General features: G+C 65.4%; 50 protein-coding genes and 2 pseudogenes (1 of these 52 running past the window's edge). 17 read left to right on the forward strand and 35 right to left on the reverse strand.

Going from position 1 to position 57,671, the window contains the following annotated elements; all coding sequences use genetic code 11:
• Positions 1-134: 134 nt before the first annotated feature.
• Both RBB34_RS13520 and nadA read right to left on the reverse strand, forming a co-directional pair.
• Positions 135-506: a DUF559 domain-containing protein gene (locus RBB34_RS13520; RefSeq protein WP_306119824.1), complete on the reverse strand. Its 372-nt coding sequence runs from the start codon at positions 504-506 to the stop codon at positions 135-137.
• Between the two features lie 11 nt (positions 507-517).
• Positions 518-1,591: a quinolinate synthase NadA gene (gene nadA / locus RBB34_RS13525; protein ID WP_306119825.1), complete on the reverse strand. Its 1,074-nt coding sequence runs from the start codon at positions 1,589-1,591 to the stop codon at positions 518-520.
• 138 nt (positions 1,592-1,729) lie between these two features.
• Between nadA and RBB34_RS13530 the strand changes: the two genes are divergently transcribed.
• From RBB34_RS13530 to arsH, 3 genes are read left to right on the forward strand one after another with little or no spacing between them, the layout of a single operon-like run.
• Positions 1,730-2,062 (forward strand): metalloregulator ArsR/SmtB family transcription factor, encoded by a 333-nt coding sequence (locus RBB34_RS13530; RefSeq protein WP_306119760.1) that lies wholly within the window; start codon positions 1,730-1,732, stop codon positions 2,060-2,062.
• 11 nt (positions 2,063-2,073) lie between these two features.
• Positions 2,074-2,568: an arsenate reductase ArsC gene (locus RBB34_RS13535; RefSeq protein WP_306119761.1), complete on the forward strand. Its 495-nt coding sequence runs from the start codon at positions 2,074-2,076 to the stop codon at positions 2,566-2,568.
• Between the two features lie 10 nt (positions 2,569-2,578).
• Positions 2,579-3,325 carry an arsenical resistance protein ArsH gene (gene arsH, locus RBB34_RS13540; RefSeq protein WP_306119762.1) on the forward strand — a complete coding sequence of 249 codons (747 nt, stop codon included), beginning with the start codon at positions 2,579-2,581 and terminating at the stop codon, positions 3,323-3,325.
• Here arsH and RBB34_RS13545 read toward each other — a convergent pair.
• Complete coding sequence (locus RBB34_RS13545; protein WP_306119763.1) at positions 3,322-3,933, reverse strand: LysE family translocator; 612 nt, start codon at positions 3,931-3,933, stop codon at positions 3,322-3,324. The genes arsH and RBB34_RS13545 overlap by 4 nt on opposite strands.
• Before the next feature lie 138 nt (positions 3,934-4,071).
• Here RBB34_RS13545 and RBB34_RS13550 point away from each other — a divergent pair, with 138 nt between their 5' ends.
• Positions 4,072-5,304, forward strand: a complete 1,233-nt coding sequence (locus RBB34_RS13550; RefSeq protein WP_306119764.1) for an MFS transporter — start codon at positions 4,072-4,074, stop codon at positions 5,302-5,304.
• A 14-nt stretch (positions 5,305-5,318) separates the two neighbouring features.
• Here RBB34_RS13550 and recO read toward each other — a convergent pair whose 3' ends face one another.
• From recO to rpoZ, 8 genes are all read right to left on the reverse strand, one after another.
• On the reverse strand, positions 5,319-6,056 hold the full coding sequence (gene recO, locus RBB34_RS13555) for a DNA repair protein RecO (protein ID WP_306119765.1): 738 nt from the start codon (positions 6,054-6,056) through the stop codon (positions 5,319-5,321).
• Between the two features lie 142 nt (positions 6,057-6,198).
• On the reverse strand, positions 6,199-7,128 hold the full coding sequence (era, locus tag RBB34_RS13560; RefSeq protein WP_306119766.1) for a GTPase Era: 930 nt from the start codon (positions 7,126-7,128) through the stop codon (positions 6,199-6,201).
• Entirely contained in the window at positions 7,125-7,862 is a 738-nt protein-coding gene (gene rnc, locus RBB34_RS13565; protein ID WP_306119767.1) for a ribonuclease III, read from the reverse strand. The genes era and rnc overlap by 4 nt, the downstream gene beginning before the upstream one ends.
• Positions 7,849-8,613, reverse strand: a complete 765-nt coding sequence (gene lepB, locus RBB34_RS13570; protein ID WP_306119768.1) for a signal peptidase I — start codon at positions 8,611-8,613, stop codon at positions 7,849-7,851. Before lepB ends, rnc begins: the two co-directional genes overlap by 14 nt.
• A gap of 118 nt (positions 8,614-8,731) precedes the next feature.
• A complete protein-coding gene (acpS, locus tag RBB34_RS13575; protein ID WP_306119769.1) occupies positions 8,732-9,136 on the reverse strand; it encodes a holo-ACP synthase in 405 nt (134 codons plus the stop codon).
• The gene (locus tag RBB34_RS13580; protein ID WP_306119770.1) at positions 9,133-9,765 is read right to left on the reverse strand and encodes a DUF2062 domain-containing protein; all 633 of its coding nucleotides are present in this window, start codon (positions 9,763-9,765) and stop codon (positions 9,133-9,135) included. Before RBB34_RS13580 ends, acpS begins: the two co-directional genes overlap by 4 nt.
• A gap of 205 nt (positions 9,766-9,970) precedes the next feature.
• On the reverse strand, positions 9,971-12,271 hold the full coding sequence (locus RBB34_RS13585) for a bifunctional (p)ppGpp synthetase/guanosine-3',5'-bis(diphosphate) 3'-pyrophosphohydrolase (protein WP_306119771.1): 2,301 nt from the start codon (positions 12,269-12,271) through the stop codon (positions 9,971-9,973).
• 115 nt (positions 12,272-12,386) lie between these two features.
• Positions 12,387-12,764, reverse strand: a complete 378-nt coding sequence (gene rpoZ / locus RBB34_RS13590; RefSeq protein ID WP_306119772.1) for a DNA-directed RNA polymerase subunit omega — start codon at positions 12,762-12,764, stop codon at positions 12,387-12,389.
• Between the two features lie 262 nt (positions 12,765-13,026).
• Here rpoZ and RBB34_RS13595 point away from each other — a divergent pair, with 262 nt between their 5' ends.
• Positions 13,027-13,605 carry an NYN domain-containing protein gene (locus tag RBB34_RS13595; RefSeq protein WP_306119773.1) on the forward strand — a complete coding sequence of 193 codons (579 nt, stop codon included), beginning with the start codon at positions 13,027-13,029 and terminating at the stop codon, positions 13,603-13,605.
• A gap of 130 nt (positions 13,606-13,735) precedes the next feature.
• Here RBB34_RS13595 and smpB read toward each other — a convergent pair whose 3' ends face one another.
• On the reverse strand, positions 13,736-14,221 hold the full coding sequence (smpB, locus tag RBB34_RS13600) for an SsrA-binding protein SmpB (protein ID WP_306119774.1): 486 nt from the start codon (positions 14,219-14,221) through the stop codon (positions 13,736-13,738).
• A 26-nt stretch (positions 14,222-14,247) separates the two neighbouring features.
• On the reverse strand, positions 14,248-15,159 hold the full coding sequence (dapA, locus tag RBB34_RS13605) for a 4-hydroxy-tetrahydrodipicolinate synthase (RefSeq protein WP_306119826.1): 912 nt from the start codon (positions 15,157-15,159) through the stop codon (positions 14,248-14,250).
• 278 nt (positions 15,160-15,437) lie between these two features.
• Here dapA and RBB34_RS13610 point away from each other — a divergent pair, with 278 nt between their 5' ends.
• Positions 15,438-17,516 (forward strand): lytic transglycosylase domain-containing protein, encoded by a 2,079-nt coding sequence (locus RBB34_RS13610; RefSeq protein WP_306119775.1) that lies wholly within the window; start codon positions 15,438-15,440, stop codon positions 17,514-17,516.
• A gap of 11 nt (positions 17,517-17,527) precedes the next feature.
• Positions 17,528-18,511: an alpha/beta hydrolase gene (locus tag RBB34_RS13615; RefSeq protein ID WP_306119776.1), complete on the forward strand. Its 984-nt coding sequence runs from the start codon at positions 17,528-17,530 to the stop codon at positions 18,509-18,511.
• Positions 18,512-18,622: 111 nt separating this feature from the next.
• On the opposite strand, the gene RBB34_RS13620 is transcribed toward RBB34_RS13615, so the two are convergent.
• Positions 18,623-19,441 carry a hypothetical protein gene (locus RBB34_RS13620; RefSeq protein WP_306119777.1) on the reverse strand — a complete coding sequence of 273 codons (819 nt, stop codon included), beginning with the start codon at positions 19,439-19,441 and terminating at the stop codon, positions 18,623-18,625.
• Positions 19,442-19,641: 200 nt separating this feature from the next.
• Complete coding sequence (locus RBB34_RS13625; RefSeq protein ID WP_306119778.1) at positions 19,642-20,763, reverse strand: BON domain-containing protein; 1,122 nt, start codon at positions 20,761-20,763, stop codon at positions 19,642-19,644.
• Between the two features lie 543 nt (positions 20,764-21,306).
• Between RBB34_RS13625 and RBB34_RS13630 the strand changes: the two genes are divergently transcribed.
• From RBB34_RS13630 to RBB34_RS13655, 6 genes are all read left to right on the forward strand, one after another.
• Complete coding sequence (locus tag RBB34_RS13630; RefSeq protein WP_306119779.1) at positions 21,307-22,479, forward strand: substrate-binding domain-containing protein; 1,173 nt, start codon at positions 21,307-21,309, stop codon at positions 22,477-22,479.
• 76 nt (positions 22,480-22,555) lie between these two features.
• Entirely contained in the window at positions 22,556-23,320 is a 765-nt protein-coding gene (locus RBB34_RS13635) for an ABC transporter ATP-binding protein (protein ID WP_306119780.1), read from the forward strand.
• Complete coding sequence (locus tag RBB34_RS13640; protein ID WP_306119781.1) at positions 23,313-24,035, forward strand: ABC transporter ATP-binding protein; 723 nt, start codon at positions 23,313-23,315, stop codon at positions 24,033-24,035. Before RBB34_RS13635 ends, RBB34_RS13640 begins: the two co-directional genes overlap by 8 nt.
• Positions 24,032-25,063, forward strand: a complete 1,032-nt coding sequence (locus RBB34_RS13645) for a branched-chain amino acid ABC transporter permease (RefSeq protein WP_306119782.1) — start codon at positions 24,032-24,034, stop codon at positions 25,061-25,063. Before RBB34_RS13640 ends, RBB34_RS13645 begins: the two co-directional genes overlap by 4 nt.
• Positions 25,064-25,070: 7 nt before the next feature.
• Positions 25,071-26,135 (forward strand): branched-chain amino acid ABC transporter permease, encoded by a 1,065-nt coding sequence (locus RBB34_RS13650; RefSeq protein WP_306119783.1) that lies wholly within the window; start codon positions 25,071-25,073, stop codon positions 26,133-26,135.
• Complete coding sequence (locus RBB34_RS13655; RefSeq protein ID WP_306119784.1) at positions 26,132-26,938, forward strand: alpha/beta hydrolase; 807 nt, start codon at positions 26,132-26,134, stop codon at positions 26,936-26,938. Before RBB34_RS13650 ends, RBB34_RS13655 begins: the two co-directional genes overlap by 4 nt.
• A gap of 3 nt (positions 26,939-26,941) precedes the next feature.
• Here the strand turns inward: RBB34_RS13655 and RBB34_RS13660 are convergent, their stop codons facing one another.
• From RBB34_RS13660 to RBB34_RS13700, 9 genes are all read right to left on the reverse strand, one after another.
• Positions 26,942-27,715 carry a MaoC/PaaZ C-terminal domain-containing protein gene (locus RBB34_RS13660; protein WP_306119785.1) on the reverse strand — a complete coding sequence of 258 codons (774 nt, stop codon included), beginning with the start codon at positions 27,713-27,715 and terminating at the stop codon, positions 26,942-26,944.
• Positions 27,712-29,193 carry an AMP-binding protein gene (locus tag RBB34_RS13665; protein WP_306119786.1) on the reverse strand — a complete coding sequence of 494 codons (1,482 nt, stop codon included), beginning with the start codon at positions 29,191-29,193 and terminating at the stop codon, positions 27,712-27,714. Before RBB34_RS13665 ends, RBB34_RS13660 begins: the two co-directional genes overlap by 4 nt.
• An 80-nt stretch (positions 29,194-29,273) precedes the next feature.
• The gene (locus RBB34_RS13670) at positions 29,274-29,861 is read right to left on the reverse strand and encodes a TetR/AcrR family transcriptional regulator (protein WP_306119787.1); all 588 of its coding nucleotides are present in this window, start codon (positions 29,859-29,861) and stop codon (positions 29,274-29,276) included.
• Positions 29,862-29,983: 122 nt separating this feature from the next.
• On the reverse strand, positions 29,984-30,763 hold the full coding sequence (locus RBB34_RS13675) for a shikimate dehydrogenase (protein ID WP_306119788.1): 780 nt from the start codon (positions 30,761-30,763) through the stop codon (positions 29,984-29,986).
• Positions 30,760-31,578 (reverse strand): ABC transporter ATP-binding protein, encoded by an 819-nt coding sequence (locus RBB34_RS13680; protein WP_306119789.1) that lies wholly within the window; start codon positions 31,576-31,578, stop codon positions 30,760-30,762. The genes RBB34_RS13675 and RBB34_RS13680 overlap by 4 nt, the downstream gene beginning before the upstream one ends.
• A complete protein-coding gene (locus RBB34_RS13685; RefSeq protein WP_306119790.1) occupies positions 31,575-32,405 on the reverse strand; it encodes an ABC transporter permease in 831 nt (276 codons plus the stop codon). The genes RBB34_RS13680 and RBB34_RS13685 overlap by 4 nt, the downstream gene beginning before the upstream one ends.
• A 63-nt stretch (positions 32,406-32,468) precedes the next feature.
• The gene (locus tag RBB34_RS13690) at positions 32,469-33,470 is read right to left on the reverse strand and encodes an ABC transporter substrate-binding protein (protein ID WP_306119791.1); all 1,002 of its coding nucleotides are present in this window, start codon (positions 33,468-33,470) and stop codon (positions 32,469-32,471) included.
• A 42-nt stretch (positions 33,471-33,512) separates the two neighbouring features.
• Positions 33,513-34,277: an ABC transporter permease gene (locus RBB34_RS13695; RefSeq protein WP_306119792.1), complete on the reverse strand. Its 765-nt coding sequence runs from the start codon at positions 34,275-34,277 to the stop codon at positions 33,513-33,515.
• The gene (locus RBB34_RS13700; RefSeq protein ID WP_306119793.1) at positions 34,274-35,113 is read right to left on the reverse strand and encodes an IclR family transcriptional regulator; all 840 of its coding nucleotides are present in this window, start codon (positions 35,111-35,113) and stop codon (positions 34,274-34,276) included. Before RBB34_RS13700 ends, RBB34_RS13695 begins: the two co-directional genes overlap by 4 nt.
• A 125-nt stretch (positions 35,114-35,238) precedes the next feature.
• Here RBB34_RS13700 and RBB34_RS13705 point away from each other — a divergent pair, with 125 nt between their 5' ends.
• The gene (locus RBB34_RS13705) at positions 35,239-35,922 is read left to right on the forward strand and encodes a hypothetical protein (protein ID WP_306119794.1); all 684 of its coding nucleotides are present in this window, start codon (positions 35,239-35,241) and stop codon (positions 35,920-35,922) included.
• 43 nt (positions 35,923-35,965) lie between these two features.
• Here RBB34_RS13705 and RBB34_RS13710 read toward each other — a convergent pair whose 3' ends face one another.
• From RBB34_RS13710 to RBB34_RS13740, 7 genes and pseudogenes are all read right to left on the reverse strand, one after another.
• Positions 35,966-37,330 carry a hypothetical protein gene (locus RBB34_RS13710; RefSeq protein ID WP_306119795.1) on the reverse strand — a complete coding sequence of 455 codons (1,365 nt, stop codon included), beginning with the start codon at positions 37,328-37,330 and terminating at the stop codon, positions 35,966-35,968.
• Between the two features lie 177 nt (positions 37,331-37,507).
• A pseudogene (locus RBB34_RS13715) lies at positions 37,508-37,771 on the reverse strand (phage integrase N-terminal SAM-like domain-containing protein); the annotation flags it as partial.
• Positions 37,772-38,010: 239 nt separating this feature from the next.
• Positions 38,011-39,285, reverse strand: coding sequence for a hypothetical protein (locus RBB34_RS13720; RefSeq protein ID WP_306119796.1), 1,275 nt, complete (start codon positions 39,283-39,285; stop codon positions 38,011-38,013).
• Between the two features lie 16 nt (positions 39,286-39,301).
• On the reverse strand, positions 39,302-40,012 hold the full coding sequence (locus RBB34_RS13725) for a hypothetical protein (RefSeq protein WP_306119797.1): 711 nt from the start codon (positions 40,010-40,012) through the stop codon (positions 39,302-39,304).
• Positions 40,013-40,069: 57 nt separating this feature from the next.
• A complete protein-coding gene (locus tag RBB34_RS13730) occupies positions 40,070-40,828 on the reverse strand; it encodes an outer membrane lipoprotein-sorting protein (RefSeq protein WP_306119798.1) in 759 nt (252 codons plus the stop codon).
• Complete coding sequence (locus RBB34_RS13735) at positions 40,818-43,175, reverse strand: MMPL family transporter (protein WP_306119799.1); 2,358 nt, start codon at positions 43,173-43,175, stop codon at positions 40,818-40,820. Before RBB34_RS13735 ends, RBB34_RS13730 begins: the two co-directional genes overlap by 11 nt.
• Positions 43,176-43,325: 150 nt before the next feature.
• A complete protein-coding gene (locus RBB34_RS13740; protein ID WP_306119800.1) occupies positions 43,326-52,589 on the reverse strand; it encodes an SDR family NAD(P)-dependent oxidoreductase in 9,264 nt (3,087 codons plus the stop codon).
• 143 nt (positions 52,590-52,732) lie between these two features.
• Here RBB34_RS13740 and RBB34_RS13745 point away from each other — a divergent pair, with 143 nt between their 5' ends.
• Complete coding sequence (locus tag RBB34_RS13745) at positions 52,733-52,984, forward strand: hypothetical protein (protein WP_306119801.1); 252 nt, start codon at positions 52,733-52,735, stop codon at positions 52,982-52,984.
• A 77-nt stretch (positions 52,985-53,061) separates the two neighbouring features.
• On the forward strand, positions 53,062-53,361 hold the full coding sequence (locus tag RBB34_RS13750; RefSeq protein ID WP_306119802.1) for a hypothetical protein: 300 nt from the start codon (positions 53,062-53,064) through the stop codon (positions 53,359-53,361).
• Between the two features lie 182 nt (positions 53,362-53,543).
• Here the strand turns inward: RBB34_RS13750 and RBB34_RS13755 are convergent, their stop codons facing one another.
• From RBB34_RS13755 to RBB34_RS13770, 4 genes and pseudogenes are all read right to left on the reverse strand, one after another.
• The gene (locus RBB34_RS13755; protein ID WP_306119803.1) at positions 53,544-53,831 is read right to left on the reverse strand and encodes a porin; all 288 of its coding nucleotides are present in this window, start codon (positions 53,829-53,831) and stop codon (positions 53,544-53,546) included.
• 171 nt (positions 53,832-54,002) lie between these two features.
• A complete protein-coding gene (locus tag RBB34_RS13760; RefSeq protein ID WP_346432541.1) occupies positions 54,003-55,616 on the reverse strand; it encodes a porin in 1,614 nt (537 codons plus the stop codon).
• Positions 55,590-55,805 (reverse strand): annotated as a pseudogene (locus tag RBB34_RS13765) (porin); the annotation flags it as partial. The pseudogene RBB34_RS13765 and the gene RBB34_RS13760, both read right to left, overlap by 27 nt.
• A gap of 632 nt (positions 55,806-56,437) precedes the next feature.
• Positions 56,438-57,127, reverse strand: coding sequence for a hypothetical protein (locus RBB34_RS13770; protein WP_306119804.1), 690 nt, complete (start codon positions 57,125-57,127; stop codon positions 56,438-56,440).
• 438 nt (positions 57,128-57,565) lie between these two features.
• On the opposite strand from RBB34_RS13770, the gene RBB34_RS13775 reads away from it, so the two are divergent.
• A protein-coding gene (locus RBB34_RS13775; protein WP_306119805.1) for a hypothetical protein crosses the window boundary here: on the forward strand, positions 57,566-57,671 show its beginning. 401 nt of this gene lie beyond the right edge of the window; the window shows 106 of its 507 coding nt (coding positions 1-106); its start codon is at positions 57,566-57,568; the stop codon falls past the right edge of the window.

A 57,671-nucleotide genomic window follows, 5' to 3' on the forward strand; every position in this document is an offset into this window, starting at 1 on the left:
GGAGAACGGGAGCCCGTGACTGGCGCCGTCACTCAATCGTCGCCGCGTGAGGCTGGGACGGCCGATCGCGGCGCCACTCTCCCCCCTTGAGGGGGAGATGTCCCGAAGGGACAGAGGGGGGTGTGATCTCAGTGTCATGCGCGCCGGGATTCGTCGATGACAGCCACGATGTGCCGGCAAACACCGTCAATATCGCCAAGCACATCATCGTTCCAAAACCGAAGGACCTGCCAGCCAAGGGCATTCAATCGGGCATCACGCTGCCGATCGCGGATCAATTCAGTGTCGAGACCGTGCTGCGAACCATCGAGTTCGACAATCAGCCGGTGCTCTGGACATGCAAAATCGACGATGACCCCGCTAATCGGCATTTGTCGGCGAAACCCCAGGCCCATGAGTCGATGGGCTCTCAGCTCCCGCCAGAGTTTGCGTTCTGCATCGGTCATGCCGCGTCGCATGCGACGGGCATTTGAACGATTGGTCGCTGGTACACGGCGGTGAGGCACCGGGACTACGCTCACTGCTTCAAATTCACCATGCGCTCAACGGCTCCGCGGGCGCGGTCGGCGATGGCCGGGTCGATCGTGACCTCTTCTTTCATCTCGCACAGCGAGTCGAGGATCTTGGGCAGGGTGATGCGCTTCATGTGCGGGCACAGATTGCATGGCGCGATGAATTCGACCTCGGGCACCTCCGAACGCACATTGGCGGCCATGGAGCATTCGGTGACCATCATCACCTTGGCCGGACGCTGGTCGCGCACATAGTTGATCATGCCCGCGGTCGAGCCGGCATAGTCGGCCATCTCGACCACATCGGTCGGGCATTCGGGATGGGCGATGATCTCGATCTGGGGATCGGCATCCTTGTAGGCCTGCAGCTCCTCGGCGGTGAAGCGCTCATGCACCTCGCAATGGCCCTTCCAGGTCAGGATCCTCACGTCGGTCTGGGCGGCGACGTTCTGGGCGAGATATTCATCGGGAATGCACAGGACGGTGTCCGCGCCGAAGCTCTCGACCACCTGCACCGCGTTGGACGAGGTGCAGCAGATGTCGGTCTCGGCCTTCACCTCGGCCGAGGTGTTCACATAGGTGACGACCGGCACGCCCGGATAGCGCTCGCGCAACAGGCGCACATCGGCGCCGGTGATCGATTCGGACAGCGAGCAGCCGGCCTTCATGTCCGGGATGAGAACGGTCTTTTCGGGGTTCAGCAGCTTGGAGGTCTCGGCCATGAAGTGCACGCCGCACTGGACGATGATCTCGGCATCGACCTTGGTCGCCTCCTTGGCCAGTTGCAGGCTGTCGCCGACAATGTCGGCCACGCAGTGGAAAATCTCCGGCGTCTGGTAGTTGTGCGCAAGGATCGCCGCGTTGCGCTCGGCCTTCAGACGGTTGATCGCCGCCACATAGGGCGCATAGACCGGCCACTCGATTTCGGGGATGTGATGGGCGACGCGCTCGTAAAGATGCGCCGTCTCGCGCTCGACCTGGGCGTTCCACTCAAGGTCGGGCCGTTCGATCGTGCCGAATCGCTCGGCCGCGCGGCGGCCAGCCCCGGCGTCGGGGCTCGTCGAAACGGGTGCGGGCATGGCGGAGACGTCCTTCATCCTTTGTCCCTGAAGCTGGGGACCGCGCGTTTCTAGGACAACCCCCCGGTAAAAGGCAAATCGTCCCCCGGCGCGATCGGCGACCTTGACACTGATCGAAATATCATGAAGTATTGATATATGGACAGGGACCAATCGATCGACGCGCTGTCGGCGCTGGCGCACGCAACGCGGCTGGACGTGTTCCGGCTTCTGGTCAGGGCCGGTGCGGACGGCATGGCCGCCGGCGAGATCGCGGATACACTCGCGGTGAGGCAGAACACGATGAGCGCCAATCTGGCCGTTCTCAGCCGCGCCGGGCTCGTGCGGGCCGAGCGGCGCGGGCGCTCGGTGATCTACTGCGCCGACTTCGAAGGCATGCGCGGGCTGCTGGCGTTCTTGATGGAGGATTGCTGCGGCGGCAATCCGGCGCTGTGCCAGCCCGTGCTCGACGAGATAGCCTGCGCCTGCTGAGGGGGCCAATGATGAGCGAGAAGATCTACAATGTCCTGTTTCTGTGCACCGGCAATTCGGCGCGTTCGATCATCGCCGAAGCGATCATCAACCGGGTGGGCGAGGGCCGGTTCACGGGCTATTCGGCCGGCTCGCAGCCCAAGGGCGAGGTTCATCCCTATACGCTCGATCTGCTCAAGGCACTGAACTACAACACAGATTTCGCGCGCTCGAAGAACTGGGAGGAGTTCGCCGCACCGGACGCGCCGCAGATGGACTTCGTTTTCACGGTGTGCGACCAGGCCGCCGCCGAGGCCTGCCCGGTCTGGCCGGGTCAACCGATGAGCGCCCATTGGGGCGTGCCGGATCCGGCGGCGGCGACGGGCACCGAAGCCGAACGGCGCTTTGCGTTCGATGACACGCATCGCATGCTCAACGCGCGCATCTCGGTGTTCACCGCCCTGCCGATCGCTTCGCTCGACAGGCTGTCGCTGCAACAGCGGCTGGATAATATCGGCCGGAACTGAAAAGCCGCCCATGACCGACGATACGGACCGGCGATGGCGCGCCGACCAGGCAATGCCGAACCTTGCCGGCGAATCGCTTGGCGAGATCGATTTCCAGGCGCTGCACAACGCAACCCCCTCGCTGCACAAGGCGCGCGTGCTGATGCTGTATGGCTCGCTTCGCGAGCGCGCCTACTCACGGCTGCTGACCTACGAGGCCGCGCGCATCCTCGAGCACCTGGGCGCGGAGGTTCGCGTCTACCACGCCGACGGCCTGCCGCTGGTCGACGACGCGTCCGCCGACCATCCCAAGGTCACCGAACTGCGCGAGATGTCGCTGTGGTCGGAGGCGCAGGTGTGGTGCTCGCCCGAACGCCATGGCGCCATGAGCGGGGTGATGAAGACGCAGATCGACTGGCTGCCGCTGGCCCCGATCGGCGGCATTCGCCCCACGCAGGGGCGCACGCTGGCTCTCATGCAGGTCTGCGGCGGATCGCAAAGCTTCAATGCGGTCAACCAGATGCGCATTCTGGGCCGATGGATGCGCATGCTGACCATACCCAACCAGTCCTCGGTGCCCAAAGCCTGGCAAGAGTTCACCGACGAGGGGCGCATGAAGCCCTCGGCGCTCTACAACCGCGTGGTCGATGTGATGGAAGAGCTGATGAAGTTCACGCTTTTGACGCGGGACCGTTCGGGCTATCTGACGGACCGCTATTCCGAGCGCGTCGAAAGCGCCGAAGAGGTGCACAGGCGGGTGAGCATCCGCAGCATCTAGCGCTCCGCCAGCGCCAGCCGCATGCCCAGGAACGCGAAGGCGGCGCCGAACGCGCGCCGCAGCCAGCGCATCACCGCCGGCTGACGCATCACATAGTCGCGCGCAAGGGCCGCAAAGGCGCCGTAACCGACGAAGACGACAAAGGTCAGCACCATGAAGGTGAAGGCAAGCCCGAGCATCATCGCGGTCGGCCAGGCGGCGTTTGCCGGCACGAATTGCGGCAGAAACGCCAGGAAGAACAGCGACAACTTTGGGTTGAGAACGTTGAGCGCGATGCCATTGGCAACGATCCTTGCCGGTGCGATCGGGCGGCGCTCTGCGCCGACCTCGAGCGCGCCGCCCTGGCGCAGAACCGACCATGCCATGTAGAACAGGTACAACACGCCCAGATACTTGATGACCTGGAAAGCGACGGCGCTGGCATGCAGCAGCGCCGCCAGCCCGATGATCGAGGCGAGGATATGCGGCACGATGCCCAGAGTGCAGCCGAAGGCGGCGAGCACAGACGGCCGCATCCCCTGCCCCAGCCCGATGGCGAGCGTGTATAGGACGCCGGTTCCGGGGAGCAGGATCACGATGATCGCGGTGATCAGAAATTCGATCGACACTTTCCGGCACACCTTCGGCTCGAACCGATTGCGCCAGCAAGCGCCACGCGGACGATGCTGTCAATCCAGGAAAATTGACTTGGCGCGGGCTGCCGCGCCCCGTACGGTCCTGCCGATCCAAACTGCACGGGTGGTGCCATGACCACGGCGACTGTCCAGCACCGCTCCGACTATCCCTGGCTGATCATCGCGGCCGGCTGCGTGATCGCGGCGCTGACCTTCGGTCCACGGTCCGCGATGGGCTTCTTCCAGATCCCCATGCTCGCCGACACGGGCTGGTCACGCACCGATTTCGGCCTTGCCATGGCGATCCAGAACCTGATGTGGGGGCTCGGTCAGCCCTTTTTCGGCGCGGTCGCCGACCGGTACGGAACCTGGCGCGTGCTCGCGCTTGCCGGGCTGATGTATGCGGCGGGCCTGTTCATGATGGCGATGCCCCAATCGCTGTGGTTCCTGCACCTTGGTGGCGGCGTGCTTGTCGGGCTGGCGGTCGCTGCCGGCTCATTCGGCATCATCCTGGCCGCCTTCGCCCGCCATGTGACGGCCGAGCAGCGCTCGTTCGCCTTCGGGCTCGGCACGGCGGCCGGCTCGACCGGCATGTTCGTGTTCGCACCGTTCAGCCAGGCGCTGATCGGCAGCGTCGGCTGGCAGGATTCGCTGCTGGTGATGTCGGCGCTGATGCTGCTGGTCCCGGTGCTGGCGGCCCCGCTGCGCGGCAATTCCTCCTCGGGCAGCCAGAGCCAGGCGCATATCGACCAGTCCATCGGTGCGGCGCTGCGCGAGGCCTTCGGCCACACATCCTACCTGCTGCTGACGGCGGGTTTCTTCGTCTGCGGCTTTCAGGTCGCCTTCATCACCGCGCATTTTCCCGCCTATGTCTCCGATATCGGCGTCGATGCGCGCTATGCGGTGATCGGCATCGCCGCGATCGGCTTTTTCAACATCATCGGCTCGCTGGCCTCGGGCGTGATCGGGCAGCGCTATTCCAAGCCGATCTTTCTGGCGCTGATCTATGTCGGCCGGTCGATCGCCATAAGCGCCTTCCTGCTGCTGCCGCAGACGGGCACGTCGGTCGTCGTGTTCTCGGTCGTCATGGGACTGTTGTGGCTGTCGACCGTGCCGCCGACCAATGCGCTGGTGGCGATCATGTTCGGCACCAAGTATCTGGGCATGCTGGGCGGTATCGTCTTTCTGTCGCACCAGGTCGGCTCGTTCCTGGGCGTTTGGCTCGGCGGCGTCCTGTACGATGCCCTCGGCTCCTACGATTCGGTGTGGTGGCTGGGCGTCGCGCTGGGGCTGTTCGCCGCGATCGTGCACTGGCCGATCAGGGAAGCGGGTGTGAAGCGAGCGGCGATGCAGGGTGCGCGGTGATACCGGCGCGGTGATCAGGCCGCCGCGACTAGCGCCTTGCGCGTTGCGGCGATGAAGGCGGTACGGCTGTCGGGCGCGGCGATCCCGCGCGCCGACCAGACGTCGCGATCGAGGAAATGGCCGGTCAGGGCAAACGCGTCGTCGAGATCGCCGGCACCGCATCGCCGGTCGCGCTGGGCGGTCAGAAAGGCGGGCAGCGGCAGCAGCCGGTCGGCCCAGGGCGCGCCGGTGTCGCGGTTGACGGCGCGGCCGCTTTTCGGCGAGACATAGGCCAGGTCGTCGGTCGCGCCCGAGCCGGCGCATCGGCTCAGATCGAGCCCGAAGCCGAGTTCTTCCAGAAGGCGCAATTCGAACCGCACCATGAGCGGGCCGGCCAGGGCAGGGTCGGTCAGGTGATCGACGAGCACGCAGGCGGCATCATAGAGCGCACCATGCGGGTCGCGCTCGGGCAGAAGCCGCAAATGGCTCGCCATGAGCTGAATGCCGCCGATCGCGCAGGCGCTCTGCATCAGCCTTGCGGCGGACTGCTCCAGGGGCTCGATCGCATAGGTGCCCAGATGCGCGTCGAGCCGGGCGCGCCATGTCGCCTCGACCCGGTTGCCGGGCTGCAGCACCGGGCGAAGCCGGCGCGAGCGGCCGCCGCGCACCAGGCCCATATGCCGGCCATGTCCCGCCGTCATCAGTTCGACGATCAGGCTGGTCTCGCCATGCAGGCGCGTGCCGATGATGATGCCCTGGTCGGTCCACTGCATGGCTCAGATGTAGCGCCGGCGCCGTGTTGGCGGAAGCCTGTTTTTTGGGATGGCAACGCACCCGATTTCGGCTTCGTCGGGATGCGCCGTGCTTCGGCCGGCATGGCGAGACGGCAGCGCGTTGCGAGCTGAAAGCCCGCACCTAGCCCGAAAAATCGAGCCCCATGGCGCGGTAGCGCTCGGGGTCGTCGCCCCAGCCTTCGCGCACCTTGACGAACAGGAACAGGTGCACGGGCCGGCCGATCAGTTCGGCGATCTCGGCGCGCGCGGCCATCGAGATCGCCTTGATCGCGGCGCCGCCCTTGCCGAGCACGATCTTCTTCTGGCTGCCCCGCTCGACATAGATCACCTGCTCGATGCGCACCGACCCATCCTTGCGCTCTTCCCATTTCTCGGTCTCCACGGTCGAGGCATAGGGCAGTTCCTGATGCAGGCGCTCATAGAGCTTTTCGCGCGTGATCTCGGCGGCGAGCATGCGCTCGGGCAGGTCGGAGAGCTGGTCCTCGGGGTAGAACCACGGCCCGGGCCGCATCGCGTCGGCGAGCGCGTCGAGCAGATCGTCGCAGCCCGAGCCCTTCAGCGCCGAGATCATGAAGGTGCGCGCGAAGGCCATGCGATCGTTGAGCGTGCTGGTCAGTTCCAGAAGCCGCGGCGGGTCGATGGCATCCACCTTGTTCAGGACCAGCCATTTGGGCTGGGCGACGTCCTCGAGCGCGGTCAGCAGCGCCTCGTCCTCCTCGGTGACGCCCTTGCGCGCATCGATCAGCACCAGCACCAGATCGGCATCGCGGGCGCCCGACCAGGCGGCCGAGACCATGGCCCGGTCGAGCCGGCGCCTGGGCGCGAAAATGCCGGGCGTGTCGACGAACACGATCTGGGTTTCGCCATGCACCGCAACGCCCCGGATCAGCGCGCGGGTCGTTTGCACCTTGCGCGAGACGATGGAAACCTTGGCGCCGACGAGCCGGTTGACGAGCGTCGACTTGCCCGCATTGGGCGCGCCGATGATGGCGACGAAGCCCGAGCGGGTCTGCGGGCCGGCCCGGCCGGCATCGGAGGCACCGCCACTCATGGCTCGCTCGCCCATTCGGCCGGCCAGATGCCCTCGCGCACCAGCATGGCGGTGGCCGCGCCCTGTTCGGCGCGGCGCTTGGACGGCCCGCTCGCCTCGGCCGGCTCGCCGTCGCCGATGCGCACCTGCACCTTGAACGAGGGGGCGTGATCGGGCCCCTTCCGGCTGACGACGCGATATTGCGGTGTCAGCGCATGGGCCTTGTGCGCCCATTCCTGCAATTCGGTCTTGGCATCGCGCCGCCCGGCCATGGCGTGGCGGGCGCGTTCGGTCCAGTAGCGGCGGATGAAGCGGCGCGCCGCCTCCAGCCCGCCATCGAGATAGATCGTGGCGATCACAGCCTCGACGACGTCGGCGCGCACGCTCTTCAGCCGCGCCGAGGACAGATCGCCCATGTCCGAGCCCGAGCGGATCAGCGGCACCAGGTCCATCTCGATGGCGACCTCAGCCAGGGTCTCGGCATTGACCAGCGCATTGAGCCGAACGGACAGTTCGCCCTCGTCGGCGCCGACGAATTCGGCGAACAGCATCTCGGCCACGCACAGGCCGAGCACGCGGTCGCCGAGAAATTCCAGGCGCTCATAGTCGACGCCGCTGCCGCCGCGCGCGCTGGCATGGGTCAGCGCGATGTCGAGCCGGTCCAGATCGGCGAAGCGATGCCCGGTCGCCGCCTCCAGCCGGGTCAGCGCCTGTTCGGACACCGGCGCGGCAGGCGCCCCGTCACTGACCGGCATCGCTCGTTGCCGAATCGAAGAAGCGGTCGAAACGCAGTTCGGTCGGCCAGCGCCAGACCTCCAGTGGCGAGGCGCCGCCGGCGATCGAAAAGAAGATGATGTTGGCGCGCCCGACCAGGTTCTCATGCGGCACGAAGCCGACCGAAAAGCGGCTGTCGGCGGAATTGTCGCGGTTGTCGCCCAGCATGAAATAGTGGTCCGGCGGCACGACGAATTCGCGCGTGTCGTCGCCGATCGTGCCTTGGTCGAGATCGAGCGTGCGGTAGCTCACCCCGTTGGGCAGCGTCTCGCGATAGACGCGCACCGGCGAATTGCGCTCGGTGATGTCGGCATCGTCGATCGTGCCGATCGCCTCGCGCTCGACCGGCTCGCCGTTGATGAACAGCGCGCCATCGCGCATCTGCACGCGGTCGCCGGGAAGGCCGATCACGCGCTTGATGTAGTCAAGGCGCGGATTGGACGGCAGCTTGAAGACCACCACGTCGCCGCGCTCGGGCGTGCCAGACCAGATGCGGCCCGAAAAGATGTCCGGGCTGAATGGAATGGAGTGCCGGGAATAGCCGTAGGCGTATTTGCTGACAAAGAGATAGTCGCCCTCCAGAAGCGTCGGACGCATGGACCCGGAGGGGATGGAAAACGGCTGAAAGAGCAGTGTGCGGATGATCAGGGCCAGGATGAGGGCCTGGATGATCACCGAGACGGTCTCCCCGATCCCGCCGGATTTCTTCTCGGTCTTTTCTGCCACAGCCATGGTCCCGTTCTCGAAAATCAAATGGAGCAGATTGTCTGGTGCGCTGTCGATGCGCTCTTAGCGTGTCGGTTTCGTTGCGGCAATGCGGGCCCCGATCAAACCCCGGTCATCGGCGCGATCACGCGCTCGCGCGCACCGCCTCGATGATCACGAATGCCTGCGCCAGGGGGTGATCGTCGGTTATCGTCAGGTGTATGGCGGCTTCATGACCATCGGGCAGCAGCGCATCGAGCCTTGCGCGTGCGCCGTTGGTCAGGTGCATGGTCGGCTTGCCGCCGGGCAGGTTGACCACGCCCATGTCGCGCCAGTAGACGCCGCGGGCAATGCCCGTGCCCAGCGCCTTGGCGCAGGCTTCCTTGGCGGCAAAGCGCTTGGCATAGGAGGCCGCGCGCATGCGCCGGCGGTCCGACTTCTGGCGCTCGATCTCGGTGAACACACGTGCGATGAACCGCTCGCCATGGCGCTCGAGCGCCTTTTCGACCCGCCGGATGTCGATGAGGTCGCTCCCCAGCCCGACGATCATGAGTTCTCCTGCGCGTTGGCGGCGGCCGCCATCGGCGCCGTGCCCTGCTGCGCCGTGCCCTGCTGCGCCTTGCCCTGCTGCGCCTTGACGATGGCCTTTTCGGCCTTGCGCGCGGCGCGCCGGGTCTGAAACCCGATCACCGCTGCGCGTGTGACCGCATAGGCGACGGCGCCCGCGGCAAGACCCAGCGGGATGCCGCCGACCAGCATCGGCTTGATCCATGGATCCCACAGCGCGGCGAAGCCGCTTTGCGCCCACACCTCGCCGAAGCGGGCACCATCGGCCTGACCCTCGATGCCCAGGATCCAGCGGCCCGTGCCGAGCGCGCCCGCCCAGATCATCGGAAAGGTCAGCGGATTGCCGATCGCCGTGCCGAGCGCGGCCGCGATCATCGAACCGCGCACCAGGAAGGCGACAAGGAAGGACAGGATGAAGTGAAAGCCCATCAGCGGCGTGAACGATGCGAAAGCGCCAGCGGCAACGCCGGCGGCGATGGCGTGCGGCGTTGCGCGAATGCGCAGCACGCGCTTGCCGTAATAGCGCATCGAACGGGCATAGTTGCGGCGCGGCAGCAGCCAGACGCGCAGCCGCGTCCATGCATCTTCCCTGTTGCGCCTCTTGAACAGCATTGCCGCCCCGATTCATCTGTTGTCGGCCAGAACGGATCGCACCGATGCCTTTCGGCGCCGGGCACTGGGCCCGTCAAACCCTTTCGGCGCCCCTTACCTACGGAAACCACCCTTGCCGAACCGTTGAAATACGCCTCGATCGGTTCGGCTTCAAGCAGGGCGGCCAGTGGACGCCCGCCGCTTCGGCGCCAAAGCGCCCCGGCCGTCAGCCATTGACCCGTTCGGCGGTCGATACCGCCTCGCTGTCGCGCAACTGGCCGAGCAGCCGCGTGAGGTGGCGGATGTCCCAGACCTCCAGATCGAAAATCATCTCGGTGAAATCGGGCGCCGTGCGCACCATGGACAGCGTGTGGATATTGGCATCGTTGTTGGCGATGACGGTGGCGATCTCGGCGAGCGAGCCCGGCGCGTTGACGGCGGTGACGACGATCTGCGCGGGAAAGCGCGTGCGCCGGCTCTGGTCGAGATCCCAACGCACGTCGATCCAGCGGTCGGGCTGGTCGTCATAGGCGGCGAGCGCCGGCGACTGGATGGGATAGATGGTGATGCCCTTGCCCGGCGTCGAGATGCCGACGATGCGGTCGCCGGGCACCGCGCCCTCGGGCGAAAAGCGCACCGGCAGGTCGCCGGCCGCGCCGCGGATCGGCAAGGTGGGATCGCTGCCGGGTTCGTCGTCGCCGGTCGCGCCATCGCCATTGGCCGGTTTGCGTCGCGCGTCGGGAAAGCGGAACATCATGCCGCTGGCGTCGGTCAGGTTGAACCAGCCCTCGCCCAGCAGTTCGGCATGGGCCGGCGTGCTCAGGCGCTCGTCCTTGAAGTCGGGAAACACCGCCTTGATGACGTGGTTGGGCGCCAGTTCGCCCCGGCCGACGGCGGCGAGCACGTCCTCGACCTCCTTGTGGGCCAGCCGCTCCAGCCCGTCCTTGAGGATCTCGCGCGAAAACGGCCGGCCGGCGCGCTCGAACGCGCGCTCCAGAATGCGGTGGCCGAGCCCGGAATACTGCTTGCGCACGGCCGCGCGCGTCGCCCGCCGGATCGCCGCGCGCGCCTTGCCGGTCTTGACCAGGCTCTCCCAGGCGGCCGGCGGCGCGGCACTGCCCGAACGGATGATCTCGACCTCGTCGCCGTTCTCGAGCCGGGTGACGAGCGGCATGATGCGGCCGTTGATCTTGGCACCGACGCAGGAATTGCCGACATCGGTATGCACCGCATAGGCGAAATCGACCGGTATGGCGCCGCGCGGCAGCGCGATCAGCCGGCCCTTGGGCGTGAAGCAGAAGACCTGATCCTGGAACAGTTCGAGCTTGGTGTGCTCGAGGAACTGTTCGGGATGGTCGCCTTCCGAAAGCGCCTCGATGGTGCGGCGCAGCCAGGCGTAAGCGTTGGTGTCCTGAAAGGCGGAGCTGGAAATGGCGCGGCCGTTGCCCCTGGCGCCGGCCATGTCGATGGCCGTGCCGTTCAGGCCCGCAGCGCCGAAATCCTTGTAGATGGTGTGCGCGGCAACCCCGTATTCGGCCACCTCATGCATCTGGTGGGTGCGGATCTGCAGTTCCACACGCTGCTTGGAGGGCCCGACAATGGTGGTGTGGATCGACCGGTAGTCGTTCTGCTTGGGCGTGGAGATGTAATCCTTGAAGCGGCCGGGCACCATCTTCCATTCCCGGTGCACCACGCCGAGCGCGCGATAGCACTCGTCCTCGGTGTCGACGAGAATGCGAAAGCCGAAAATGTCGGAAAGCTGTTCGAACGACAGGCCCTTTGTCTCCATCTTGTTGAACACCGACCAGGCCTTCTTGCGCCGGCTTTCCACGCGCGCGTGAATGCCGTTGTCGGCCAGAAGGCCGCGCAGCGTGGTGGTGATCTCCTCGAGCATGCCGGCATGGCGCTCGGCGATGCGCGTCAAGCGGTCGGTGACGGTGGCGTAGGCTTCGGGGTTGATGTGCCTGAAGGCGAGTTCCTCGAGCTCCTCGCGCATGTCCTGCATGCCCATGCGCCCGGCCAGCGGCGCGTAGATCTCCATCGTCTCTTCGGCGATACGCGCGCGCTTGTGCTCGGCCATGAAGTCGAGCGTGCGCATGTTGTGCAGCCGGTCGGCGAGCTTGACCAGCAGCACGCGCACATCCTCGGCGATGGCAAGCAGCAGCTTGCGCAGGTTTTCGGCCTGCGCGGCCTTCCTGGAGACCAGATCGAGCCGGCCGAGCTTGGTCAGCCCCTCGACCAGGCGCGCGGTGTCCTCGCCGAAAAGGGCCTCGATCTCGACGCGCGTGGCCGAGGTGTCCTCGATGGTGTCGTGCAGAAGGCCGACCGCGATGGTGCTTTCGTCCATGTGCATGTCGGTGAGGATGGCGGCGACCTCGAGCGGATGGGAGAAATAGGGATCGCCCGAGGCGCGCGTCTGCCCGCCATGCTTCTTCATGGCGTAGACATAGGCCTTGTTGAGCAGCGCCTCGTTGACCTGCGGCCTGTAGCGCTGGACGCGCTCGACAAGCTCGTACTGCCGCATCATTGGTCGCCAAACCTCACACGCAATGAACGCGCCGGCCAGCGGCCGACGCGCTCAATATAGGCACGGATTGCAACGAGCGGAACCGCGAGCGGCGCCGATGCGGCGGTCGAGGCGCTCAGTCGTCGGTCTTTTCTGGGGGCACGAGCCCCTCGATGCCGGCGAGCAGTTCCTCTTCGGTCATCTGGCCGCCGCCGAAGGTGATCTGCTCGGGCGCCTCGGGCGCATCGGCGGTCTCGGGCACGTCCTCGGCCTCGGGCTCGTCGACCTCGACATGCTTTTGCAGCGAGTGGATCAGATCTTCCTCGAGGTCGCCGGGCGACAGCGTCTGGTCGGCAATCTCGCGCAGCGCGACGACCGGGTTCTTGTCGTTGTCGCGGTCGACGGTGATCGGAGCGCCCTGGGAGATCTGGCGGGCGCGATGGGCGGCCAGGAGCACGAGATCGAACCGGTTGTCGACCTTGTCAATGCAGTCTTCGACGGTCACGCGGGCCATGGGGGCGCTCCTTCGTGTCGTAACGGGAATGTTTCGGAGTTGGGCGGCATATAGCCCGCGTGCGCTGCGCGCGCAAGGCGCCAAGGCTGTGCCATGCATTCAAAACATCGCGAAAATGCGGCAAAGGCCGCGTGCTGGCGCCGTGTCGTGGAACAAATCCTGGCGATTGCCCGCCAATGCGCTTGATTTGGCCCGCAAGCCATGAAAAGCCAGGGGCAACGGGCCAACCACGATCACAGCCATACATTTGACGGGCAAGACAATGTTCGACCAGCGCGAGAAGATCGCACTCTTCATCGACGGGGCAAACCTTTACGCGGCAGCCAAGGCGCTCGGTTTCGACATCGATTATCGCAAGCTGCTCGAACACTTCCACAAGCGCGGCTATCTCATGCGCGCCTACTACTACACCGCGCTCATCGAAGATCAGGAGTATTCGTCGATCCGTCCGCTGATCGACTGGCTCGACTACAATGGCTACAAGGTGATCACCAAGCCGGCCAAGGAGTTCACGGACTCCACCGGCCGCCGCAAGATCAAGGGCAACATGGACATCGAGCTGACGATCGACGCCATGGAGCTGTCGGCGGTGATCGACCATGCGGTGCTGTTTTCCGGCGACGGCGACTTCCGCGTGCTGGTGGACGCACTGCAACGGCGCGGATGCAAGGTCTCGGTGGTCTCGACCATGGCCTCCCAGCCGCCGATGATCGCCGACGATCTGCGCCGCAATGCCGACCACTTCATCGATCTGAAATCGCTGGAGGGCGAGATCGGCCGCGCTGCGTCGGATCGTGCGGCGGCGCGCGGCGCCGATGAATACGACGCTGTTGATGGGTGATGTGGCGTGCGGTTGGGGCGTCGGTCGCAGCGGGTCGGTCGTCGGTCGGAAGTCGTAGGTCGTCAAGGCGGCAGGCAAGGCGCTTTCGGTCGGTGCACGACCGACGAACAACGACCGACGACCGACTTCTCTAACCCTTCTCCCGCAGCAGCCGCGCCTTCTCCCGGTTCCAGTCGCGCTTCTTTTCCGTCTCGCGCTTGTCGTGCAGCTTCTTGCCGCGGGCGATGGCCAGTTCGAGCTTGGCCCGGCCGCGATCGTTGAAATACAGTCTGAGCGGCACGATGGTCATGCCCTCGCGGTCGGTGGCATTGACCAAGCGCGCGATTTCGCGCTTGTTCAGCAAGAGCTTGCGGCGCCGTCGCGGGTCGTGGTTGAAGCGGTTGGCCTCCAGATATTCGGGAATGTGGCTGTTGATCAGCCACATCTCGCCATCCTCGAAGCTGGCATAGCTTTCGGCGATGTTGGCCTCGCCATTGCGCAGCGACTTGACCTCGGTGCCGCGCAGCACGAGCCCGGCCTCGACGACATCGCCGATCTCGTAGTTGAAGCGTGCCTTGCGGTTCTCGGCCACGAGCCCGCGGCCGACCGTCGTCTTCTTCTTTTTCGTTGAGGCCATTGACGGAAAGTGGACAGGCGCGCCGGTCAGTTCAAGAGACCGGCGTGGCGCATCGCATCGTCGATGACCGCTTCGGTGGCCGGCTCGACCGTCACCAGCGGCGAACGCACGTGGTTGTGCACCCGGCCAAGCCGCGCCAGGGCGTATTTGGCGCCGGCAACGCCGGGCTCGGCGAAGATCGCCTTGTGCAGGGGCATCAGCCGATCCTGGTATTCGAGCGCCTTTGCGAAGTCGCCGGCGAGCATGGCATCCTGAAACTCGGCGCACAGGCGCGGAGCGACATTGGCGGTCACCGAGATCGCCCCCACGCCGCCATGGGCATTGAAGCCCAGCGCCGTGGCGTCCTCGCCCGAAAGCTGGATGAAATCGGGGCCGCAGGCCATGCGCTGCTCGGAGACGCGCTCGATCTTCGTGGTGGCGTCCTTGACGCCCCAGATGCTGGGAAAATCCGCCGCCAGGCGGCCCATCGTTTCGGGCAGCATGTCGATGACCGAGCGCGGCGGGATGTTGTAGATGATGATCGGGATGTCGATCGCCTGGGCGATGGCGGCGAAATGGCCGTAAAGCCCGCGCTGATTGGGCTTGTTGTAGTAGGGCGTGACGACCAGAAGCGCGTCGGCCCCGGCGCTTTCGGCATGCTGGGCGAAGTCGACCGCCTCGACCGTGTTGTTGGAGCCGGCGCCGGCGATCACGGGCACACGGCCGGCCGCCTCGTCCACGCACAGTTCGATCACGCGCTTGTGCTCGTCATGGCTCAGCGTGGGCGATTCGCCCGTCGTGCCGACCGGAACGAGCGCCCGGGTGCCCTCCTCGATCTGCCAGGAGACATGGGCGCGGAAGCCGGCCTCGTCGAGTTCGCCGGCGGCATCGAACGGCGTGATCAGCGCGGTCATCGAACCGCGCAGTCGGCTGCGGTCGACCAGTTGCCCGTTTGACATGGCCATTCTCCAGTTCCCGGGTCGGCCGAACCCTTCGGCGCCCAATTCAAACAAAAAGCGCGCGACGGCATGTCGCGCAGCCCCACCGGCCTGCCGGGCGATGTCGGTGCACAATAGAGCGTTTCATGGCCGGATGGAAGGCTCCGGCATGCACCGATCGGCGCCAGCCCATTGCCGGCGCGGACAGACACGCCATGTTAGCGATCGTTAACTCCCGGTTAACCGCAAAAGACAAACCTGGTCCCAATGATGCCACGGGGCTCTGGCATGGGCGTGCCATGACACCGATCCGCCTGTTCGTTCTGGCCGGCACCGGGCTGGTCGTGGCCGGCGCCCTCGGGCTTGGCGCCTGGTGGGCGTTGGCGCCGGCCGGCGCGCCCGAGCAAACGCGCGCAAGGATCGGCGCCGACCCGATGCCTACCGCGGCGATCGAAGACGAAAGCGCCACGGCGCCCGCCGATCTGCCCCAGGGCGATCTGGAAACGCTCGATGCGGCGCTGACCGCGCTTTACGACGACAGGCTGGACGAGGCCCGGCGGCTGCGCGACGATCTGCCCGAGGGATCGGCCGACCGCGACCTCGTCACCTGGGCGATCGCGCTTTCGGGCAAGCGGGGCGTCACTGCCGGCGAGATCGCCGATGCGACCGAAAACCTGCCCGACTGGCCGCATCGCGACGTTCTGGCGCGCAATCACGAGCGGGCGTTGGCGCGCGGGCTGGTCAATTCCATCCGGCTGCGGGCGGCCTTCGCCGAGCGCGATCCGGTGACCTTCGAGGCGGCCTATGCACTGGCCAGAAGCCATCTTCTGACGGGCAATCCCGAACGCGCCCATGCGCTGATCGCGCCATGGTGGCACAGCGAGCCGCTGAGCGCGCCGATCGAGATCGAACTGGCCAACACCTTCGCCGAGCAGCTCACCCGGGACGACCATCGCCGACGCTACTTCAACATGATGGCGCGCGACCGCATCCGCTCGGGCGCGCGGATCGCCGAGGCGGCCGGCACGGGCGGGCTGCACAATGCCTGGGCGGCGGTGATCCGGCGCCAGCGCAGCGCCGACCGGCTGCTCGACGAGGTGCCACAGGAACTGCGCGACACCGAGGCCTTTGTTTTCATGCAGGTCAGCCATTTGCGGCACCGCCAGGCCTTCGAGGAGGCGGCCGCGCTGATCGCCCGGTTCGACGAATCGGGCATGATCGCCACCAATCCCGATGCCTGGTGGACCGAGCGGCGGATCGTGTCGCGTTCGATCCGCGAACGCGGCGACATCGAAACCGCCTATCCCATCGTCGCCAACCATTCGGGCGGGGACGCCGAAACGGTGGTCGACGCGGCCTTCCACGCGGGCTGGTATGCGTTGCGCGGGCTGGGCGAGCCCGAGCGCGCGCGGGCCCATTTCGAGGTGATCGAGCAGGTTGCGGTGGGTCCCGCCTCGCGGGCGCGCGGCGCCTATTGGCTGGGCCGGACGGCCGAGGCGGCGGGCGACGATGCGGCCGCGCGAGGCCATTTCGAACGCGCGGCGGGCTTTCCGACGGTCTTTTACGGTCAGATCGCCGCGCAGAAACTGGGGGCGGATCGCCTTGCGCTGACCGAACCGGAGCCGGGGTCCGCCGCCCTTGCGCGCCTTGGCCGTCAGGCGCCGTTCGTTGCGCTCGAGCGGCTCGAACGGACCGCCCATGACCGGCTGCGCAACGCGCTCTATTACGGGCTGGCCGAGCACTATGACTCGCCGGCGCACATTGCCGCGCTCGCCGGGCTCGCCGCGCGCAACGAGCGCCACACCACCGCGCTGCGCGTGGCCAAGCGCGCGGCGTGGCGCGGCGTCGATGTCGGCTTGCTGACCCATCCGGTCGGTGCGATCCCCGCATCGGCCCAGATGAGCCCGCGCGACCGCGCCGTCGCCTATGCGATCGCGCGCCAGGAAAGCGAGTTCAACACCAATGCGGTCTCGCGCGCCGATGCGCGCGGTCTGCTGCAATTGCTGCCGTCGACGGCGCGGGCCGTCGCCTCGCGCATGGACCTGTCCTATGCGCCGGCCAGGCTGACCGACGATCCGGCGTTCAACGCCGCGCTCGGCACGCGCTATCTGGACGAGCAGCTCGCCCGGTTCGGCGGGTCCTACGTGCTGACCTTCATCGCCTATAATGCCGGGCCCGGCCGGGCGCGCGAATGGCTGGAACGTTTCGGCGACCCGCGCGGGCTGCCGCTCGAGGACACGATCGACTGGGTCGAGCAGATCCCCTTCCCCGAAACGCGCTTTTACGTGCAGAAGGTGCTGGAGAACCTGACGGTCTACAAGGCGCGCTTCGGCCTGGATCTGACCATCGCCCAGGACCTGACCACCGGTTCGGGCTGACGAGCGATCCGTTGGCGGGCTGGCGCGCGCCCGTCGGCGCGGCTATCAAGGTGCCGCACCCGACCGTTCACGCCAGACCGCTCCAGCGCCACATGCCCGACACCGCGCCGCGCCACCTGCCCGATTTCGATCCCGGCACCAGCCATTACGTGCCCGCATCCGACGGCCTGCGCCTGCACGTGCGCGAGTTCGGGCCGCGCGCGGCTCCGGCGACGCCCATTGTCTGCCTGCCGGGGCTGAGCCGCAACGGCCGCGACTTTCTGGGCCTTGCCGATCATTTCGCCAATCGCGCCGAGCAGCCGCGACGGGTGATCGCGCTCGACTTTCGCGGGCGCGGCCTGTCGGACCGGGATTCCAATTGGCGCAATTACGCGGTGCCCGTCGAGACGGCCGATGTCGCTGCCGTCCTTTCCGCGCTGGGCATCGGGCGTGCGGCGTTCGTGGGCACCTCACGCGGAGGGCTGGTGGCGATGGTGCTCGCGGCAAGCCGGCCGGAGCTGATCGCGGCGACGGTTCTGAACGATATCGGCCCGGTGCTCGCGCCCGACGGGCTGGCCATGATCCGTCAATATCTGCCGGCCTGGCCGCAGCCGGCCGACTGGGACGAGGCCGTCGCCATCCAGAAATCGCTCATGGCGCCGGCCTTCGGCGCACTCACCGAGGCCGACTGGGCGTTCGAGGCCCATGGCCGGTTTCGCCGGATCGACGGGCGGATCGTGCCCGATCATGATCCCGCCATCGCCCGGACGCTGGATGCGCTGCCCGCCGATCAGCCGGTTCCCGAATTGTGGCCGCAGTTCGCGGCGCTGGCCGAACGCCCGGTCATGGTCATTCGCGGGGAAAACTCGGCTCTGCTGACCGAAGAGACGGTCGGGCAAATGACACGGCGTCATGCCGGCGTGACGGCCGTGCGCGTTGCCGGCCAGGGCCATGCGCCCATGCTGCACACCGCCGGCCTTGCCGGGACGATCGAGGCGTTCCTCGAGGCGATCTGACCGCCGGCGGCCGCGGCGCGCTGACGAACCGATTCAACGGGCGCCTGCAAGCCCTTTGACCGGAATCGCTTTTGCCGCTTTGGCGTTTCGGCCGCACGGCCGTCCGGCCAGTCAACTCGAGCGTTTGCCGGTGCCGGTCTTGCGCCTGGAGAACTCGGTCGCGCCGCCCTGCGCCAGGGTTCTTGCCTGGCCGATCCAGTCCTCGCGCTCGATGCGGCCGGGAAAGGCCAGTTCCTCGCCCCAGCGTTCGGCGTCCGCGTCCGTCCAGCCGGCGATCTGTTCGAAACGGGTGATGCCGCGCGCGTTGAGCGCCTTTTCGTTCTGCGGGCCGATGCCCTTGATCAGCTTGAGGTTGTCGGGCGCGGCGCCGCCGGCGGCGGCCGCCTTGCCGGCCGAAGCCTTGCCCGAAGCGGCCCGTTCGGCGGCGGGTCTTGCGGCCGACTTGGCGGGGCCCTTCGCGTCCGCCGGCTTGGCCTTTGCAGCGGATCGGTTCTTGCCGGCGCTGGCCGACGAGCCGGTCGCCTTGCCGGCGCCGGCCTTGGCCGATTTCGCGCGGCCGGGCTTTGCCGTGGCCGGTTTGCCCGGAGCCGCTTGGCTGGTTTCAGCCTCGTTCCGACCTGGCGGCGGTGCATCGGCATGCGTGGCCGCATCGTCCGCCGGTTCGGTGGGTTCCCGCGCGGCCTTCGCATCGGCTGCCGGCGCGGCAGGTTGCAGGGGCTCACCCGTTCTTGCGGTGGCTGTTGCGTCGGTGGCGGCAATGCCCGCCGGCGCGCCGGTCGGCATTGCCTGCGGCGCCGCGGCGGGTGCCGTGCCCGTGTCTGCCATGGCGGTGTCCTCGGCCATGAACCGGCGCGCCAGGCTGCCCACCATGCAGCCCACGATGAAGGCAATGGCGATCAGGATCGCCGCTTGGAGGATGAAGACGACCATCCGCTGTCTCCCGAAAAGCGCGGCGCACATGCAACCGCGACGCTGCGCCCGAGCGCAATCGTCGAACGGCGATCCGCGCCGCCAATCATGAGCGCGATTCCGGACGCGTGCTGCGCCAACCGACCACGCAGCCCAGGGCGAATGCGATCAGCAGCCAGATCCAGATCTGCGTGACGATGTACCACATCGGGCGTCCTCGCTCATTCGGATCGGTCTTGGGGAGCCGGGGCGGCGTCCTCGCCGCCTTCGGCGTCCGGATTACCCGTGTCGGCCTGCGCATCGGCGTCGCCCGGCGCATCGGCGTCGGCCGGCGCGGGCACGGCGAGCGCGAAATCGATCTCGAACATCTCGCCCGCGGACGTGGCGATGGCGTCCTCGACCGCCGCCCGGCGCGCCTCGTCGGCGACGACCCCGCTGACGCTGACCGACCGGCCGGAGAGCTGGATCGCGCCTTCTTCGAGCGCGGTGACGGCTTGGAGCGCGGCGTCGGCGAAGGCTTCGAACCCTTCGGGCGGATTTGAGGCGATATCCAGCGCGATCTCCACGGAACCGTCGCCGGCGACCGATCCGGCCCGCCCGGACAGAGCCGCGCGCAACTGACGGCTCGAAACGTGGCCGCCCAGCCGCAGGCCGCCATCGGCCCGTTTGGCGATCACGAAGTCGAACGGGTCGGCGGCGGGCGGTGCGATGTCGGCCACGGCCAGATTGGCGCCGGCGGGCAGTTCGGCATCAAGACGCGCCAGCTCGTCCTCATAGGCCGCCGGATCGGCGGCGGTGCCGACGATCGCGTAGTCAGCGTCGGTCAGCGTCACTTCGCCGTCCGTCATGTTGACAAGTTGCAGCACGCCGAAGCGGGCGATCGCGTCGAACCCTTCGGGCGCACCGCGCCCAAGGGCGGTCTCGTCCATCACCGCAATGCCGGGATTGGCGGTCTCGGCGGCGGCGACAAGGTCGGCAGCCAGTTCCGCCGTCGGCACGTGACCGGCCAGCGCAATGCCGTCGGCGCCCTTGCGGGCGGCGAACACGAACGGCTCGATCACCGGCGGCAGGCTCGCCTCGTTGCGCACGCGCCGGACGCCGGGAACATCGTCGATCATGGCCGCCGCGCCGGCCCGAGCGGCCTCGCTCGGCGCCATGCCCGAAAGCGTGACATCGCGGCCGGCAACGCTCACCTGCGCCCATCCGTGATCGTCGACGACGGCGGCGCCGGCCCGGGCGGTCAGATCGTTCTCGATGCGGCCGGAACTGACCAGCGCGGCAAGAAGGGTCAGCACAAGCACAACGACGATGCCCGGCACAATCCATTCGCGCCAATGGGTCATGCTGTCTTTCCCCTCATGGGTCGCATGGCAACGCGCCCTCCGGTTGCCAGGGCGAGTATTGCCGATCGAAGCCCGATATAGCAATGGGCCGGCTGTGGATTTGTCCGGATCGTCAAGGGCAAATGCCCGGCCGGGCAGATCGACGCGACGGCTCCGGCGACAGGGCGGGCGAACACAAGGGGATACGTCAGCGTCCGCGTCCGGCGAATGGCCGGCGGCGGGACCGCGCCCGTCTCCGGGGCGTGGCGTGCCCTCCCTGACCGCCCGTTGTGCGGGATCGACCGATGCCGCCGGCGGCATGGCGGGCCCGCGGGCGACCCGTCGATCCCCATCCGTGCGGAGCCCTGGCGCACAGATGCACATGCGCGACCCCTCGCCGCAAACGGCAAACGATGGGCTCGGAACCGGGCTGCCGCCAGACCGCCGAGCGCGGTCGATGCGATGGCCACAAGCGTTGAGGAGTCCACAGGCGATCGGTTGACATGAATTGTGATTCATGTTTCATATCGATTACGCTCGGCTACGACAGGGAGGAGACCCGAGATGAAGTCCATTCTGGCAACGGCCGCCTTTGCCCTTGCGCTGACGACCGCGCCGGCGCTCGCCGAAATCAAGATCGCCCATGTCTACGGCAAGACCGGCCCGCTCGAGGCTTACGCCAAGCAGAGCCATGTCGGCCTGATGCTCGGCCTCGAATACGCCACCGACGGTTCCATGGAAGTCGATGGCGAACCGATCACCGTGATCGAAAAGGACACCCAGCTCGATCCGGCCAAGGGCAAGGCGCTGCTCGAGGAAGCCTATGGCGACGACGATGCCGATCTGGCCGTCGGCCCGGTCTCGTCGGGCGTGGCGCTCGCCATGCTGCCGGTCGCCCAGGAATACGAACGCATCCTGATCGTCGAGCCGGCGGTGGCCGATTCCATCACCGGCGAGAACTGGAACCGCTACATCTTCCGGACGGGGCGCAACTCCAGCCAGGACGCGGTGGCCAACGCCATCGCGCTTGGCGGGGAGGACGTCAAGGTGGCAACGCTCGCCCAGGACTACGCCTTCGGCCGCGACGGCGTCGCCGCCTTCGAGGAGGCGTTGGCGACCACCGGCGCCGAGATCGTCCACAAGGAGTTCGTGCCGACCGACACGACCGACTTCACCGCCCCGGCCGAGCGGATCTTCAACGCCATGAAGGATGTCGAGGGCGACAAGAAGCTGTTCATCATCTGGGCCGGCGGCGGCAATCCGATGAGCAAGATCAACGCCATGGACCCCTCGCGCTTCGGCGTGGAGATCGCCACCGGCGGCAATATCCTTGCGGCGCTGACCGCCTATCGCGAACTGCCGGGCATGGAGGGCGCGACCTACTACTATTACGAGATCCCGGACAATGACGTGAACGACTGGCTCGTTGAGACCCATATGGAGCGCTACGACAGCCCGCCCGACTTCTTCACCGCTGGCGGCATGGCGGCGGGCATCGCCATCGTCGAGGCGATCAGAAAGGCCGGATCGACCGAGACCGAGGCGCTGATCGAGGCGATGGAAGGCATGGAATGGCAGACGCCCAAGGGGACCATGCGCTTCCGCCCCGAGGACCATCAGGCGCTGCAACCGATGTATCATTTCCGCACCGTGGTGAAGGACGATGTCGATTACGGCATTCCCGAACTGGTGCGCGAACTGACCATCGAGGACCTGCCGATCCCGGTGCGCAACTGACCGTGTGCCGCGCGGGCGGGCCGCGTGCCCGCCCTGCCCCGACCTTCGATCGCCTTTCGCACGCGCGGAGCCCGTCATGCACGATGTCGTGCTTGAAACCGACAATCTGACCGCGCGATTTGGCGGCCATGTCGCGGTCGATCACGTCACCTGCGCGTTCCGCTCGAGCGAACTGACGGCCATTGTCGGGCCGAACGGGGCCGGCAAGACCACCTATTTCAACCTCATCTCCGGGCAGGTCGCCGCGAGCGAAGGCACGGTCAAGCTCGACGGCCGCGAAATCACCCGGGTTACCGTCGCCCGGCGCACCGAGATGGGCATCGGCCGCGCCTTTCAGCTGACCAATCTGTTTCCCAATCTGAGCGTGCTCGAAAACGTCCGGCTCGTCGTCCAGGCGCGGCGGAACAAGGGCTTCAACCTGTTCTCCATGGCCGCCAGCCATGGCGAGATCACCGATGCGGCCGAGGCGGCGCTGGGCCGGGTGCGCATGCAGGATCTGGCCGGCCAGACCGTGTCGGAACTGTCGCACGGCAATCAGCGAAAGCTCGAGGTCGCGCTGCTGATCGCGCTCGACCCGAAGGTCTACATGTTCGACGAGCCGACCGCGGGAATGAGCGTCGACGAGGCGCCGGTCGTGCTCGAGCTGATCGAGGAACTGAAGTCCGATGCGACGCGCACGATCCTTCTGGTCGAGCACAAGATGGACGTGATCGGCCAGCTCGCCGACCGCATCATCGTGCTGCACAACGGCGCGCTCGCCGCCGACGGACCGCCCGCCGAGGTGATCGCCTCCGATGTCGTGCAGGAGGCCTATATGGGAAAGGCGCTCGAAGATGCCTGATCCGATCCTGCGCCTGTCCGGCGTGTTCGCCAACATCGCGCAATATCACATTCTGCAAGGCGTCGACCTTGAGGTCCCGGCCGGCGCGGTGACCATGCTGCTCGGCCGCAACGGCGTGGGCAAGACCACGACGCTGCGCACCGTCATGGGGCTGTGGCGCGCCCATCGGGGCAGCATCGTCTTTGCCGACCGCGACATCACCGCGCTGCCCACGCCGGCGATCGCCCGCGCCGGCATCGGCTATGTGCCCGAGACCATGGGCATCTTCTCGGACCTGACGGTGGAGGAGAACATGCGCCTGGCCGCGGCGAGCGGACCCATCGCGGCCGACCGGCTCGACTGGATCTTCGCCGCCTTCCCGCCGCTCAAGACCTTCTGGAAGAAGGAGGCGGGCACGCTGTCGGGCGGGCAGAAGCAGATGCTCTCGATCGCCCGGGCGATGGCCGAGGAACGCCGGCTGTATCTCATCGACGAGCCGACCAAGGGCCTTGCCCCGGCGATCATCGCCACCATGGCCGGTGCGCTGCGCGACCTGAAGAAGCAGGGCGCCTCGATCCTTCTGGTCGAGCAGAACTTTTCGGTCGCCCGCCTGCTCGGCGACAGCTGCGCGGTGATGGATGACGGCCGGATCGTCTGGTCCGGCGCGATGGCCGAACTGGCGGGCGATGCGGCATTGCAGGAACGGCTGATGGGCCTTTCGCTGGAGGCGGGATGAGCGCGGCACCCGACCATGCGCCGACGATCGTGCGGGCCGGCCTGCGCGACCGGCTGGCACCGCATGTGCCGCTGCTGCTGATCCCGGTGCTGATCGTGCTGGGCTTCGTGTCGATCGGCTCGCCCTCGTCCTGGCTGACGCTGACCGTCTCGGGCCTGGCCATGGGCATGATGATCTTCATCATGGCCTCCGGCCTGACGCTCGTCTTCGGCCTGATGGACGTGATCAATTTCGGCCATGGCGCGTTCGTCTCGGTCGGCGCCTTCGTCGGCATCACCGTGCTGCTGGCGCTTGGCGGCATGACCGGCTCGCCCTCGCTGGCGCTGAACATGGCGGCGCTGCTGCTCGCCGTCGTCGCCGCCATGCTCGCCACCGGCATCATCGGCTGGGGGTTCGAGAAGGTGATCGTCGAGCCGGTCTACGGCGCACACCTGAAACAGATCCTGGTGACGATGGGCGGGCTGATCATCGTCGAGGAGCTGATCCTGGTCGCCTGGGGACCGGACGAGATCTTCTTCACCCGGCCCGAAACGCTGCAGGGCGCGTTCACCTTCGCCGGCGCTGCGATCGAACGCTACCGGCTCGTCGCGGTGGTGTTCGGGCTGGCGCTGTTCCTGGCCATGCGCTTTGTGCTGCGCTCGACCAAGATCGGGCTGATCGTGCGCGCGGGCGTGGAGAACGGCGAGATGGTGCAGGCGCTCGGCTACCGGCTGCGCGCGGTCTTCATCGGCGTGTTCATCGCCGGCTCGGCACTGGCCGGCCTGGGCGGCGTCATGTGGGCGCTCTACCAGGAAGTCATAACGGCCCATATGGGCGCCGGGATCATGGTGCTGGTGTTCATCGTCGTCATCATGGGCGGGCTCGGCTCGGTCGAGGGGTGCTTCATCGCCGCGCTGCTGGTCGGGCTGACGCAGAACTATGTCGCCTTCCTCGAACCCAAGCTGGCGCTGATCTCCAATATCGGCCTGATGGTGCTGATCCTGATGTGGCGGCCGCAGGGCATGATGCCCGTGGTCAAGGCCAAGTGAGGGCGCCGTGCTGATCAGGCTCATTTCCGGCGACACACCGCGCAGCCCGATTCTTGCGGCGATCCTGCTGATCATCCTGCTTGGGCTGGCGTTCGCGCCGTTCGTCTTCCCCGGTACGCGCTCGGTGGATACCGCCGCGCGCATCTGCATCTTCATCGTGCTGGTCGCCAGCTACGACCTGATGCTCGGCTATGCCGGCATCGTCAGCTTCGCGCACACCATGTTCTTCGGCATCGGCGCCTATGGCGTGGCGCTCGCCTCGATCCATATGGGTCGCGGTTTCGACGCGCTCGTCGTCGGCAGCGTTTCGGGGGCGATCGCCGCCGCCGTTCTGGCGCTGGTGATCGGCCTTTTCAGCCTGCGCGTGCGCGCGATCTTCTTTGCGATGATCACGCTGGCGGTCGCCTCGGCCTTCGCGGTGCTGGTCAGCCAGCTGTCCAACCTGACCGGCGGGGAGGACGGGCTCAACTACCAGATCCCGCGCGCTTTGACCGCCGCGCAGCGCTATCTGGAGGAACCGTTCTTCGGCGTGCGCGTCAACGGCAAGCTGGTCAACTACTATGTGGTGTTCTTCGGCTCGCTGATCGTGTTCCTGATCCTGCTGCGCATTGTCAATTCGCCGTTCGGGCGGGTCCTGCAGGCAATCCGCGAGAACGACTTCCGCACCGAAGCGATCGGTTATCGCGTGGTCTACTACCGCACAACGGCGACGATCCTGTCGGCGGTCGCCGCGTCGCTGGCCGGCTCGCTGTTTGCGATCTGGCTGCGCTATGTCGGACCGGACACCACGCTGAGCTTCGACATCATGATCGACATCCTGCTTATGGTCGTGATCGGCGGCATGGGCACCATGTACGGCGCGATGATCGGGGCGACGATCTTCGTGCTCGCCCAGAACTATCTGCAGAACCTGATGGGCGCGGCCGAGGAAGCGCTGCAGAGCGTCGGCGTTCCGCTGCTCCCGCTGTTCCTCAATCCCGACCGCTGGCTGTTGTGGCTCGGCATCCTGTTCGTGCTCAGCGTCTATTTCTTTCCCACCGGCGTGGTCGGCCGGCTGCGGCGGCGGGGATGACCGAGGCGGACGCGGCGAACCGGGACGGGGCACCGGCGCTCGTTTTCCTGCATGGCTGGACCATGGATGGCAGCGCGTTCGCCGACATCACCGAACGGCTGCGGGATCGCTTCACCTGCCTGGCGCCGGACCTTCCGGGCCATGGAACCGCTGTCGACCTGCGCCCCGACATCGAAAGCGCCGCGGACCATGTGCACGCCTTGCTCGAAAGCCGGGACATCGGCCGCGCCGTGCTGATCGGCTGGTCGATGGGCGCGGCGGTCGCCTGGCGCCTGATCGCACTGCACGGCACGGGCCTGCTCGCCGGGCTGGTGACCGTCGACATGAGCCCCAAGCTCGTCAACGAAGGCGGCTGGACGCTCGGCCTGACGGGCCAGACCCCGCGCACCATTGCCGCCAACATCGCCCGTTTCGAACGGGACTGGGCGGGCAGCGCCGGGGCCATCGCCGCCGGCATGTTCGCAACGCGCAAGGGACCGGCCGGATTCGGCTTCCGCCAAGCGGCCGCCAGGATCGCGGCGAACGATCCGGTCGCGATGAACGCCATGTGGGCCTGCCTGGTGGCCATGGACGAACGTAAGACCGTGCCGAAGGTCGACGTGCCGTGGCTCGTCATGTGCGGCGAAAGGAGCCGGGTCTATCCGGAAGCGGCGGCCGACTGGCTCGTCGCGCACGCGCCGGACGCGCGCAAGCTGCGCTTTGCCCATTCGGGCCATTCGCCGCATCTGGAGGAGCCCGACGCGTTCGCCGGGGCGATCGCCCGCTTCGCCGACCGGGTGGGCGCGCGGCGCACCGTCGCCTGAACGCTACCGGCCGACATCCCTGACCAGCACCAGCGACCGGCCTTCGCAGACGGTCGTGCCGTCGGCGCGCTGCGCCCTCGCCCACAGGTCGGCGAGGTGCTTTTGCGGACGCAGGCGCGTCAGTTCGACCCGCGCGGCGAGTGCCTCGCCGATCGGCGCGGACGCGCCGAAACGCAGCTCCTGCTTGAGATAGTTCGTGCCGGGCCCGGGCAGCTTCACGCCAAGCAGGTAGGAGAACAGCGCGGCGACCAGCGGTTCGGGCACGCGATCGTCCAGCGGGGCCTTGCAACCGGCGAGCGCGGCGAACCGGTCAAGATCGGCGCGCGCCAATGCCCGCCTCACCGACGCCGACTGGCCGACGCGCAACGCGCCGATGACGCGCTCGGTGTGGTCATCGGGCGGGGCGGCCTCGCTTGCCGCCGCATCGGGCCCCGCCTCGCCGACGAGCAGGTCGGCCCCGTCGTCCTGGCGGACCGCGCGCATCGCAAGCCGGTCGGCGCCGGCATCGTCGATGCGCAACAGGACCCGATCGCCGACGAAGGTGGGGTTCGGGAACATCAGCGTGTGTGCCCGGTGCACCGTGTCCGGATGTGTCTGGCGCGCCATCGCCCACAGCTTCGCGTAGATCAGCATGCCGTGCGCGACGGGCCGGCCGAACCGGGTGCGCGCGCAAAAGGCCGGGTCGACATGGATCGGGTTGTCGTCGCCGGAGATCCCGGCAAAGGCGTCGAACTCGGCCCTTGTCGGCACCCATTGGGCGCTTGCCAATGCGGTCATTGCAGCAGCGCCCTGAGCGTGGGCTTGCGCACCTTGCCGGCGGCCGTGCGCGGGAAGTCGTCGAGGATGCGGAAGGATCCGGGCACCTTGTAGGCAGCGAGCCGCTCGCGGCACCAGGCATCGAGCGTTGTCACATCGAGGCTGCGGCCGGGACGGACGATCAGGAAGGCGGCGCCGATCTCGCCCCAGCGCGCGTCGGGCACGCCGACCACGGCGGCCTCCACAATGGCCTCATGGGTGTTCAGCACCCGCTCGACCTCGGCCGGATAGACGTTCTCGCCGCCGGAGATGTACATGTCCTTGATACGGTCGACGATGTAGTAGTAGCCGTCCGAATCGCGCCGTGCCACATCGCCGGACCGCAGCCAGCCGTCGGCGGTCAAGGCCCTGGCGGTGGCCTCGGCGTCGCCGAAATAGCCCGGCGTGATCGCCGGCCCGCGCAACTGCAACTCCCCCTCGCCCGGTTCGCCCTCGGCTACCGCGTCGAGCCGCACCTGGGTGAGCATCTGCGCCTTGCCGACCGAGCCGATCTTGGCGCGCACATGGGCAGGATCCATCAGGAAGGCGGTCGGTCCGGTCTCGGTCATGCCGAAGCCGTTGCAGATCAGCGCCCCGCGCTCGGCGAAGAAGCCGATCAGATGTTCGGGCAGCGGCGCGCCGCCACAGGCCATGCGGATCGACGCCCAGTCGATCTCGCCGACCCGCCCATGCAGGCTGAATGCCTGGAAGATCGCCGGCACTCCGAAGAACTGCGTCACGGCGCCCTGCGCGATCAGGTCGAGGATCGTATCGGGCTCGAAACGGGGCACGACCGTCGACGCGCCGCCGAACAGGAACAGCGGCAGCGTGTAAAGGTTGATGCCGCCGGTGTGGAACAGCGGCAGGAAATTGACGGAAGTGTCCCGGGCCGTCAGATCGATCGCCTGGGCGATGTTGAGCGCGTTCGCCCAGCTCATGCGCGGCGTCTGGATCACCGCCTTTGGCAGGCCGGTCGTGCCCGAGGTGAACAGCACATACCACGGCGCGGACGCATCGATGCGATCGGACAATGGCGGGCCGTCGGATTGCATCAGCGCCGAAAGGCCCGCTTCGCCGGCTTGCGGGTCGTCCATGGCAATCGGCATCGCCCCGAGCCGTTCGGCCAGCGCGCGGCCGGTATCGCGATGGTCGTCATCGAACGCAAGTGCGGCGACGCCGACGCCTTGCGCGACCTGGGCGAGTTCGGCGACCGGCTGGCGCCAGTTGAGCGGCGCCATGATCACGCCGGCCTTCTGGCAGGCGAACAGCGTGACGAAGAATTCCACGCGGTTGAGGCACAGCACGGCCAGCCGGTCCCCGCGCGACAGGCCCAGACGCGCCAGCCCGTGCGCGATGGCATTGGCGGCGTGATTCACCTCGGAAAAGGTCCAGCACCGTCCGTTCCGGGCATCGACAAGCGCCGCCGCATCCGGCGTCAGCTCGGCGCGCTTGGCGGCCATGTCGGGAACCGCGTCAAACAGGGCGGGCCTCCATCCTTGCCGGCAGTGCGCTCACCACCACGCGCCACCTTGCGGCCGGCTCATGTGCGCAACCCGTTCTCGATCAGGTCGAACGCCTCGGCGACGACGGTATCGATGTCGACGTCCCGGCGCCACAGGACGAACCGCTCGCCCAGCGTCTTGGCCATGCCCATCAGCGCCCAGGCGCGGATCTCGCTGTCGCCGGTGCGGATTTCGCCGGCCTGCCCCGCCGCGTCCAGATTGGCCCGGTAGGCCCGCGCGAAGTCGGAAAAATAGGCCTCATAGGCCTTGGGGTCGACAAAGCGCGCCTCCTCGACGATGCGGTAGAGTTCGGGCCGGTCGGCGACGAAGCGCAGGAAGGCGGCCAGGCCGCGGCGTTCGGCCTCGAGCCGCGTGGGCGCATCGGCAACCGCCCCGGCGAGCGCGATGCGGGTGAGATGACCCATCTCGCGCACCAGTTCGGAAAAGATCTCGTCCTTGCCGGAAAAATAGATGTAAAGCGTGCCCTGGGCGGTCTCGGCCTCGCGGGTGATGTCGGAAATCGAGGCTTCGGCATAGCCGAGCCGTCCGAACACGCGTTCGGCCGCGCGCAGGATCTGCTCGCGCCTTTTCTGGCCACGCCGGGTCTTTGGTCGGATCTGGTCCATTGCAAAACATGAATGCTGACTCATGTTTCAGTAGCATCGGGGTCGGAGATCGTCAATCTTTCGGGTTCGGCCAGCACCGCACAGCGGCCGGCGTGCCATCGCCATGCGCCGGCAGGACGGGGCTAGCGCCCCTCCCCCAGCAGCCAGTTGCCGATCGGGGCGATCTGCGCCTTGACCATGTCGCGGCCGGTGACGAGCGGCGTGCCGGCCTCGGCCGCCAAGGCCGCAAGGGCGGTGGCGGGCGGGTCGGCGACGATATCGGCGACAAGCATGGCTCTTGCCACCTGGCTGGCCGAAAACGGGCTCGGATCGTCCGCGGCCATGCCGAGCGGGGTGGCGTTTACGAGGATGTCGGCGCGGCCCGGATCGGTGCCGGGCGGCATGACCGAAACGCGTTCGGACAAAGGTGCGGCGGCGCGACGGTCCGCGTCCGGTTCCGTGATCACAAGCGATGAAGGGCTTTGGGCAAGCAGGGCCTCGGCAATGGCCAGCCCGGCACCGCCCAGACCGGCCAGATGCACGGTGCGGCCGGTGACCTGAAGACCGGCCGCCTTGACCGCCCCGACCAGCGCAATCCCGTCGAACTGGCCGCCGATCAGCTGCCCGTCGGCGGTGCGGCGCACGGCGTTGACGCTGCGTGTGGTCCGCGCCGCGCCTTCGAGCCCGTCGAGCAGGAGGGCGATGGCGTTCTTGTGCGGCATGGTCACGCAAAGGCCACCGATTGACGGGTCGGCGCGCACGTCCGCGACGAAGGCGGTCAGCGCGGCCGGTTCGACGTGGCGGGTTTCAACGCGCGCATCGATGCCGCGGCCGGCGAGGAACGCTTCGAGCAGCGGCGGCGTGCGCACCGAGGTGACCGGCGCGCCGATCATGACATAGCGCCGAAGCGGGGCGTGCGTCATTTGAACCGGTAGACGCCGAGCTTTTCGAAGATGTCGAAGATGCGCCGCGCATAGGTGGAGAATTCGGGATATTCGCCAAGATGCGCCGGGCGCGGACGCGGCAGGTCGATGCGGATCTCCTCGACGATCCGGCCCGGGCTGGTCGACATGACGAGCACGCGGTCGGACAGGCCGACGGCCTCCTCGATCGAGTGGGTGATGAACAGGACCGTCTTCTTGGTCTCCATCCAGAGCATTTCGAGGTCGTGGCGGATCTGGGTGCGGCTGATCGCGTCGAGCGCGCCGAAGGGCTCGTCCATCAGCAGCATGGTCGGATCGTGCACCAGCGCGCGGGCAATGGAAACGCGCTGGCGCATGCCGCCCGAAAGCTGCCAGGGATAGCGGTCCTCGGCGCCGGTCAGCCCCAGCCGCTCGAACAGCGCGTCGGCGCGGGCGCGCATTTCGGCGCGGCCCAGCCCGCGGATCTGCTGCTGAAGCATGACATTGTTCATGGCGGTGCGGAATTCGAGCAGCAAATGGTCCTGAAAGACGATGCCGACCTCGGAGATCGGCGCGGTGAGCGGCCGGCCGTCGACCGCGACCGAGCCATCGGAGACCGGCTCGAGCCCGGAGACCAGCAGCATGGTCGTCGACTTGCCGCAGCCGGACGGGCCGATCAGGCTGACGAACTCGCCCGGCGCGATATCCAGATCGATCGGACCCAGCGCGTGAAAGGCCGACGGCCCGCTGCCATAGACCTTGGTGAGATTGTGCGCGGTGATCGAGGCGCCGCGCGTCGAGCCGGTGGCGGTGCGAAGGGGCTGCAGCGCGTTCATGCCGGCCTCCGTGCCCAGGGCATCAGCAGGCGTTCGCCCGACATCAGCACCGCGTTGACGGCGAGCGCCAGGAGCGCGGTGGCGATCAGCCCGGCGAACATCAGCGTCAGATCCATGAAGCTCGAGGCGCGCATGATCAGGAAGCCGAGCCCGGCTTCGGAGGCGATGAACTCGGCGATGATGACGCCCTCGACCGCCTTGACGATGCCGATCTTCATGCCCGCATAGATGGAGGGCATCGCCGCGGGGATGCGGATGTGGCGCAACTCCTGCAGCGGCGTGGCGCCCATGGAACGCGTGATGTAGGCGAGTTTTGGGTCGACGGCCCGAAAGCCGGACATGGCGTCGACCATGATCGGAAAGAAGCACATCAGAAACACGATCAGGACCGAAACGAGCGGGCCGATGCCGAACCAGACGATGAGGATCGGTCCGATCACGGTCTTGGGCATGATGTTGAGAAACACGATGACCGGATAGAGCCCGCGTTCGAGCGCGCCGAAGGAAACGATCAGAAAGCCGGCGGGCACGGCGACGGCAACGCCGAGCAGAAAGCCCAGCACGATCGTGGTGGCGGTCACGCCGGCATGTTCGAGCAGGAGCGGTGCGTCGGTGACGAGCCGGGCCAGGAAATCGGTGGGCTTGGGCACCAGCCAGATCGGCACCTGATAGATGCGGATCAGCGCTTCCCACAGGCCCAGCAGCACCGTGACGGCGATCACCGCATAGACGATCGTGCCCAGCCAGTTCAGCGCCGGCAGGGCGCGGCGCGCCTGCGCCTCGGTGAGGACGGCGGGCGGCGCGTCATGGGCTGCGGGGGCGGACACGGTTTCGAGCTTCCCGATGTTTCGCCGGCCGGATCGCTCCGGCCGGCGGGCTGGCAAGGCCGGTTACGGGCAGGTGACCGGCGTCTCGGGCAGAAGCTCGAGCGTATAGTAGTCGGTGATCGGCCGGTCCGCCGGGAACTCCATGGCCGTGGTCATCACCTCATAGATCTCCGACCAGGTCTCGTCGGGCGTTGCGCCGATCGTGTCGCCCGAGCCGCCCGGACAGACCGAGGAGAACGAATAGGTCGCCCCCTGCAACAGCGCTTCCTTTGTGTTCTCGGTCTCGGGGAAGAGTTCGAGCAGCGCATCGACGGCGGCCTCGGGGTTGTCCATGGCCGCGCGCCAACCCCTGGCGGTGGCATCGATGAAACGGCGGTAGACGTCGGCGTTCTCGGCAATCTTGTCCTCGCGGGCGATCAGCGACAGGCTGACCACGGGCACGCCGTGATTGTAGAAATACATGTTGCCGACGTCATAGCCCTCCTCTTGCAGCGGCACGACGGTGTTCTCGGGCGTTTCGGCGATGGCGTCGATCTCGCCGGAGGTCAGAAGGCCGAGCGCGGCGTTCTGGGTGGCCGAGACGATGGTCACGTCATCCTCGCTCATGCCGTTGGCGCGCAGGAAGACCGGCACGAGCGGCACCATCGCCGTGCCGGGCGCAACGGCGATGCGCTTGCCCTTCAGATCCTGGGGGGTCTCGATGCCCGATTCGGCAAGATACTGAACGCCGAACTGGCCCGACTTCCAGATCGTCGAGATGATCTTGATCGGCGCGCCCTGGGCGGCGACGTTGAGCGCGGCGCCGGCATCGGCATAGCCAAGTTCGCTCTGGCCGGTGGCGACGAGCTGGGCGGCCACGGACGAGCCGCGCCCCTCCTCGAGCGTGACGTCGAGATCGGCGTCCTCGTAAAGGCCCTGCTTGACCGCCATGGCAAAGCCCAGATGCGCCGAATCGGCGGTCCAGTTCATCGTCATGGTGATGGAATCGGCGGCAAATGCGCCGACCGGCGCCAGGGCGAGGCCGGCAATGGCGACGGCCGCCAGGGGTCTGGTGAGTTTGGTCATGGGTCTCCTCCTCGTTTGACTGTCATGTCTTGCCCGCCGCGCTCATCGGCGCCGCCAGGGCAGGAACCAGCGTTCGGCCAGCGCAACCGCGTAGCTGAGCACGACGCCGATGGTCGAGCCGACCACCAGCACGGCGAAGATCAGCGTGGTGTCCGACGAATCCATCGCGCGCAGGACCAGATAGCCAAGGCCATTGTTGGAATTGAGCCATTCGACGACGATGACGACGGTCACCGCGACGACGATGGTGATCTTGAACCCCGAAAAGATGGCCGGCGCGGCGGTGGGCAGTTCGATGAAGCGAAAGGTCTGCCACCAGGAGGCGCCCGTGGAGCGCGTCAGATAGTAGTGGCGGCGATCGACCGAACGGAAGCCGGCGACCGCATCGACCAGGATCGGAAAGAAGGTGATCAGCGCGGTCAGCAGGATCTTGGGAAAGTCGGAAAAGCCGAACCAGACCAGCATGAGCGGGGCCAGCGTGATCTTCGGCAGACCCTGGATGAAGACGACGAGCGGATAGAGCAATTGCTCGCACAGCCGCCAACGGGCGATCATATAGCCCAGCACCAGCCCCGGCACCGCGCCGGCGATGAAGCCGTAGACGATCATCTTCGTCGTTTGGGCACCGTGATAGGCAAGCCGGGCATGGTCCTCGGCGATGCGGGCCAGGAAATCGGACGGGGCGGGCAGAAGAAAGCTCGGCACCTCGCCCAGGCGCACCACCCCCTCCCAGATCACGAGCAGGCCCGCGAACCACAGTGCCGGCTCGAGCACGGCGCGGCCGGTGCGGGCGGCGGCGGCGATCACGAGGCCGCTCCGGCGACCGGGTCGGCGAGCGACGCCGCGAAGGGACGCCGATGGCGCTGGCGGCGGCGCAGCGGCCACATCGCCGAGATCTGCTCGGCGGTCCGGGCCAGTTCGGCGGCCAGCGTCTCGTAGCGCTCCGGGCCGATGCGCAGGCGCGGGCCGGCGACGCTGATCGTGCCGGCGACCGGCGCGTCGGGCCCCTCGCCGGCGCGGAACGCCACCGCGATGGCGGCGGTGCCGATTTCGGCCTCGTCGACGGCGAGCGCGTAGCCGCGCCGGCGGGTCTCGTTGAGATGGGCGCGCAACTCGTCGACCGTGCGCACGCAATTGGGCCCGAAATCGGCCGGCCGGTCGAGCCCGCGTGCGCAGGCGATGCGCAGCGCCTCGTTCTCCTCGAGCGCGGCCAGCCATGCCTTGCCGTTGGCGGTGGCGTGTAGCACGATTTCCTGACCCATGTCCGGGTCGTAGCGCAGGCCCGCCGTCGCGCCCTGCGCGCGGGCCACCCAGATCAGGTTTTCGCCCTCGAGCACGGCAAAGCGGCAATATTCGCGGGTGCGGGCGGCCAGCCCGTCGAGCGCGGTCTGCACGATGTCGGGCGCAAGGCGCGCATCGAGATTGCGGAAGGCGAGCGTGGAGAGCCTGAGCGACAGGGCGTAGTTCTGGCTGGCCGGATCCTGCACCACCCAGCCGCGCTCGGAGAGCGTGGTCAGGATGCGGTGGGCGGCACTGGCCGGCAGGCCGGCGCGGTCGGCAAGCTCGGACAGGCTGACCGGCTCGACCGCACCGGTCAGCGCCTCGATGAGGCCGATACAGCGCTCGACCGCCGAAACCGTCATGGGCCCTCTTCCCTATCCGGCGATCAGCATATAGAACCGATTTTGAAATTGGAACAGGATTTCAGAAAATTCTGCCGGCCCGCGAAATCGCGGTCCGGAGGTGCGGACGGACAGGGGAACGCAACATGGGTCTGCTGGGAACCGGCGCGGTCGCGATCTGGCACGACATCGCGCCGGAGGGGCGCGAGGAATTCTACGCCTGGCACGGGCGCGAACACATGCCCGAGCGGGTGGCCATTCCCGGCTTCCGGCGCGGCAGGCGCTATGTCGCCATCGAGGCGGATCGCGAATTCTTCAACCTGTACGAGGCCGAAGCGCCCGATGTGCTGACCGGGCCCGACTATCAGGCGCGGCTGAACGATCCGACCCCGTGGACGGTGGCGACGGTCAGACATTTCCGCGGCGTTGCGCGGTCGCTGTGCGCGGTCGCCGCCTCGGCCGGCGAAGGCGGCGGCGGGCTGGCGGCGACCTTTCGATACGATGTCGACCCGGCCGCGCACGACGGCCATGTGAAGGCTCTCGGCCTCCGCTTCGCGCCGCTGCTCGCCTCACCGCATGTGGCGGGCGCGCATGTGTTGCTCGCCGATATCGCTGCGAGCCGCGTCGACACCGCCGAGCGCAAGGCGCGCGAGGAGCCCAACACGGTGCCGGGCGCGGTGGTGGTGATCGAGGGCTGGGGCGATGAGGCCGCGTTCCTGGCGGCGCTCAAGGCGCATCTGCCGCCCGACGCGCTTGCCAAGGACGGCGCGCGGGAGCCGATCGCCGGCGGGGTCTACCGGCTGCAGGCGACGGCGCTGGCGCCACCTTGACGCCCGTTGGCGCACCGATGGCCGGCGAAAGGCGCGGCCGGCGCTACCGGCGCAGATCGCGCACGCCCAGTTCCTCCCACATCCATCCGAAATCATAGGTAGCCATGGGATCGGCGGCATCGGGCTGCCGGGCGGACTGGTTCTCGAGATATTTGAGCCATTGGGCCAGCCTGGTGCGACCGGCCGGGGTCCTGGCGGCCTGTCGCGGGGACATGTTGCCCAGCATCGCAACGGGCTCATCGAGCGTTTCCCTGTAATGCTGGTCCATATAGGCATGGACCGCCTGTTCGGCCATCTCGGGCGGCAGGTCCGGGTTATCGGCCCGGTCCTGGCCCGGCGCATCGGCTTCGGCCATCATCTGCTCGACGGTTCGGATCTCGGTGAGCGGGGTGCGGATGCGCTCGCCGACAAGCGCCTGCAGCAGGGCCGTTCCGGCCTGGGCGCGCGCGGCCGAATTGGTCGAAAGGTGCAGAAACCGGCCCTTCAGCTCCAGATTGCCCAGAACCCGCGCGCCGCTGTCCATGGTCGTATCGAAGACGGTGGCACCGGCCCGTTTGGCCTTGTCCGCGGCCGCGGCCGCGGGCGCCTGCTCCAGCCAGTTCCAGAACTTCGCGGTTTCCCGCGACATGGCCGGCACGGCATCGAGGCACTCGGCGATGTCGGCCTGCCGGACGCCCTTGGCGAGCGGGAAGCGGACATTGTGGAAGACGAGTTCGTCGCCTTCGGCGTTGTGGATCTGCGGCGTTTGTGTGGCGCGTTCGAGGGTGTCGGACAGCCATGTCAGCGTGAAAAGGGGCGCTGCGGCCTGCAGATCGGCATCGGCGATCGGCGGCAGCGTCGTCGCGCCCCGCTTGCCGAACATGCGCCGCAGGCCGTCAAACAGCGCCTGGCTGGCCTCGGGCGAAAACGCCAGGAGACCGCCGGCGAGGACGTGGCCCCCGCGCACGGATACGATGCGCGCGGCGATCCGGTCCCAGGGCTTGAGGGTACGGGTGGCCGTGCCCTCGCTGACGGCAACGGGCTCGCCGCCGCGAACGACGTCGCGCGCCATCAGCGACTTGCCCGGCACGATGTCGCTGACCTCGTAAAGGCTCATCACCGAGCCGCGCAGCCCCTCCATATAGGCCCGGGCCTGGGCGCTTTCCTTCCAGCCGCGGCGCTTGAGATAGTCGTCGACGATGTTGCCGCCCTTGACGTCGAACTGCTGGGTCAGGAAATCCTCGAAGGCGCAGCCCCACAGCGTCATGGCCAGATCGTCGCCCAGCAGGTCGGCAAGGTCCTCGAACGCCATTTCGCCGGCATCGAGGACCGGGCCGAGATGGGCCTCGACAACCTCGTCGAGACATTCGCGCCACGGGTCGCGATCGAGGAACTTCATGAGTCCGGCAAGATCGTGGCTGGTCGGCATCGGCGTCCTCCGGGCCTGGGATAACCAGGCGACAGTGCCCTATGGGCCCGATCCGTCCTAAAGGCTCGACGGGGACAAGGCAATCACGGGCCCGGGCCGCGCTTGTGGACGGCGCAATGCCGGGCGGTTCTGTACGTTATCGGCGGGCGGCACGTAAGGCGCTACCCGAGCTGAATAAATCTCGGCATGACCCTTCGTCACGCCGTAGAAGAACCGCAGCGCGCACACTGTCTGGTTCAGCGCCGGCCACGAGATTCCGGTCGAAACCAGGTGTACCTGGAAAGCGCGTACATCCTCCAAGCCAAGCCGGTCGGTGGATCGGTCAAAGTAGCACTAAAACTTCGCCGTGGCATGCACATAGGATCGTTGCGTGGCCGGCGACAGATTGCGGATCGTCATGTCCTCGATCATGCGCCGGCGAAGCGGGCTTAACTCGGCCATCTCATTACTCCTGTTCTCAAGATTGCGCTTCAACAATCGCAATCCTTCAAAACAGAAGCCTCACCCGCAATCCGGCCCGCCAAATGCCGCGGCAGCGGCTTCGTTCATTCCCTCTCGATTCATTCCGCTCGAGTAGCGCTCCAGAAGTGTTTTTCGGCACCAATACTCAAACAAAACATCTTTCAATTTTGGGAGAGCTTACAACACGCAGATCAATAGCCTTGCGTCGATGACGAACCTCAGAAGAACTTCGTAATCTTTCCAAAAACGAACGAATCTTCATGAGGGATTGCGAATGCCGAGGCAGGCATATCCCAGAATGTCCGGCCTTCAATCGACAGCAGGAGATCGTCACGTAGCCTTGTCTCGAAATCAACTGACAACGACTTGGCGGCATTGTCGAGATCGTAGGTGAAGCCGGCCTTAAACTGTGTCCCGCCGACATCATTAAGGGAGAGGCGCAATCCGCCGAACAGATCGTTCTGGAACGCGGTTGGTGGCGCAAGAGCCGGATTGGAGGGCCGGCCGTCATAGAGATACTCGCCCAAAAAACCGATGTCGACGCCACCGGCGGCGTCGGTGAAAACTGTGTACTCAAAGCCTGCGACAGTTGCCAGAAAGTCGAGGTTGTTGGCATGCCGCCAGATCCCCTCGAACTTCAGCTGGAGGTCGCCAGTCGCAAACACCGCGTCGACGCCGACTTGATCCATCACGTCGTAGAACGGCACCACATCGGGACCGACCATGACAAAGCGTGGCTCACGGCTTGTGCCATGGAAATATTGGACCCCAAGATCGAGCCCGCCGGCACCAAGGTCGAAATGGTTTGCATAGCGCGCGGCGAATCCCAGATGACGCGCGGTGCCGCCGGCTTCGAACATCGCCGCGGAATCGTTGATCACCATGGCAGGGCGCAAACGGTCCGCCATGTCCGGATGATCCCGTGTCCGAAAGCCGAACATGCCATATACGCTGAACGTACCCGCCCCGGGCGAGGACCAGTTCAAATTCACCATGGGCTGACCGAGCGCCCGATCCTCGACGACATCGTCGCCCAGATCGCGCTGGTTGATGACATTGACGAGATTTCGCGCCTCGGTCACGCCCCAAAACAGCGTGTGAACGCCTGCCAAAATGTCCCAGTTGTCGCCGCGATGAAGAATATAGGCATCGCGGAGGTCGATCACGTCGTTATCGGCGCGCAGGTCGAGACGGCCGTAGGGCTCGAAAACGACGCGATTCTTGCCGTCATCAGATTCATAGTCGAGGCGGACCGAGCCTTCCAACAAGGGCATCAATCCATCGACCTGGCCGGGGAACTGTGGCGGCCCGAAGTGGAGACGCGCACCGACCGATAACTCGCCGGAAACGCTGACATTGCCACCGTCCGCGGCCTCGATGCGCTCGTTCCCTTCCGACGTTACTGTCTCCGTAAGGAAATCCGAGGCTCGGCTCGAGAGCATCGAAACGGACAGGGTCAAAATGGCGGCTGCTGCACGATACCCCATTCGCATTGAAAACATCACCCCTTCAGCAGTCTAATGCTCCCGCCATAGTCGGCAACCTGCACTCTAGGTCAGACCAATCCACACGATATACGCGGGGTTCTGGAGCAGTCGATCGAATCGCGACGGCACAAACGTACTGGCAGTCGATGTCAATATCCATGACAGATAGCCGGAGATGGGCGGAACGCGCCGTCATGTTGCCCACGGGTAACACCCGAGACTCGGCCTTGGCGAGCACGTCGCGCATGGTCAAGCCGAGGCACTTGACCACTGCTTCAAGACGGACCCAAACATCAATGGCGGCACCAGCGCAGGCCGCGCGCCTTGCGCCAATGTCGTCGCCCATGAGCCCCGAAAGTGCAGTCCGCAGCTGACTTGTCATGGCATCGGTGATGCGCGCCATTCTCCGCACTTCGAGATCAATCCCGATCGGTCCGCCCTTCGAAATGGCGACAGCAGCGCAGGTGCCGGCATGGCTGATGCTGAATTGTGGCCCCCGCGGCAAGAAAGGCTTGCCGGCGCCCGAACGCCATAGGCCCTCCAGCGCATCGTGGTCGCAGCCGTCTTGGACCAAGGCGTAACTCAGCAGCAAGCGGGACGCCGTTATAAGGCGCGACCGCAGTGCCAAATGCGCTCGGTCGTCCTGCCGGTCCGGGGAGCCGGGCACATGGGCCGTGTCCACATTTACGATCCAGATCGTCACCGGCTGTCCGCCCGCCCGGTCGCCCATCATCGGCCCTGCTCCCCCGATGGCTGTTGCAGGTGCGCGTGCCCGCACATCGCAGCGGCGTCAGCGCGTCAGTTCGAGCGCCCGGGTGGTGAAGTCACCTGATCGCAACGCGGCGCCAAAGCGGTAATTGCTCCACGTTAGCGTCGTTGATTTGTCAGTCAGCAAATTGCGCATGTGCATCGTGCGTGGCCGCCATGCCGGGCCGTAGTTGCGATACCCGGAAATATCCATGGTTTTGACCCATGCGTTGCGACGATCGTAATAGTCGATGCGCTGCGGCAGGTTCGTGTTGCGGTCAAACCAGACAACGTGCTTTGTGTATCCAGACGAAAACCGAGGGTAGCGCTCGACGATGTTGCAGCAAACCTCGGTGCCAACAAGTTTGTAGGTGAAGCTGTCCAGTTCTTGGTCAACCATATCTTCATAGGCAAATTCGCTGCCTACGAACGCCCCTGAGCGACCCGATGAGCTGATGCGCTTGACGCGCCGGTTCGCGGCAAGGAAGACCCACTGGCTATCGCGTGCACCGTCCTTGGTATGGGTCAGGAGCGCCGTGCCGCGAATGTCACCGGGCCATTCGAACCGCAGCAGGCTGCGACTGCCGCCACCGACTTCCAGGCTTTTGAAGTCGAACCGGCGTGTTGCAGTGCCCCCGCCCCTGAGAACCATCTCCCCGCTCGCAGTCAAGCTGCCATACCCGGTGGTCATCGCATCGGCGCGCCGCGCAAGTTCGTAACCGTGTTGTTCGGCCGACTGCGCGAAGGCCGTCGCCGCGATGACCAGGACGAAGAAGACGGCCAGAAATGCTCTATTGATCATCGATAGGCCTCCTTTCGGCTAGGATGAGCACCGGCGGCAACAACAGCAAGTCGGCCGCAAGAGCCGCGGCGATCGTGATCGCACACAGCATGCCGACATGCTGATTGACGGCAAAACCCGATGTCGCCAGAACACCAAATCCCATGATCAGGGCAAGTGACGTTAGAACGAGCGCCGGGGCGACGGTCGTGAAGGTCTGCCGCACGGCATCGGCCGGCGACAGGCGATCCTGACGGCGCGCCCGCAAGTACTTTATCAGAAAATGCACGCTGTCATCGACAACGATTCCCAATGTCATAGTGGTGACCACCGAAGACGCAAGATTGACTTGCCCCACCCAAAAGCCCCAGACGCCGAACGCGAGCACCGCCGGCACCAGATTTGGAAGCAGGCTTAAAAGCCCGACACGGATGTCTCGGAGCACCAACAGCATGATCATCGAAATCAGCACCAGCGCAAAGACGGTCCCACCGACCATGCTGCGGATATTGCGTTCGGACAGATACGCAAATACCATGGACATGCCGGTCGCTTGGGTGAACTGGTCGGGGGCGTTTTCGATTAGCCATTGCTCGCCTTGATGGCCCAGTTCGCGTACACGCGCACTCGTGACATCACTTAGCACTGCCGTGACACGCGAATGTGACCGATCAATGGATATGAGAGTGGTCAGGTCGTGCCCGACAGGCAGGCCAAGCTCGTAGACGAACAGGTTTTCGGCGTTGAGTTCGCGTGTGTCGGCAATGCGGAAGTAGGCGGGGTCATCGCCGTTGACAGTACGATTGATGCGCTTGAGGACTTCGGCCAAAGAATCCACCGACACGACATCGTCCTGTTCGGCCAGCCATTGGGCAAACGCGTCCACGTTGCGCAAATAGTCAGGATCAAAGACACCCCCCTCGGTACCGGCGGGAACGGAGTATTCGATAACATTGAGGCCGGTCAGCCGGTCCTCGGTAAATTCGGCCGACTGGCGGAACTCGAACCGCATGCCGAAGTATCGGATGTAATCGTCATCAAGCGCAATCCGCGAGATGCCGACGGCCGCCAGCGGCAGCAGCATGGCAAACAGCACGATCAGCGCCCGGCGCCGGGCGATGACAAATTCGCCCAGCCGCTGCATCGCCGGGACGAGCGAGAACCGCTCGGTCATTCGGGGCGGCACGAAGCTGACAAGGCATGGAAGTGCGGTCAGGCACAGCATCATGCCGACCACCACGCCGAATGCAACTACGTTTCCTAAATCACGCATTGGCGGCGACGGGCTGAAGTTAAGGCACAGGAAACCGATCGCCGTGGTCACGCAGGTCACCCCGATCGGCACGGCGTTCTGGGCCCAGGCCCTGATCAGGCTGCGGCGATCATCGCCGGTCCGGCGCGCAAGACGCAGCCAGGTGGTCAAAAGATGGACGCATGAGGCAAGTGTCAGCACGATGATGCTGACCGGCGCGCCGGCCGTCGCGCTGTTGAGCAGCATGCCCGCCCAGCCGGCGAACCCCATCGCGGCCGCCGAGGTCGCCGCCAAGACCGCAACCGTCGACACAGTGGCCCAGAACGAGGAGAACCCGATCAGAAGCGCAAGAAGGGTCAATACGCCCATCACAGGCATGAGCGTGGCCATATCGGCCTGACCGGCCTCGGCGAACGAGACATCGGCAAGGACGCTGCCCGTCAGCCGGATCTCGAATTGCGGGTGATCCTGACGCCATTGGGCAGCCATGGACCGGGCATGGGCCGCAATCTCGACGACCTTTTCGCCGCCATCATCGGGCTTGATCACGTTGACGTTGATGCCGACTACATCGCCATTGGGCGAGACCAGGCGATTGAGCAACTCCTCCTGCCCCAATGCGGTTCGGCGGATCTCCTGAGCACGCTCAATGGTTATCGTTTTTCCAGTCGGCACCAGCGGGTCGAGGAGGATCTCATCGCCTCGGGCGCGGACATTGTTGAAGTTGGCCGGCGAATCGACCCGCAAGGTGTTGGGTATCTGCCAGGCCTGTTCGGTCATTTGCGCCAAAGCCATGAGCGCTGCAGGCGTGTATATATCACCGTTTCGGGCAGCGATGACGAAGAGGACATTGGCCGATGCTGCGTAGGTGTCCTCGAACTCTTGCAGCGCGATGCGCTCTGGATTTTCGGTTCCGAAGAACAGCCTGCTGTCGGGATTGAAGCGCAGATTGAGCGCGCCGGCGGCAATGACCAGCACCAGCACGGTCGACAGCGCCAGAACGATCCAGCGCGATCGCAGCAATGCCGCCGCGACGCCTTCAAGCGCGACAGGGTCGATGCGCGGGCGCCACGTTCGGTTTCGCCCGGCCGCCGCATTGGGATGTTCCGCGGTCATTCAATCAACCCAGACGCTGGCCTCGTCGCTGTGTCAATCCGCCCCGGGCGATTGCTGAAACCAAGCCGCCGCCATTGCGCGCCGACAGTGGCCCGGGGCATGCACCTCGATCCGAGGTGGTCGTTGGGGCTCGACACCCGAAGACGGCCGTCACTCGTGGTGCTCCATCATCGTTGCCGTGCCATGCGTAAGACTCTTTTCCGATTCCTGGGGCTCATAGGTTGCGCCGACCTTCAGCTCCGGCGGCTCCACCCCCATTTCCTGCAGGCTTTCCACCGCAAATTGCAGGGCCTCTCCGACTCCATAGGCCGACGGATCCCACATTGATCGAAACATGCGGCTCTTGCCAGTGTGAAGGCTGCGCCACTGGTATTCGTAACGGGTAACATCGACGAGCGTGGGATGGTGCAGCGGCTCGACCATCAGGCCGCCAAAGGACGCGCGGGCACCCGGCGCGGCGAACATGACAGGCGCGAGCGGCGAGCGGGCCATCACGGATTTCGGAAACGTCTGGCTGACCTCGAATTGCGGCAGATAGGCGCCATCGGCCCTGAGCTGCTCGGCAAGTGCGCGCTGACGGGTGAAATTGCCCGGCGCTCCCATCGCTGCGGCTGCCCTTAGCTGTTTACCTATGTCACGGGCGACTGCCTCAAGATCATGATATGCGCTAAAATCGCATCTCAGCATGGTCATGTTGGCCACATAACCCACATAGCTCTCTAGCGCCGGGGTGGTTCGTCCTGCCATCTCGCAATTGACGTAAATGCCATCGGCGCCGCCACGCCGGCAGATTACCGAGGCAAATGCGGCGATCTGAAGTGCCGTCTCTGTCACACCGGCTCTCCGCAGTCGCTCGTCGAGTTCGCGGTCCGCCCGATCGGACGTCTCAATGTCCAAATTGCCGCTTCTGCCGAAATTCAGGCGTTCGGAATCGAATTGATCTCCGGATGCCGCCCAACCGATACGTGGCGGCGTCAATGGCGGCAGCAGCGTTGCGCTATAGTGCGCTTGGGCTGCCTGTGTTGCACCGACGTCACCAACTCGCTCGACCTCCCGCAGATAGCGTTCGAAGGTCATTTCGGGTTTGGGGCCGATCGGCATGCCCATGTAGGCCGCAAAAAGCTCGTTCATCACAATTGCAAGGCAATAGGCATCGTGGACAACATGATGGCTCCATAAGTGGAACACATCACCATCGGACCCGCAGCGCAGCAACGTAACCCGGAATAAGGGACCGCTCTCGAAATCAACGTCCGTTCGGCCAAGCTCGCTTAATTGTTCTTCCAGGGCACTGGCCGAAACCGCTCCAAGATCGCGCACGGCAAATGCATCGGGCGCATCGGCCGGTATGGTAACGCGCCAATCACCCTCCAGCCTGACAAAGCGCATGCGGAGCGACTGATGCCGCCCGACGACTTGGGCGACGGCGCGGCGCAACCGGTCGACATCGAGCCCCGGCCGAATGCGGAGCGCCCGCATGCTGACCCAATAGGCGTTGAGCGAATTACCATTCCTGTTGTCTGGCCCGATGTTGAGGCATGCCAATTGCTGCGCCGTCACGGGCAGCGATTCCTGCCGCCCATTTGACTTTGGCACTGTGGGCCGCCTAGCCTTTGACGACGCAGCGCGAATGCCGGATTGGTGCCGGCCCACGGCCCTCTCCTTGGGGTCGAAGCGTTTGATGGCTATTGCCTCGCCCAGCGTTTCAGCAATTGTCTCCAGCAGCCCGCTTGCGGTTTCCTCGTCGACCACATCGGCGTCAAAGGCCCACAGAAGCTCAAGCGCGCCATCGCGCTCGACCGCCGTCAGGCGGATTTCATTGACCGCGCGTGTGGCCGCATCGTCAAAAATCGCATCAAGCATGTCCGGGTCGAGGTCGGCGACGGTGGCATGATCGATGAACGCAAAGCCGATCTGCGCGGGATTGAGACCGGCCTTGTCGAACCGGTCGGCCAACAACGCGGCACAGGCAGCCGCGTCGAAACGCCGGTGATGCAGGCAGGTGCGCAGGCGGCGGCTGATCGCATCGCTGTCCCACTCGTGACCTGCATGGCGCTCGACAAGTATTGGCAGCGCATCGGCAAAGGGCCCAACGACGTCCTGTCGATCCGGCTCGCGACGCACCAGATCGGTACGCTCTACGATCATCCGATGCTCGCCAAAGCGGCATTCCAACGCGCCCGCCATCGCTGAAAGCAGTCGGCCTTCGGATACGATCGGATCATCGGCCGATGTCCAACTTGCGATCCGAGTGCTCAGCGTCACAATGGAGCCCGCATTCCACCCCATGCCGACCGGGGCCGTCGCCCGCGAACGACTGGTGAAGACGATCGGCTGGGGCAGATCATGCAGGACTTCCTGCCAGAAGGCCTGGTCGCGCAGGCTCGCTTCATTGTCGTCGACCACACAGTCGGAAGCAATGGCACAATAGTCGGCCGGGGGCTGCTCGGTCTGCCCTTCGGCCAGTTCCTTCAGCCGCTGCGACACAAATTGAACGGACCAGCGATCGCCGGCCGCCGTGTGACAGGCAATGTGGACTTCGGCGCCGTCATCGCGTGAGCGCCAACCGAACCGCCACAGCGCGCCGCTTTGCCCCGAAAGCGTTTCGTCCGGGCCAGGCTCGCCCAACGGAACAAGGGCCGGCGGCTCCTGCGAGAGTTCGAACGTCGCCTCCGAACCTTGGCCGAGCCGAAGGCGCAGGGCCGGCTGTTCGCGCGCCAGCGCCTCGAGCGCCGCGCCGACAGCGGACATGGCCACGCCTTGATCCATGGTCAGCGTCGCCCGGAACCACTGGGCGTGGCGCGCCATTTCGGACGACATCAGCCCCTTGTCGACGGCAATGGCCGCGAGCTGGCGCGGCATGACCGGGAAGGCATCGGGCGCTGCGCCGTCACCCTTCGATTGCGGGCTCGCGGAGAGGCCGGCCTGCTCAGTGCGCGCCGTGTCGGCTTCGATCGCCCTGACAATGACGTCGGACAGTCCGCCCACGGTCGGAGCCTGCAGGAACTTGCCGACGGGTATCGCGATGTCCAGTTCGGCCTCGACACGGTTCTTGAGCTCGAACGATGACAGGGAATCGAGCCCGACCTCGGCAAGGGCACGGTCGAGCGGCACCGAGGCGGCCTCGACCTTGAGCACGCGCGCGATCTCGCCCTGGATGAACTCCGAAAGGAGCGCGGGCCACTGGCTCTTGTCCGTTGCGGCGAGCTGGGTGCGAATCTTCGTGCCGCCGCGTCCGGCGCCGGCCAGCAGACCGCGCATGCGCGGTGCATTCGCGCCGGGGCTGCCCCGGGTGATGCTCTGCCAGTCGACCTTGGCAAAAGCGGCCGTCGGCAAAGCGCTCATTATGAACTGACCAAGGGCCTCGCAGGCGATATCGTCGCCGATCGGCTTCATCCCGACGCTGTCGAGATAGCTGGCCATCGCGTCGCTGCGCGCCACAAAGCCTGATTCGCCCAGCGCACCCCAGTCGATCGTCTGTGCCGCCCGGCCCCCGGCGCGACGGTAGCTGGCGAATGCATCCAGGAACGCATTTGCGGCGACATAGTTGGACTGGCCCTGCGAGCCGATCATCTGCGCAAGCGAGGAGAAGCACACGAAGAAATCGAGCCCGGCGCCCCTTGCCTCCAGCGCACGGTGCATGTTCCAGGCGCCCTTGATCTTGGGCCGCAGAACGGCGGTGAACTGATCGTCGGTGAGCTGGCCGATAAAGCCGTCCTGAAGCACCATGGCGCCATGGACGATGCCGCGCAGCGGCTTGTCGTGCGCAACCAGATCGCCGATCGCCGCATCGACGGCGCGCGCATCGGTGGCGTCGAGCGCCAGCGGGACGATTTCGGCGCCTTGGGCGCGCATCGCCTCGACGCGGGCGGCGTCCTTGCTTCGGACCGCGCCCTTGCGGCCGGCGAGCACGATCCGGCCGGCGCCGTTGGCGGCCATCCATTCGGCGACCGCCAGCCCGAAACCGGACAGGCCGCCGGTGATCAGGTAGCCTGCCTCGGCGTCCAGTGGGGCGGGCTTGCGCATATCGGTTTGCACGTCCACGTGGGCGTCGTCAAACGTGATGACCACCTTGCCGATATGCTGAGCCTTGGCCATGTGGCGAAACGCTTCAACCACGTCGGACACCGGAAAGACAGCTTGCGGCAGCGGCTGATAGCTGCCGTCGCCCAGGCGCTCGGATACGGTTTCGAGCAATTGGGTGATCAGGCCCGGTCTTTCATCTTCGAAGACCGACAGGTCAACGACATGAAAGCTGTTGTTATAGTAAAGCGATTTCAGCCCGATAGGCTTGTCGGCGAACAGGTCGCGCTTGCCAATTTCAATGAACCGCCCGAACGGCGCAAGGCACTCCAGCCCCTTGTCGATCGCCGATCCGGCAAGGGCGTTCAGTACCAGATCGACGCCGCGTCCGCCTGTTGCCTTGCGGACACCGTCGGCGAAATCGACGCTGCGGGAATCACCGACAAATGCTATGCCCATCTCATTGAGGTATTGACGCTTTTCGGGCGTTCCGGCCGTCGCGAACACGTTCGCCCCGATGTTGCGCGCCACCTGGATGGCGGCAAGGCCGACACCGCCGGTCGCGGTATGAATCAGCGCAGTTTCGCCTTCGCTAAGTCGCCCAAGTTCCTCCAATGCATAGCAGGCTGTCATGAACCCGACGGGAAAGGAAGCGGCGTCCGCATAAGAAACATCATTGGCGATGCCCACAACCGCTTCTTGTTTTGTGATGGCGTAACGGCGCAAAAATCCCTTGCCCATGCCCATGATGCGGTCGCCGGGACGGTACTTCGTGACGCCGGAGCCGACGGCTTTGACACGGCCCGAATACTCAAAGCCCATATTGCGCCACCAGGCGCCGTCGCCCTCGATCTCGTCGGGCAGGATGCCGGTGGCGACCATGATATCGCGGAAGTTGAGGCCGACGGCCATCACCTCAATCAGCAGTTCGTCGGGACCCGGCTGCGGCGTCTCGGCCTCCCGCAGCACGATGTTGTCGACCGAGCCGGGTCTGGTCATGGTGACGACGAAATTGTCGTCGCAGGCCGACAAATCGATCCGGCGCATCCTCGGCGGCAGGTCGGCGGTCTCCATCTGCTGCACCCGCGAGACATGGATGTCACCGCCGCGGAGGACAATCTCGGTCTCCTCGCCGTTGGCGATGAGCAAGCGGGCGAGTGTCACCGGTGCGGAAACCGCAGCCCGATCGACGTCGGCCAGGCGGATATTGAACTCGGGAATCTCGGCAGACAGTGTGCGCGCCAGCCCGACCACTCCTGACTGCGAAAGGCCTGCCTCTGTGAGTGCGTCGCTGTCGGCAGCGACCCTCGCGCCGTTTGTGATGATCCAATAGGGTCGGGACTTACCGATCTCACGCAACTGGTCTAGCGCCCGGCCGGCATCGGCCAAATTAAGCACATTGCGCTCGGCTGCCTCGACGAGGTTGTGTGCTGACACCTGTTCATCGAACGCAAGCGAGCGGAGATCAACAATGCCGGCGGGCCGCAAATCATCGTCCAAGAAGTCGGCAAAGGCCTCCGCAAGCCTGTCAGGACCGCTGTCGGCGATCGGAGCGCCCGAAACGGTCATGGCGGTTGCGCCGCACGATCGCAGAGCCTCGGCAAGCGCCGCCCCGGGGCCTGACCCGTCATCGAGCACCAGCCAATCGATGACTGCGGTTTCGCTTTTCCCGTCATGGAGTTCGGCGCCAGCAGTCTCGGAGAGCAAGTCAAGCGACTCGACGTGAAAGACCGGCTTCACGCTGGCAGCTGTCGACGACTGATGAGCAGCCAATTGCTTCATCCTGAAATTGTCGATGGTGACCAGCACCTGGCCGTCGGGGCCGGTTATCCGGTAGACACCGCCCATCTCGGTGCTCGAACCGTTCACTGGAACTGTCCTGAAGTCGACCCACATCTGGTGGGGCAGTTGGTCAACGACGGCAAGGCGTTCGATGCCGATCGGAAGCATCAATGGGAAATGGCCTTCCTCGTCGGTCTCGGGTATGCTCCTGGATGGGTCCCAGACGCCCGCGTCGATATCGATCAGCGGGATCGGTGCCTGAAAGCAGGCGTCCAACAGGGCCGGATGTGCAATATAGCGCTGTGCACTCAAATCGACGCCGTGTGGCGCCGAAACTTTGGCAACGCATCGATCGCCGTCGCACCAGGCCGCGTCGATTCCTTGGAACAAAGCCCCATAATTAAGCCCATGCAGGGCGGTCAGCCGATAGAAGTCGGACTTGCCAATGGACGGCTCTCGACGCTCAACCATCGCGGCGGCATCGACCCGTTCGGCTTCGAGCGGCCGGCGCAGCACATAGGCGTCGGCGCGCAGGCGCCAATCTTCCTCGTAATCGCGGGTCCGGCTGTAGATGCGCACGATGCCACGTTCGATATCGAGCGTTGTCTCAAGCATCACCCAATCGTCATTGCCGATTGACAGCGCGTCAAGGAAGCGGACGTTGCGCAGCTCGACTGGTCCGGCGCCGAAATGGTCGCGCGCTGCGGCAACCATCATCTCGATGTATCCGGCCGCAGGAAAGACTGCCGATTCCTCGACACGGTGGTCGTTGATGTATCCGAACGCCTTGAGCGTGATCTCATTCGTCCAGGCTGGCGCGGCTCGGCCGGCACGTCGACCCAGAAGCGGATGGACCTCCGCCGAGAACAGCGTGCGCCTGGCCTCTTCGGGCGAATTCCACAATTCCTCGCGCGCCCATGGGTATAGCGGCAAGGCCAGGTCGCGGCGGCCTGGACCGGAGTTGATCTTGCGCCAGTCGAGACTGGTTCCGTGCGTGTGCAGTATCGCCTTGGCAACGGCAAGCGCATCGTAGTCGTCCTGCTCGCGATGCAAAGAATGTACGATCGCCGCATTGATGCCGGCATCGTTGACGATTCCCGCCGTCAGAGGTGCGAGCGTCCGGTGCGGCCCCATCTCCAGGAACGTGTCGGCGCCGCTAGCGAGAGCGAAGCGCATGGCCTGGTCGAACGCGACGGGCTCGCGTAAGTTTCGCCACCAGTAGTCCGTGTCAAACCGTGTCTCAAGCCGTCCGGTAACTGTCGAAACGACGGGCAGATTCGGCGTGGACCACTCGATCTCGCCAAGCGTCTTGCGGAACCAGACCTCGCCGGAATCCAGCTGCGGCCCGTGCCAACCGAAATCCATCTTCAAACGGCGGACCAAGGCGTTGGGGAACTGCGCCTCGACAGCAGCAAGCAGCCGCTCGACGCCATCGATCTCACCTGACACGGTCTGCAGCGCCGGACCGTTATAGGCCGCAACCACGACACTGCCGTCATCTGGCAGGAAGGCGGCGAGTTCGTCGACGCTCAGGCCTACTGCGGCCATTGCCCCCACTGATCCGATGGCATCGCGGATCATGCCCCGGGCGTGGATCAAACGCGCGGCGGTCGAAAGGCTGATCGCGTCGGCAATATAAGCTGCGGCTACCTCGCCGAAACTGTGACCGATCAGCAGGTCCGGCTCAATACCCCATTTGCGCCACAGCGCCATCAGACCGATCTGGTTGGCAAAGATCGCCGGCTGGGTAACATCTGCATCGTCGATCCGTGACGAAGCCTCATTGGAGAGCATGGCATCGACCACGGACCAGCCACTTACATTTCGGAACAGTGCATCGAATTCGTCGACACTCTGCCGGTAGACCTGATCGCATGTCAGAAGGCGCCGGGCCATACCCCACCACTGGCCGCCCTGACCGGCAAAGGTGACGGCCAGTTTCCCAGATGCGCGCGCGCGACCGCTCACAAAGGGCGGGATCGCGTATCGATCTTCGGTTGCTTGCTCCTCGCCGGCAGCAATCATGTCCAGGCTTCGGCGCAGGTGCTGTCGGTCGGAGGCCAGGACAACGGCCCGCTCGGCGAACTGGTCGCGGTGGAGCGCGAGAGTTGAAGCCAGGGAAGCGATCGGCTCGGCCGCAAGGCTGCCGTCATCGACCAAGGCCGCCGAAAGATCCGCGGCGACCTGGCGCAGTTGCGGCTCGCTGCTCGCCGAAAGGGGTACGAGGATCGGGCCAAAGTCGTGGCGGGCGAGCACTGCTCCGGGGGTCAGACGGGCGCGGGCATTGCCACGATCGCCGCCAGACCAGTTTTCCAGCAATGCCGAAGCGTTGGTGCCGCCAAAGCCGAATGCGTTGACGGCGGCAAAGCGCGTCGCACCGTCGTGCGATGGAAGCTCAGTCGTCGCCACGGGCACGGCGATGTTGAGCGCGTCCATTGGAATCGCAGGATTGGGCGTGTCAAAGTTGCGATTGGGTGGAACCGTACCATGGTAAACCGTAAGCGCTGCTTTAATAAATCCGCAAATGCCCGCGCCCGATTCCAGATGGCCGACATTGGGCTTGACTGTTCCGACGAGAGCCGGGCCGCCGGGACGGCCGGTGCCAAACACCCGCCCTATGGCCTTAGCCTCGATCGGATCGCCGATGGGTGTGCCGGTCCCGTGTGCTTCAATGAAGCCGACGTCCACCGGATCAACGGAGGCGCGCCGGCACAGGCCCTTGAGCATCTGCATCTGAGACTCAAAATTGGGCGCGGTGAGCGTGCTTGTTCGACCATCCTGGTTGACGTTGGTCGCGCGCACGATCGCATAGATGCGATCGCCGTCCGCGAGCGCTTTGTCCAGCGGCTTAAGCAGCACCGCGCCGACGCCCTCGCCGCGCACGAAGCCGTTAGCGCGCGCGTCGAATGACGATATCTCTCCGGTCAAGGACAGCATGTTGGCCTTGCTGAACACCACGAACGTATCCGGGCTCAGCATTATGTTGACACCGGCAGCCACCGCGGCGTCGCAGGCACCGTCAAGAATGCTGCGGCAGGCAAGATCGACCGAAACCAGCGACGATGAGCACGCGGTGTCGACGGCGACCGAGGGTCCGGTGAAATCGAAGCGATGGGAGACCCGGTTGGCCGCAATCGAATAAGCAGAGCCTGTGCCTGCCCAGATCTCGTCGGACGAGCGACGCATCCTAAGATTGAGCCCATAATCGCTGGTCGAGATGCCGACAAAAACGCCAGTGCGCGCGTTCTGCGCTTCGGCGATAGTGGTTCCGGCGTCCTGAAGCGCCTCATAGGTGGCCTGAAGCAGCAACCTTTGTTGCGGGTCCATTGAGGCCGCTTCTCGTGGGGAGATGTCAAAGAACCCCGGGTCGAAACTGCGAACATCGTCGAGAAAGCCGCCCCATTTGGAGGTCGATTTGCCAATCGCCGATGGATCAGGATCGAAGGCAGCCGTAAGGCTCCACCGATCCTCGGGGATCTCACGGATCCCTCTTCCTTTCTCGTTGAGGAAACGCCAGAACGACCCAGGGCTTTCCGCCCCGCCGGGGAAGCGGCACCCAATGCCAACCACAGCAATGCCATAGCCCGATCCCGATACCGTCGCGTCCATCTGCCAATTCCCTCGCCACGCACGCCGCTAGAGCCAGCCTCGCTGATGCGGATTTGGCCAGGCCCTGGTAACTTGCGGCTTGCTCTTTTACCCCCTCGGAACACTAGATGAATTGTGTCAGGTAGACAAACGCTGAGGCCTCATTGACCAACCAGATTTCTGACGAATCAGGTCCCATTCGCGCCGGAAATCGGCTCCAGCGCAGCAGGCTTTGGTGTCATGGCATCGGAGCCCGTTCCGATTTGGATACGAACGCCGAACGCGCGATGGCGGACACCGATCACGATTTGCGATTGCTTGGTCCCACCGCCACACACTGGCTGAGCCGCAACAATTCAGTCCGCTTCGAGCTGGCTCAGGTGCCGCCAGAGCAATCAAACGGAACTGTGAGCTGAGCGCAGGTATCGTATAGGCTATGGTTGTCGTTGCGACCGTGCGGAGCAGCGGCGAATATGAGTTTGAGGATGAATCGATGTCACGACTTTTCTTGCTCACCCTACCGGCCAGCGTGATGCTCGCAATGGCCGGCTGCACCGGCGCGGGACAAGGCAATATCATTTCACCTGTGTCGGTCAGCCATGCCGGCCAGCGCAGCACGACCTTGGAGGCCAGATGCATCCGCGAAGCCCGCCAGGCGGCCTTGGCGGCGGTCCAGAAGCACCCGGGTTCGGGACCCTATGGCTGGCCGGCGGCCGGTGATGTCGACATCAACGCTTTATACAGGCAGGTCGAGCGTAGAACCTACCGCGATTGCATCAACCGAGCACATTAGGATCTGTTGCGCATCACCGGGCGGCGTGTCCAACTGGAACAATGCATGCCGAGGAGCCACGTCGTCGGACGTCGAAACGAACAGTTGGCCCTTGTCTGCGTGGCGCCGGCGGACACGTCATCCCGTCCGCTCTCTAAACCTTGAATGCCGGGTAAAAGGTCGTTGCCGCCCAGCGTCACCGGTCAATCATCGATCGAACCGAAGCCGACCTGGAAGCGCACATAACCGCTGATGCGGATGCAGGTCTCGGTCGACCCGATCTTCTTGAAACCGGTCCCGGCGCGCTCGCATGCCTCAACGGCCTCCGGGTCTGTTTCCGCGATGACCGTATCGCCCTGTTCCGCCTCGGGCAGCTGAAGCTGGTCCTTGATGTCCCAATCGGCGTCCGTGGCAAGCGCCATCGGAGTCGAAGCCACAGCTATTGCAAAAGCCATAGCGGCAATCGGTTTTGTTGCTTTCTTGTCAAACAAGGCAGATCTCCAATCTCCAACGTGCACTGCGCCCAGCACCTTTCCGATCATCTGGCATGGACCGACAAGTCACGCAAGCACTGGCCAATCACATCGAACGAAAACCCGGACAAAGAAAAGACCCGGCGGTCGCCCGCCGGGTCAGCATGTCGAATGGATCAGGCGACTGGCTTAGAAGGAACCTTCAAAGCGCAGGAAGCCCGCCCAGCCATCGACCTTGGCAATACCGTAGTCGTAGCTCTGGTACTGAAGGTCGGCCTTGATGTCGAAGCCCGGAACCAGCTCGTGGTCCACCGTGATGCCTGCTTTCCAGCCGTCATCGTTGAAGCCGGTTGCATCACCCCAGGTCTGGCTACCGACCAGGAAGCCGTTCAGGTACTGACCGCCGACGGTAACGGTGGTCGCTTCGGTCGCATCGAAGGCAACGCTTGCGGCAGCCGACCATTCATAGTCGTTGTCGTAGAAGCTCTTGCCCGAGTTGTAGATGCCCATGGCCTGGAAGGTGGCGGCGCCAAAGCCAGCCGAAGCGATCAGCTTGGCACCCCAGGCATCGTCGTCCTGACCGTTGACCCACGTCCCGGCCGGACCGGCACGCATGACGCTGTTCTGAACCAGCGCATCGTTGCTGCCGCCAGCATCGTAGTCATCGTAGTAGGCGAAACCGGTCATGGTGATGCCGCCGAGCTCGACCATCGCCTTACCGACGATATTCGGCATGTAGTCGACATTGTTGTCTTCGTTTTCGATCGACAGTCCGAACGACGATGCGCCAGCATCGAAGGTGTAACGGATGTGGTTGATATCCGCACCGCCCGACTGATCGAACTCGCCGTTGATGCCACCATCCCACAGCGTATCATCATAACCGAGCTGCAGGCCACCGAGACCGATCGTGGCTTCCTGAAGACCCAAATCGCCGCCGGCAGTACCGCCGAGCTGCATACGGGTGGTCAGAGCGCCGAGCTCGGAATCGTTCCAGGTTTCGACGACAAGGCGGGCCGAGGTGGTGGTGTCCCAACCGTCATTGGTGGTCGTCGGCTGGAAGCCGAGCAGGCCGGCAGCCGTGCCAACTGCGGCACCGGTTGCGTTTGCCCACGCAGCGTCATTGTCGAACCCGACCAGGCCATCGAACACACCGATATCGCCAAGCGTCCACAGCAGCTGCTGGTAACCAGCATTGCCAAGATTGGCCTTCAGATTGGCGATCACGTCATCGGACAAAAGGTCGATGGCTGTTGGAACGATCGGCAGAAGGAAGGTCGGATCGAGAACCAGCGTCGCCTTCAGGGCAGCTTCGAGCTGCGCATAATACGCATCCGCCTGAAGACCCGTGAACTCTTGTGCCAAGCCGCCAGGATTGTTGACGTTGTATTCTTCGCCCAACAGACCAAAGACGTCACCCTGATTGGCAGGAACCTGATCGTTACCAGCCGGCGTCAGGGCCGAAGCACCGGCGCCTACTGTGTAATAAGCCTGAGCCGCGGGCGTCAGAGCCTGAAGGATGGCAAGTGCACTGGGATTATCGACAGGGCCAGCATCATCAGGAACAGTGAAGTTCAGACCCGATGTATCGAACGCGTCATAGTAGTTGAAATAGATCAACGCAGCCTGCCCAACACCGGCCGCCTTCGTCAACGTAACCGACGAACCGGGAGCTGCCGGCGGGGACTGCAGACCGTCTTCGATCGTTGCAGGCAAGATCGAATTGAAGGAGAACCCTTCCTGAACTGCCGCCACGCCGGCAGGATCGATGTCAACATCGAGGTCCGACGCGTCGATCTGCATGCGCACATAGCCTGAGAACTTCAGGCAGACTTCCGTGCCGGGAATATACCAATAGCCGGTGCCGGCCGCGTCGCAGACACGGACATATTCCACCATTTCCGGCTCGGGGATGATGATGTCGGCGGCCATCGCCGACGGTGCAGCGATCAGAGCCGCCGCCGAGCCGAGAAGAAGGCTCTTGATTTTCATGATTGACCTCCAGTCAGAGTTTGAAGCGGGTCTGGGTGCTCCGAAGGACACTAGTTCCGAAGGACCTCTTGTCCCATCCCCTACACAGAAACAGGCAGACCCGCCCGTTTCCTCGTCCGTTCATGACCGATGCGCCAACGCCGCGCAACAACCAAGTGGGCTCGGAGAACCCCACTTTGACCGGTTCGCCAGGCGATGTTGCACAAATGCCACTATTTAGCCAACGGTCGCGATCGGGCTGGCAGTCTTTGGCGGCGTGCTCGCCACCACGAGGGGCCAGATCGGCGGCTACGCGGGCACTTGTTGCGGCGGCGGAGGAGGGATTGGCGCAGGTAAGTGCCATCGGCCAATTGGCAGCGAAGAGCCACTCATCGGACGTACTGGTGAACCGTCATTGCGGGCCCACAAGCCTTTTTTCGTCGCTCGTTCCCGGATTTTAGCCGCCCGCTCAGCGATCTGTCGGCTCTGGAATTCCGGGACACCCGCAAAATGCATGAGTATAGGCAGGTGCCGGGACGACGAACTGATTTAGGCAGGAAGGTCCTAGGGAAGAACCCAGGCAGCAAAGGCCGGGCCGGCCAACGTGCCCGATTCGCAGATCGCAATCCGTTCAGTGAACAGCGGCCGAATCGCTAGCGCGATGCCGACGATGGCACGGGCACATCGCCCGAATCGGACAGTCCTTCGACGGGCGGCTGGTAGGAGACAAGCTCGGTTTGGAGCAGATTGCCATCGGTATCCCTGACCAAGCTCCGCGCGATCCAACCGATCTCGGGCACCCACCAGTCCGCGCGCTCGGCTCGGTAACGGGACCCGTCGATGCCGGAGACGACGCGCGCGCGCAAGACGACCGCCTGGTAGCGGACGCCACCGACGGTAACCGGCTCAGCCTCGGCGACAATGATTGACTGACGTGCGACGGCGCCGTTGCGCAGCAGCATGTTGAAAGTCACCGTCTTGCCGATCTGCAGCGGCCAGAGCGTGGCATATTCCTTTTCGTCGAACCCTTGCGCGCTACTGCACCCCCAACAGCCCGGAACAAGGCGTACCGTCGAGCCGTCCGCGGCCGACAGGCGCCCCTCCACGCCGTCCGGCGCGGCAGCCACATAGGCGCGCTGGATAGTCTGACCGTTTGAGGACGCGCGGAACTCGAGCCGCGCACCTTGCTCCGCAAAGCGCAGGGCCGGCGGGTTGGGCAATGATTGTCCAGCGTTCGAACGTCCTTCCACAGGTGAGGAGCGGCCCGACATCACCGAATCGACCATCGACGTGCAGCCACTGACCAAAGAGGCCACCGCAATCAATACCGCGAACCTGGTCACGCTTGCGCTCCTATTCAAACTGACGCTGGCGCATGCCCTACATCAAGACCAGATCGAATGAAACCGAGCGCTGCATTGTCCGCCTGCAAAGTCGATTCGCCCGCGCCGGTTCGGCCATAGAACTGTACCCGGCGGGAGACGAAGCCCTGTATCGACGCAGTCGGCAGCCAACTGTGTCCGAAGCGCAACACAGGCGCGCATATCGACACACCGCCATCCGAACGGAGCCATGTCGTCACTTCTATTTATCTGAATTGTCACAATTAAATGCGGAATCGGCCTTGCTTGCCCGGCCCGTTCGGATGCACCGGTCCGGTTGACCCGTTGCGCTACATATGAGATCAAACGAAGGTGTTCGCGGGCTCGAAGCGGATTGTGGTGTCGTGAGCGAGCGCCGGGAGAGGGATTTTGGTCTGAACAATCTGCGAGGACGACAACGTGAAACAGAAAACGACGATGATTCTGGTCGGTGCGGCCGCAATTGCGCTGGTTACGGGCGGGAGCGCTTTGGCATTCGACGCATGGCCCGGCAACGGCGGCTTGA

Source organism: Roseitalea sp. MMSF_3546, assembly GCF_030732865.1.
Classification (GTDB): Bacteria; Pseudomonadota; Alphaproteobacteria; order Rhizobiales; family Rhizobiaceae; genus Roseitalea.

Coding starts and splice junctions, on each gene's coding strand:
- RBB34_RS13595 (WP_306119773.1), top strand. CDS start 13,027: ATGTTCGACCAGCGCGAGAAGATCGCACTCTTCATCGACGGGGCAAAC.
- RBB34_RS13655 (WP_306119784.1), top strand. CDS start 26,132: ATGACCGAGGCGGACGCGGCGAACCGGGACGGGGCACCGGCGCTCGTT.
- RBB34_RS13750 (WP_306119802.1), top strand. CDS start 53,062: ATGTCACGACTTTTCTTGCTCACCCTACCGGCCAGCGTGATGCTCGCA.
- RBB34_RS13580 (WP_306119770.1), bottom strand. CDS start 9,765: ATGCTGTTCAAGAGGCGCAACAGGGAAGATGCATGGACGCGGCTGCGC.
- arsH (WP_306119762.1), top strand. CDS start 2,579: ATGACCGACGATACGGACCGGCGATGGCGCGCCGACCAGGCAATGCCG.
- RBB34_RS13620 (WP_306119777.1), bottom strand. CDS start 19,441: ATGGTCGTCTTCATCCTCCAAGCGGCGATCCTGATCGCCATTGCCTTC.
- RBB34_RS13720 (WP_306119796.1), bottom strand. CDS start 39,285: ATGCGAATGGGGTATCGTGCAGCAGCCGCCATTTTGACCCTGTCCGTT.
- recO (WP_306119765.1), bottom strand. CDS start 6,056: ATGCAGTGGACCGACCAGGGCATCATCATCGGCACGCGCCTGCATGGC.
- RBB34_RS13760 (WP_346432541.1), bottom strand. CDS start 55,616: ATGCAGATCGACGCGTCGGACCTCGATGTTGACATCGATCCTGCCGGC.
- RBB34_RS13700 (WP_306119793.1), bottom strand. CDS start 35,113: ATGACGGTTTCGGCGGTCGAGCGCTGTATCGGCCTCATCGAGGCGCTG.
- RBB34_RS13690 (WP_306119791.1), bottom strand. CDS start 33,470: ATGACCAAACTCACCAGACCCCTGGCGGCCGTCGCCATTGCCGGCCTC.
- RBB34_RS13530 (WP_306119760.1), top strand. CDS start 1,730: ATGGACAGGGACCAATCGATCGACGCGCTGTCGGCGCTGGCGCACGCA.
- RBB34_RS13625 (WP_306119778.1), bottom strand. CDS start 20,763: ATGACCCATTGGCGCGAATGGATTGTGCCGGGCATCGTCGTTGTGCTT.
- RBB34_RS13740 (WP_306119800.1), bottom strand. CDS start 52,589: ATGGACGCGACGGTATCGGGATCGGGCTATGGCATTGCTGTGGTTGGC.
- acpS (WP_306119769.1), bottom strand. CDS start 9,136: ATGATCGTCGGGCTGGGGAGCGACCTCATCGACATCCGGCGGGTCGAA.
- dapA (WP_306119826.1), bottom strand. CDS start 15,159: ATGTCAAACGGGCAACTGGTCGACCGCAGCCGACTGCGCGGTTCGATG.
- RBB34_RS13680 (WP_306119789.1), bottom strand. CDS start 31,578: ATGAACGCGCTGCAGCCCCTTCGCACCGCCACCGGCTCGACGCGCGGC.
- RBB34_RS13630 (WP_306119779.1), top strand. CDS start 21,307: ATGAAGTCCATTCTGGCAACGGCCGCCTTTGCCCTTGCGCTGACGACC.
- RBB34_RS13735 (WP_306119799.1), bottom strand. CDS start 43,175: ATGACCGCGGAACATCCCAATGCGGCGGCCGGGCGAAACCGAACGTGG.
- RBB34_RS13535 (WP_306119761.1), top strand. CDS start 2,074: ATGAGCGAGAAGATCTACAATGTCCTGTTTCTGTGCACCGGCAATTCG.
- RBB34_RS13725 (WP_306119797.1), bottom strand. CDS start 40,012: ATGATGGGCGACCGGGCGGGCGGACAGCCGGTGACGATCTGGATCGTA.
- era (WP_306119766.1), bottom strand. CDS start 7,128: ATGAGTGGCGGTGCCTCCGATGCCGGCCGGGCCGGCCCGCAGACCCGC.
- RBB34_RS13705 (WP_306119794.1), top strand. CDS start 35,239: ATGGGTCTGCTGGGAACCGGCGCGGTCGCGATCTGGCACGACATCGCG.
- RBB34_RS13710 (WP_306119795.1), bottom strand. CDS start 37,330: ATGCCGACCAGCCACGATCTTGCCGGACTCATGAAGTTCCTCGATCGC.
- lepB (WP_306119768.1), bottom strand. CDS start 8,613: ATGGCTGTGGCAGAAAAGACCGAGAAGAAATCCGGCGGGATCGGGGAG.
- rpoZ (WP_306119772.1), bottom strand. CDS start 12,764: ATGGCCCGCGTGACCGTCGAAGACTGCATTGACAAGGTCGACAACCGG.
- RBB34_RS13585 (WP_306119771.1), bottom strand. CDS start 12,271: ATGATGCGGCAGTACGAGCTTGTCGAGCGCGTCCAGCGCTACAGGCCG.
- RBB34_RS13660 (WP_306119785.1), bottom strand. CDS start 27,715: ATGACCGCATTGGCAAGCGCCCAATGGGTGCCGACAAGGGCCGAGTTC.
- RBB34_RS13640 (WP_306119781.1), top strand. CDS start 23,313: ATGCCTGATCCGATCCTGCGCCTGTCCGGCGTGTTCGCCAACATCGCG.
- RBB34_RS13645 (WP_306119782.1), top strand. CDS start 24,032: ATGAGCGCGGCACCCGACCATGCGCCGACGATCGTGCGGGCCGGCCTG.
- nadA (WP_306119825.1), bottom strand. CDS start 1,591: ATGCCCGCACCCGTTTCGACGAGCCCCGACGCCGGGGCTGGCCGCCGC.
- rnc (WP_306119767.1), bottom strand. CDS start 7,862: ATGCCGGTCAGTGACGGGGCGCCTGCCGCGCCGGTGTCCGAACAGGCG.
- RBB34_RS13610 (WP_306119775.1), top strand. CDS start 15,438: ATGACACCGATCCGCCTGTTCGTTCTGGCCGGCACCGGGCTGGTCGTG.
- RBB34_RS13730 (WP_306119798.1), bottom strand. CDS start 40,828: ATGATCAATAGAGCATTTCTGGCCGTCTTCTTCGTCCTGGTCATCGCG.
- RBB34_RS13665 (WP_306119786.1), bottom strand. CDS start 29,193: ATGGCCGCCAAGCGCGCCGAGCTGACGCCGGATGCGGCGGCGCTTGTC.
- RBB34_RS13675 (WP_306119788.1), bottom strand. CDS start 30,763: ATGACGCACGCCCCGCTTCGGCGCTATGTCATGATCGGCGCGCCGGTC.
- smpB (WP_306119774.1), bottom strand. CDS start 14,221: ATGGCCTCAACGAAAAAGAAGAAGACGACGGTCGGCCGCGGGCTCGTG.
- RBB34_RS13670 (WP_306119787.1), bottom strand. CDS start 29,861: ATGGACCAGATCCGACCAAAGACCCGGCGTGGCCAGAAAAGGCGCGAG.
- RBB34_RS13635 (WP_306119780.1), top strand. CDS start 22,556: ATGCACGATGTCGTGCTTGAAACCGACAATCTGACCGCGCGATTTGGC.
- RBB34_RS13550 (WP_306119764.1), top strand. CDS start 4,072: ATGACCACGGCGACTGTCCAGCACCGCTCCGACTATCCCTGGCTGATC.